Annotated in this window: 56 protein-coding genes and 2 pseudogenes (1 of these 58 running past the window's edge); 38 read left to right on the forward strand and 20 right to left on the reverse strand. The window is 29.4% G+C overall.

The window, feature by feature from the left end; all coding sequences use genetic code 11:
• Both EDC42_RS09790 and EDC42_RS03670 read left to right on the forward strand, forming a co-directional pair.
• Positions 1-127: pseudogene (locus tag EDC42_RS09790) on the forward strand (transposase); the annotation flags it as partial.
• 572 nt (positions 128-699) lie between these two features.
• Positions 700-894: a hypothetical protein gene (locus tag EDC42_RS03670; protein WP_123833387.1), complete on the forward strand. Its 195-nt coding sequence runs from the start codon at positions 700-702 to the stop codon at positions 892-894.
• A gap of 650 nt (positions 895-1544) precedes the next feature.
• Here the strand turns inward: EDC42_RS03670 and EDC42_RS03675 are convergent.
• On the reverse strand, positions 1545-2045 hold the full coding sequence (locus EDC42_RS03675) for a hypothetical protein (protein ID WP_069572704.1): 501 nt from the start codon (positions 2043-2045) through the stop codon (positions 1545-1547).
• Between the two features lie 8 nt (positions 2046-2053).
• Complete coding sequence (locus tag EDC42_RS03680; protein WP_069572708.1) at positions 2054-2233, reverse strand: hypothetical protein; 180 nt, start codon at positions 2231-2233, stop codon at positions 2054-2056.
• Between the two features lie 494 nt (positions 2234-2727).
• On the opposite strand from EDC42_RS03680, the gene EDC42_RS03685 reads away from it, so the two are divergent.
• The 7 genes from EDC42_RS03685 (at position 2728) to EDC42_RS03715 (ending at position 8475) form a co-directional block, all read left to right on the forward strand.
• Positions 2728-2949, forward strand: a complete 222-nt coding sequence (locus EDC42_RS03685; protein ID WP_123833388.1) for a hypothetical protein — start codon at positions 2728-2730, stop codon at positions 2947-2949.
• Positions 2950-3030: 81 nt separating this feature from the next.
• Positions 3031-5694, forward strand: a complete 2664-nt coding sequence (locus EDC42_RS03690) for a bifunctional glycosyltransferase/CDP-glycerol:glycerophosphate glycerophosphotransferase (protein WP_083234805.1) — start codon at positions 3031-3033, stop codon at positions 5692-5694.
• Between the two features lie 178 nt (positions 5695-5872).
• Positions 5873-6391: a nitroreductase family protein gene (locus EDC42_RS03695; protein WP_069572717.1), complete on the forward strand. Its 519-nt coding sequence runs from the start codon at positions 5873-5875 to the stop codon at positions 6389-6391.
• 1 nt (position 6392) lies between these two features.
• On the forward strand, positions 6393-6788 hold the full coding sequence (locus EDC42_RS03700; RefSeq protein WP_069572720.1) for a hypothetical protein: 396 nt from the start codon (positions 6393-6395) through the stop codon (positions 6786-6788).
• Between the two features lie 86 nt (positions 6789-6874).
• A complete protein-coding gene (locus EDC42_RS03705; RefSeq protein WP_069572722.1) occupies positions 6875-7165 on the forward strand; it encodes a hypothetical protein in 291 nt (96 codons plus the stop codon).
• A gap of 179 nt (positions 7166-7344) precedes the next feature.
• Positions 7345-7893, forward strand: coding sequence for a tetrahydromethanopterin S-methyltransferase subunit A (gene mtrA, locus EDC42_RS03710; protein WP_069572724.1), 549 nt, complete (start codon positions 7345-7347; stop codon positions 7891-7893).
• Positions 7894-8121: 228 nt separating this feature from the next.
• Positions 8122-8475 carry a hypothetical protein gene (locus tag EDC42_RS03715; protein ID WP_069572730.1) on the forward strand — a complete coding sequence of 118 codons (354 nt, stop codon included), beginning with the start codon at positions 8122-8124 and terminating at the stop codon, positions 8473-8475.
• A gap of 515 nt (positions 8476-8990) precedes the next feature.
• On the opposite strand, the gene EDC42_RS03720 is transcribed toward EDC42_RS03715, so the two are convergent.
• The 6 genes from EDC42_RS03720 to EDC42_RS03745 all read right to left on the reverse strand — a co-directional run bounded on the left by EDC42_RS03720 (position 8991) and on the right by EDC42_RS03745 (position 15319).
• Entirely contained in the window at positions 8991-9599 is a 609-nt protein-coding gene (locus tag EDC42_RS03720) for an orotate phosphoribosyltransferase-like protein (RefSeq protein WP_069572732.1), read from the reverse strand.
• A gap of 12 nt (positions 9600-9611) precedes the next feature.
• Positions 9612-10565 (reverse strand): Gfo/Idh/MocA family protein, encoded by a 954-nt coding sequence (locus tag EDC42_RS03725; RefSeq protein WP_069572740.1) that lies wholly within the window; start codon positions 10563-10565, stop codon positions 9612-9614.
• 14 nt (positions 10566-10579) lie between these two features.
• Complete coding sequence (hemC, locus tag EDC42_RS03730) at positions 10580-11449, reverse strand: hydroxymethylbilane synthase (protein ID WP_069572743.1); 870 nt, start codon at positions 11447-11449, stop codon at positions 10580-10582.
• A 132-nt stretch (positions 11450-11581) separates the two neighbouring features.
• A complete protein-coding gene (gene cfbE / locus EDC42_RS03735; RefSeq protein ID WP_069572745.1) occupies positions 11582-13000 on the reverse strand; it encodes a coenzyme F430 synthase in 1419 nt (472 codons plus the stop codon).
• On the reverse strand, positions 12981-14852 hold the full coding sequence (locus tag EDC42_RS03740; RefSeq protein WP_069572749.1) for a bifunctional NADP phosphatase/NAD kinase: 1872 nt from the start codon (positions 14850-14852) through the stop codon (positions 12981-12983). Before EDC42_RS03740 ends, cfbE begins: the two co-directional genes overlap by 20 nt.
• Before the next feature lie 5 nt (positions 14853-14857).
• Entirely contained in the window at positions 14858-15319 is a 462-nt protein-coding gene (locus tag EDC42_RS03745; RefSeq protein WP_069572750.1) for a pyruvoyl-dependent arginine decarboxylase, read from the reverse strand.
• An 81-nt stretch (positions 15320-15400) separates the two neighbouring features.
• On the opposite strand from EDC42_RS03745, the gene EDC42_RS03750 reads away from it, so the two are divergent.
• From EDC42_RS03750 to ade, 5 genes are all read left to right on the forward strand, one after another.
• Positions 15401-15754, forward strand: a complete 354-nt coding sequence (locus tag EDC42_RS03750) for a hypothetical protein (RefSeq protein WP_069572751.1) — start codon at positions 15401-15403, stop codon at positions 15752-15754.
• 146 nt (positions 15755-15900) lie between these two features.
• Positions 15901-16299 (forward strand): translation initiation factor IF-5A, encoded by a 399-nt coding sequence (locus EDC42_RS03755; protein WP_069572752.1) that lies wholly within the window; start codon positions 15901-15903, stop codon positions 16297-16299.
• Positions 16300-16339: 40 nt separating this feature from the next.
• Positions 16340-17206, forward strand: coding sequence for an agmatinase (speB, locus tag EDC42_RS03760; protein WP_069572757.1), 867 nt, complete (start codon positions 16340-16342; stop codon positions 17204-17206).
• Positions 17207-17666: 460 nt separating this feature from the next.
• Complete coding sequence (locus EDC42_RS03765) at positions 17667-18887, forward strand: ornithine cyclodeaminase (RefSeq protein WP_069572759.1); 1221 nt, start codon at positions 17667-17669, stop codon at positions 18885-18887.
• A 1-nt stretch (position 18888) separates the two neighbouring features.
• Positions 18889-20604, forward strand: a complete 1716-nt coding sequence (ade, locus tag EDC42_RS03770) for an adenine deaminase (RefSeq protein WP_069572761.1) — start codon at positions 18889-18891, stop codon at positions 20602-20604.
• On the opposite strand, the gene EDC42_RS03775 is transcribed toward ade, so the two are convergent.
• Positions 20601-21227, reverse strand: coding sequence for a DUF447 domain-containing protein (locus EDC42_RS03775; RefSeq protein WP_069572763.1), 627 nt, complete (start codon positions 21225-21227; stop codon positions 20601-20603). The genes ade and EDC42_RS03775 overlap by 4 nt on opposite strands.
• Positions 21228-21314: 87 nt before the next feature.
• Between EDC42_RS03775 and EDC42_RS03780 the strand changes: the two genes are divergently transcribed.
• Positions 21315-22325, forward strand: a complete 1011-nt coding sequence (locus EDC42_RS03780) for an SIS domain-containing protein (protein ID WP_069572767.1) — start codon at positions 21315-21317, stop codon at positions 22323-22325.
• Between the two features lie 29 nt (positions 22326-22354).
• Here EDC42_RS03780 and EDC42_RS03785 read toward each other — a convergent pair whose 3' ends face one another.
• The 3 genes from EDC42_RS03785 to EDC42_RS03795 all read right to left on the reverse strand — a co-directional run bounded on the left by EDC42_RS03785 (position 22355) and on the right by EDC42_RS03795 (position 26504).
• Positions 22355-22936, reverse strand: coding sequence for an Hsp20/alpha crystallin family protein (locus EDC42_RS03785; protein ID WP_069572769.1), 582 nt, complete (start codon positions 22934-22936; stop codon positions 22355-22357).
• A gap of 380 nt (positions 22937-23316) precedes the next feature.
• Positions 23317-24480 carry an AAA family ATPase gene (locus EDC42_RS03790; protein ID WP_069572770.1) on the reverse strand — a complete coding sequence of 388 codons (1164 nt, stop codon included), beginning with the start codon at positions 24478-24480 and terminating at the stop codon, positions 23317-23319.
• Positions 24481-25475: 995 nt separating this feature from the next.
• Entirely contained in the window at positions 25476-26504 is a 1029-nt protein-coding gene (locus EDC42_RS03795; protein ID WP_069572777.1) for an NOG1 family protein, read from the reverse strand.
• Between the two features lie 439 nt (positions 26505-26943).
• Here EDC42_RS03795 and EDC42_RS03800 point away from each other — a divergent pair, with 439 nt between their 5' ends.
• The 9 genes and pseudogenes from EDC42_RS03800 to EDC42_RS09605 all read left to right on the forward strand — a co-directional run bounded on the left by EDC42_RS03800 (position 26944) and on the right by EDC42_RS09605 (position 40753).
• Complete coding sequence (locus EDC42_RS03800) at positions 26944-30459, forward strand: hypothetical protein (RefSeq protein WP_069572779.1); 3516 nt, start codon at positions 26944-26946, stop codon at positions 30457-30459.
• A 303-nt stretch (positions 30460-30762) separates the two neighbouring features.
• A pseudogene (locus EDC42_RS03805) lies at positions 30763-31818 on the forward strand (transposase).
• Positions 31819-31947: 129 nt separating this feature from the next.
• Positions 31948-33249: a hypothetical protein gene (locus EDC42_RS03810; protein WP_069572781.1), complete on the forward strand. Its 1302-nt coding sequence runs from the start codon at positions 31948-31950 to the stop codon at positions 33247-33249.
• Between the two features lie 115 nt (positions 33250-33364).
• Positions 33365-35263 (forward strand): hypothetical protein, encoded by a 1899-nt coding sequence (locus EDC42_RS03815; RefSeq protein ID WP_083234866.1) that lies wholly within the window; start codon positions 33365-33367, stop codon positions 35261-35263.
• Positions 35264-35293: 30 nt separating this feature from the next.
• On the forward strand, positions 35294-36247 hold the full coding sequence (locus EDC42_RS03820; protein WP_069574884.1) for a zinc ribbon domain-containing protein: 954 nt from the start codon (positions 35294-35296) through the stop codon (positions 36245-36247).
• Positions 36248-36291: 44 nt separating this feature from the next.
• Positions 36292-36996, forward strand: a complete 705-nt coding sequence (locus tag EDC42_RS03825; protein WP_342773155.1) for a tetratricopeptide repeat protein — start codon at positions 36292-36294, stop codon at positions 36994-36996.
• A gap of 270 nt (positions 36997-37266) precedes the next feature.
• Positions 37267-37500: a hypothetical protein gene (locus tag EDC42_RS03830; RefSeq protein ID WP_069574882.1), complete on the forward strand. Its 234-nt coding sequence runs from the start codon at positions 37267-37269 to the stop codon at positions 37498-37500.
• A 66-nt stretch (positions 37501-37566) separates the two neighbouring features.
• Positions 37567-38229 (forward strand): hypothetical protein, encoded by a 663-nt coding sequence (locus EDC42_RS03835; protein ID WP_069574881.1) that lies wholly within the window; start codon positions 37567-37569, stop codon positions 38227-38229.
• 565 nt (positions 38230-38794) lie between these two features.
• Entirely contained in the window at positions 38795-40753 is a 1959-nt protein-coding gene (locus tag EDC42_RS09605; protein ID WP_083234865.1) for a hypothetical protein, read from the forward strand.
• Here EDC42_RS09605 and EDC42_RS09440 read toward each other — a convergent pair whose 3' ends face one another.
• Both EDC42_RS09440 and EDC42_RS03850 read right to left on the reverse strand, forming a co-directional pair.
• Positions 40754-40891 carry a hypothetical protein gene (locus tag EDC42_RS09440; protein WP_158005588.1) on the reverse strand — a complete coding sequence of 46 codons (138 nt, stop codon included), beginning with the start codon at positions 40889-40891 and terminating at the stop codon, positions 40754-40756.
• 115 nt (positions 40892-41006) lie between these two features.
• On the reverse strand, positions 41007-42023 hold the full coding sequence (locus EDC42_RS03850) for a tetratricopeptide repeat protein (RefSeq protein WP_069574879.1): 1017 nt from the start codon (positions 42021-42023) through the stop codon (positions 41007-41009).
• A gap of 139 nt (positions 42024-42162) precedes the next feature.
• Between EDC42_RS03850 and EDC42_RS03855 the strand changes: the two genes are divergently transcribed.
• The 6 genes from EDC42_RS03855 (at position 42163) to EDC42_RS03870 (ending at position 45117) form a co-directional block, all read left to right on the forward strand.
• Positions 42163-43830, forward strand: a complete 1668-nt coding sequence (locus EDC42_RS03855; RefSeq protein WP_143741082.1) for a hypothetical protein — start codon at positions 42163-42165, stop codon at positions 43828-43830.
• A gap of 66 nt (positions 43831-43896) precedes the next feature.
• Complete coding sequence (locus tag EDC42_RS09445) at positions 43897-44088, forward strand: hypothetical protein (protein WP_069574877.1); 192 nt, start codon at positions 43897-43899, stop codon at positions 44086-44088.
• A complete protein-coding gene (locus tag EDC42_RS09450) occupies positions 44085-44234 on the forward strand; it encodes a hypothetical protein (RefSeq protein ID WP_156064490.1) in 150 nt (49 codons plus the stop codon). The genes EDC42_RS09445 and EDC42_RS09450 overlap by 4 nt, the downstream gene beginning before the upstream one ends.
• Positions 44235-44486, forward strand: a complete 252-nt coding sequence (locus tag EDC42_RS03860; RefSeq protein WP_069574876.1) for a hypothetical protein — start codon at positions 44235-44237, stop codon at positions 44484-44486. It abuts the gene before it with no gap.
• Positions 44487-44510: 24 nt separating this feature from the next.
• Positions 44511-44780 carry a hypothetical protein gene (locus EDC42_RS03865; protein ID WP_069574875.1) on the forward strand — a complete coding sequence of 90 codons (270 nt, stop codon included), beginning with the start codon at positions 44511-44513 and terminating at the stop codon, positions 44778-44780.
• Positions 44767-45117 carry a hypothetical protein gene (locus EDC42_RS03870; RefSeq protein ID WP_069574874.1) on the forward strand — a complete coding sequence of 117 codons (351 nt, stop codon included), beginning with the start codon at positions 44767-44769 and terminating at the stop codon, positions 45115-45117. Before EDC42_RS03865 ends, EDC42_RS03870 begins: the two co-directional genes overlap by 14 nt.
• Positions 45118-45128: 11 nt before the next feature.
• Here EDC42_RS03870 and EDC42_RS03875 read toward each other — a convergent pair whose 3' ends face one another.
• The 5 genes from EDC42_RS03875 to EDC42_RS03895 form a co-directional block, all read right to left on the reverse strand.
• The gene (locus EDC42_RS03875) at positions 45129-45728 is read right to left on the reverse strand and encodes a transposase (RefSeq protein WP_170151646.1); all 600 of its coding nucleotides are present in this window, start codon (positions 45726-45728) and stop codon (positions 45129-45131) included.
• A gap of 203 nt (positions 45729-45931) precedes the next feature.
• Positions 45932-46420 (reverse strand): helix-turn-helix domain-containing protein, encoded by a 489-nt coding sequence (locus EDC42_RS03880; protein WP_069574872.1) that lies wholly within the window; start codon positions 46418-46420, stop codon positions 45932-45934.
• A 495-nt stretch (positions 46421-46915) separates the two neighbouring features.
• On the reverse strand, positions 46916-47908 hold the full coding sequence (locus EDC42_RS03885) for a hypothetical protein (protein WP_069574870.1): 993 nt from the start codon (positions 47906-47908) through the stop codon (positions 46916-46918).
• 27 nt (positions 47909-47935) lie between these two features.
• A complete protein-coding gene (locus EDC42_RS03890; RefSeq protein WP_069574869.1) occupies positions 47936-48505 on the reverse strand; it encodes a hypothetical protein in 570 nt (189 codons plus the stop codon).
• 37 nt (positions 48506-48542) lie between these two features.
• Complete coding sequence (locus EDC42_RS03895) at positions 48543-48707, reverse strand: AbrB/MazE/SpoVT family DNA-binding domain-containing protein (protein ID WP_123833390.1); 165 nt, start codon at positions 48705-48707, stop codon at positions 48543-48545.
• Positions 48708-48843: 136 nt separating this feature from the next.
• Between EDC42_RS03895 and EDC42_RS03900 the strand changes: the two genes are divergently transcribed.
• A complete protein-coding gene (locus EDC42_RS03900) occupies positions 48844-49845 on the forward strand; it encodes a DNA cytosine methyltransferase (RefSeq protein ID WP_069574868.1) in 1002 nt (333 codons plus the stop codon).
• On the opposite strand, the gene EDC42_RS03905 is transcribed toward EDC42_RS03900, so the two are convergent.
• Entirely contained in the window at positions 49842-50570 is a 729-nt protein-coding gene (locus EDC42_RS03905) for an Eco47II family restriction endonuclease (protein WP_069574867.1), read from the reverse strand. The genes EDC42_RS03900 and EDC42_RS03905 overlap by 4 nt on opposite strands.
• Positions 50571-50792: 222 nt before the next feature.
• On the opposite strand from EDC42_RS03905, the gene EDC42_RS09610 reads away from it, so the two are divergent.
• The 7 genes from EDC42_RS09610 to EDC42_RS03950 all read left to right on the forward strand — a co-directional run.
• A complete protein-coding gene (locus EDC42_RS09610; protein ID WP_233144887.1) occupies positions 50793-51287 on the forward strand; it encodes a hypothetical protein in 495 nt (164 codons plus the stop codon).
• Positions 51288-51298: 11 nt separating this feature from the next.
• Positions 51299-52237: a hypothetical protein gene (locus EDC42_RS09615; RefSeq protein WP_233144886.1), complete on the forward strand. Its 939-nt coding sequence runs from the start codon at positions 51299-51301 to the stop codon at positions 52235-52237.
• A 12-nt stretch (positions 52238-52249) separates the two neighbouring features.
• Positions 52250-53176, forward strand: a complete 927-nt coding sequence (locus tag EDC42_RS03930; protein ID WP_233144885.1) for a phage major capsid protein — start codon at positions 52250-52252, stop codon at positions 53174-53176.
• Positions 53177-53286: 110 nt separating this feature from the next.
• Positions 53287-53703, forward strand: coding sequence for a hypothetical protein (locus EDC42_RS03935; RefSeq protein WP_069574866.1), 417 nt, complete (start codon positions 53287-53289; stop codon positions 53701-53703).
• Between the two features lie 287 nt (positions 53704-53990).
• Positions 53991-55667: a VPA1262 family N-terminal domain-containing protein gene (locus EDC42_RS03940; RefSeq protein ID WP_123833391.1), complete on the forward strand. Its 1677-nt coding sequence runs from the start codon at positions 53991-53993 to the stop codon at positions 55665-55667.
• A complete protein-coding gene (locus tag EDC42_RS03945) occupies positions 55613-57133 on the forward strand; it encodes a hypothetical protein (protein WP_123833392.1) in 1521 nt (506 codons plus the stop codon). The genes EDC42_RS03940 and EDC42_RS03945 overlap by 55 nt, the downstream gene beginning before the upstream one ends.
• A gap of 25 nt (positions 57134-57158) precedes the next feature.
• Positions 57159-57671: the beginning of an FRG domain-containing protein gene (locus EDC42_RS03950; RefSeq protein WP_069574419.1), read on the forward strand. It continues 975 nt past the right edge of the window; 513 of the gene's 1488 nt are visible here — the first part of the coding sequence; the start codon lies at positions 57159-57161; its stop codon lies beyond the right edge, outside the window.

Consider the following 57671-nt stretch of genomic DNA (forward strand, 5'->3'; position numbering starts at 1 on the left):
TATACTCCACATAGAAACACAAAATTTAAAAAAGCATGCAAATTATTAAATATTATTTTAGTTCATTTACCTCCATATTCACCACAATTAAATCCAATAGAACAAGTTTGGAAATCAATAAAAAGAATCACATACACTACTTTTGTCGAAACAAAAGAAGAATTAATAAAATTATTTAAAAAAGAATATTATAAGATAATAAATAATAAATCATTCTTTAATAAATGGGTATCGAAATACATTCTTAAAAGTAAGGTTTTTAACTATAAATTAAGAACTATGGGGTTGGGACTCTCTGAGAAATATTTCTTGGACATTATAATATCTTTAGCGATGTTAAAATGTCTTATGAAACCATAAGGAACTCTTTTATTAATTTATGATGGACTTTTACTATTTAAATGAAGACTTAAAACTCTCAGGGATATTGTGGATATGATGTACAATGGGTTAAAATCAATAGAAAATGGCATTATACGTCATGTTTTATTTGATTTAGTTCATAAAAATGCCAATAGCAGAGTTTATTAGCTAAAAATGAAGATTCAAAAACAACTAAAAATTTTATAAAAAACAGCATTTAACCGAAAGATTGCATTGCAATTGTAACAGATTTAAAACCCAAGTTTATGATAAAATAATAAGAGAATTAGGTTTTATTCATCAACATTGCACTTTTCATTTTATTATTAAATATCTATGATTACAATTAACCCGGAATTAACAAAAATGCAAAAAGAATTCGAGCAGAATTTAAAAAAAATGGATTTAAATCTCTCTGACAATCAAATTAAAGAAAAATTGGCTCTGTCCGATTTGGTACTGATGTTTAGTTTTGTTGATTTTTGCACATCGTTTGATCCATCTGATGTCGTTAAGTTTTATTCTGATTAGCAGACTTCTGTATGTTTTGTAAATTCTTTTTATTTTGCTAGGTAGTGTTGTTTTGTAAAATCCTTCGATTAGGTTATTTGTACTTGGTATTTTTTTTGTTAGTTGTGTGTTGTATTGTTTTATCTAAGTATTTAGCTAAATTTTTTTAGGAATGCTTTTATTTCTTTTGGTAGTTCTTCTAATTTTTCATATAATTTATTGAATCTTTTTCTTGCTGTTTTTTCTGTCTTAGATTTGAATATTAAGCTTATTTTTTTCACTAATGCATCATCTAACCTTAATTTGTTGGTGCATTCTTTTCTTTTGGATTTCTTTTCGCTTAATTTTTTGTTTAGATTTTTCTTTTTATTGTTGTCTTTTTGTTGTTGTTTGTCTTCTTTTCTTGTTCTTCCCCTTTTTCCTTTTGTATTTTTTACTTATTTCTTGCATTTCTTTTGCTATTTCATCTATTTCTTCGTTTAATTTTTTTATTTTTCTATTTTAGCCCATTATGTTTCTTTATTAGTTTATCCATTAAATTTTTCATTGCATGAAAAGTGCATCTTTGATGATTAAAGTCTAAATCATCAATTATTGATGCATATGCTCGATATCCATCGGTTATTATTGTTTTTACATCTAAATTTAAGAGTGATGTTTCTAAAAATTCTTTAATAAAATTTTTTTGTGAAAAATTCCCGTGGAACAACTGAATCTTCAATAATAAGTTTATTTTCTGCATCTAATAGTGTTAAACGGACGTATGGTTGGTGTTTAATCCACAAAAATTCCTCATCATAATGAACAAATCCATTAAATTCAATTTCAATATCAACAATTCTTTTTTGAATCTCTTTAATGCTTAAACTTAAATATTCATCTATTTTTTGGTTAAATAAGTCATGAACTCTTGTTATTTGAATTTTAATACCTAAAAACAGATTAATTATCTCACTAATTTTTTCACAAGAAATTTGCTCAATACTCTCCAATTTTACTATTAAATCTGCTAGAAAATTATTATATTTACAATTTTCATCAACAAAATAATTTAAATTAGTTATGGTCGTAATGTAGTTGTTATTTTCTTTTTTTATATATTTCTGTACATAAATATGGGATAAATTATCTAAAGCAATGGATTTAGTTCCATTACATTTAAATCCAATCATCAAATAAATTATTTTTCCTGATTAACGTTGATTAAAATGATTTTATCATCGTCTTGAGCAATATTATTTAAAAAATATAGAAAAGTCATTGGAAAATCAAGATCTATCAAACATCTGCCATTACAAAAGAAAGTTTTATATATCTCTTCAGCATTAAATAATACTGGAGAGTTTGTTTTTTGCTTCATAAATAAACATATCTCTCCAATCAATATATAACTCTTTTTAAATAACTTTACACTAGAAATAAACCTCAAAATGTAACCTAATTAAGTATATGGGAATCCAATAATTTAAATTAGTGAATTAAAGTAACCTCATCAAGATTAAAAATGAAATCAATAAAATCAAAGCAAAAAGATTCAACTACGAATTTAAATCAACACAAAATCAATAAAAACAACACAAACATAACTAATAATAAAATCAATTTCAAAAAAAACATTTAAATTCATCGAAATGAAATTTCAACTGTAAAAACAAAAAAATAAAGAAAATTCAGAGACTAAAAATTAAAAAATCAGTACCAAATCGGACAGTGCCAAAAATTCATAATAAATGAATATTTAAGCTTAATTTATTAATTATTCAAACAACAAACATATAATAAAGCATTACAATACATAGATTTATTAAAAAAAGAATCAATTAATTTTTCAAAACTTTTAAAAGATTATAATGGATGAAAAATTTTTCCCAAAATATAGAAAATTCATCCACTTCCTTGAAAAAACACATAAAAGGAAAATTAAACAATATCAACAACCAAATAGAAAATTATATAGGCAATACAATGCCAAAAGCACAAAAAAAGAAATTCAGAACATTAAAAGGAATATTCAACCAAATAATGCTCCAAAAAAATGGATGGATTGAAAAAAGAAAACAAGAGCTAACAAATTGACAGTCCCAATTATTTATCAAATTGTTTATATATTATGTCTATATTATATAATTAACAGGAGGAGTTTTTCTGGATTTTAAAATGGCTGTTGTGATGCCGGCATATAATTCCGCTAAATATATTCAAAAGGCATTAGATTCAATTATTGATCAATCACTGGATTTCAGGGATATTCAAATCATTGTTGTTAATGATGCAAGTAATGACAGTACTAAAAGTGTTGTTGAAGAATACATCAAGGAATATCCTAAAAACATCACTTTAATCAATAATGATGAAAACAGGGGTCCGGCATATTCAAGAAACGTTGGACTTCAAAATGTAAATGCTGAATTTGTGAACTTCCTTGATAGTGATGATTGTATTTCAAGAAATGCATTTGAAAAAGCATATCTGTTTTTAAAAAATAATGAAGAAATTGACATTGCTTCAATTCCAATATATTATTTTGGTATCAAAAACAGGCCTCACAATTTGAATTTCAAATTCAGCAAAACTCAGGTTATAAACTTAGATGAGCATCCTGAGTACATCCAGCTTTCAGGTCCTTCAAGCTTTTTTAGATTTGAAAAGTTAAAACATTACAGATTCAATGAAAATTTAAGGGTTTCAGAAGATCCTCTTTTAATCAACCAGATGCTTATTGACAATCCTAACATTGGTTTTATAAATGGTGCTAAGTATTACTATCGTCAGGATACTCTTCAAAATTCATTAATTGCAACTTCAACAAGTCACAAGTCTTATTTCACGTCACGTGTTGATAATTATTTCATCGGTCTTATTAATTATGCAATTAATAAAAAGGGATATGTTCCCAGATTTATTCAACATATTTTGATGTATGATCTGCAATGGATTGTTGAAATTCGTTTTATTCATTTGTTGCTTAGCCAAAGCGAAATTGATGAGCTTTATGATAAAATATTCTTTATTTTAAAGTATATTGATAGTGATGTGATTTATCATCAGTTGTCTCTTCCAATTGAACTTAAACATCATTTGGCATTACTTAAAGATCATGGTACTGCCTATAGATTAAATAAGGATAATTTTCAGGAAGACTTCAACTTAAATACTGTATATATTGATAATTATGAATTTTTAGACAAGGATAAGATTTATATTTCTGGTGTTTTAACTAACTTTTTAAGAAGTACTGATGTTTATGCGATTGCGGATGGCAAAATTTACAATACAAATAAGCTTAATTTCACCCAAAGACGTAATTTTTCTCTTGATTTTGACTATGGTTACAATCATAGTTTTGATGTGGTTCTACCAGTAAAACCTGGAATGAAAATATCATTTAAAACTAATGCTTCTAATCTTTTGATTGATTATAATCAAACTTCAAGACTTTCTGGAACTTCCAGATATAGATTTTCTAAGGATTATTTGTCAATTGATTGTAGAAATCATATTCAAATTATTGAAAAAACAATCACAAAAGGAGTTAAATTAGAATTATCTGTTTTAAAGCAAATTTTAAAAGAGAAAAAACAAGGGTGGCGTACAGGTATTCTTTTAAGAATATTGTATTTCATGTTTTATTTTTACTTCAGGAATAAACACATATGGATATTTATGGATTTGCCGAATTCTTCAGGGGATAATGGATATTTCTTATTTAAAAAAGCAATTAAATCAGATAAACTTAAAAATATTAAAAAGTATTATGTTTTCTCAAAGTCCAAAAATCTTCATGAAACATTTGCCGAACAAGAAAATAAATATGTTGCAAGTTCAAAATTTATGAAAGCCAGAACCTTATCTGGCTTTATAACTCCAAATGAAGAATTTGAAAGATTGAAAAAAATAGGTAATGTCCTACAATACAAATCAATCAAACATAGGCTGTATTTATTATTTGCCGATTACATTATTGCTTCCCATCCAGATAATGGAATCATTTATCCATTTTGGGGAAATTACCATCATTTGTCTGGTCTTGCACGATCCAAAACCATATTTCTACAGCATGGTGTTACAAAAGATGATATCTCCTATTGGCTCAATCGGTATGATAAAAGAATAGGTTTAATTGTCACTGTATCTGATCTGGAAAAAGAATCATTTTTAAATCCTAAATATGGATATGATGAAAGTTGCATCCAGGTACTTGGTTTTCCAAGATTCGACTTTTTAAAAAAGGGCGAGGATAAGAAGGAAATTGTTTTAATGCCTTCTTGGAGAAGACAACATTCTCAACTCAGTGAAGACGAATTTATTCAAACAGATTACTTTAAATCTATAAATGAATTGATGAATAACGAATATCTGATTAAATTCTTAAAATCAAAAGGATACAGGTTAATATTCAAACCTCACAGAAATGTTTTGAAATTCATTGATTCATTTGATATCCCTGATGAAGCGGAATTGGGCATTGAAATGTCATACAATGAGATATTTAACCATGCGTCATTGATGATTACAGATTATTCTTCTGTTGCATTCGATTTTGCTTATCTTAAAAAGCCATTAATCTATTATCATCATGATGATGATTATCACTTTAATCTGGATGATTCTTACTTTAAATACGATACAATGGGTTTTGGTCCTGTTGCAACACAAATCGATGAGTTAAAAGATGAAATCATAAGACTGGTTGAAAATGACTGTCAAATGGATGAGAAATATATTAAAAGAGTTGATGATTTCTTTAAATACACTGATAAAAATAACTCTAAAAGAGTTATTGATAAGATTTTGGAATTTGATGAAATGTTTTATTATTAGATGATTTCCAAATGATTTAAAATACAAAAGATTGTTTTGAATTGGTTTGGGATATTAATCTATTGGGATTTGAAACTGTAATTATTGTCTTGATAATTATTTTTCTAAGAGATAATTGGCAATTACTATAAGTATATTAATGTTTAAATTTTTATATCTTAAAAACTAATTTTTAATCATGACATTGATAGACATCATGCTTAAAAGAAGAAGTACAAGAACATTTGCAGATGAGCCAGTCACTAAAGAGGAGCTTGATAAAATATTGCAGGCGGCACTTCTTGCTCCAACTAGTATGAATAGAAAACCGTGTAATTTTATGGTTGTTGAAAGAAGTGAAACTCTAAGACAGCTTGCAAATTGCAAAGACCATGGTGCAAATCTCCTTGAAAATGCAGATAAGGCAATTGTTGTTCTTGCAGATACTATGATTGCCGACACATGGTGTGAAGATTCATCGGTTGCTTTAACTTATATGCATTTAATGGCAACGGAATTAGGTCTTGGAAGCTGCTGGGTTCAGGTTCATTTAAGGTCTAAAGACAAAATTCCTGCAGAAGAGGTTGTAAGGGAAATCCTAAATGTTGACTCTCATTACAGGATTGTAGGCATGCTGGCTATTGGACGCTCTGACAATATTCCAAAGCCACACTCATTAGATGAACTGGATAAGAGCAGAATTCATTTTTTAGTATAATATGTCGGAAAAGAGTTTAATTGTAAATCATGATGCTATTGATGAGGATTTAACAGAGAAATTCATAAACATGCATGATGGTCTTCCAGTTTTGCTTATGAATATTTTAGATGATTTTGATGATGGCATCTGGATTAGAAGATATGAGCTATACCTGAAGTATCCTGAATTGGAAAATCTGGATGGAAAGGAAATGGAAATCACATCCGAACTTTTAAAGGAAGGTAAGATAAAAGAAGCCGAGGATTTTCAGATAAATTATGCTCTTGATTTTTTAGATAAGCATCCTCAGTTCAAACAGATGATTGATGGAGTTCATCGGCAGGGCAGCAAGGATTTGGAAATTCTTTTGAACTCAATTAAGGAAGCTTTCATCGGAGATTTTGACTACTTTTAACCCTTGAATAGTTACAATATCTTTATATATAATCCTCTATAAAATAGGATTTGGATATAACTACTCAATTGTAAAGGGGATTTAAAATGCATGTTAAAGATGTTTTAGACGATTTGGATATTAGGGTCAAATTACCTCAGCACTGGTATTCAACCGATGTAAGTAATGAATTTGAAGATGCCGAACTTGTCAGAAATGACGAAATAATTAAAATCAGGGTTGAAGGTGAAAAAAATACTAAAGTTATCATCATTGATGTTGATGACGGGATGAGTGTTGTCAGTCTACTTCCGGATAAAAAAGTCATCGGAGTTAAATACCTAAAAAACAAAGATGACTTCGAATACATTGGTAAACCATCTGAATTGTATTTTTAAATCTTTTATCCACTCTCTTTTTTCTTTTTATGATTTTCCATTATGTTTGCCTGATACCGAACTTTTCAACCGATTTCGATAGAAAAAAGCTATTGCTCCAAATCACCCACATTAAGTTACAAAATATTTAAATATATATAAATTATATTGTTAATCACAAAGATTAGGAGGAATTTATTATGGTTGATAAAAAAGCACCTGCAGAAGGATGGCCTCCAATTAGTGGAGATTACATTGTTGGAGACCCTGAAAGTCCAGTAGCTGTTACAACTCTCGCTTCCCATATTGAAGCTGACTTATCTGGAGCAGCAATTGCAGGACCATGTAAAACTGAAAACTTAGGTATTGAAAAAGTCGTAGCAAATGTTATTTCAAATCCGAATATTAGATTCTTAATTTTGGCTGGTGCTGAAGTTCAAGGTCACATTACTGGTCAAAGTTTTAAGGCATTGCATGAAAATGGGGCGGATCCTGACAAAAAGAAAATTGTTGGAGCAACAGGAGCTATTCCTTTCGTTGAAAATGTTCCTCTTGAAGGAGTTGAAAGATTCCAGCAACAATTGGAAATTGTTGATTTGATTGACACCGAGGATATTGGAAATATTCAATCTAAAATCAACGAATGCATTGAAAAGGATCCTGGAGCTTTAGAGGAAGATCCTATTGTTATGGAAGTTGATGAAGAAAACCAAAAATTGGTTATCGTTAATGATGATGCTGAAGATTAATTTCTTCAGCCCTCTTTTTAAATTTTCGTGATTTTTCACACTCCTGCTTTATCTTTTTTTATAATGTTCAAAATTTTTATATGTTCTGCCGGTCATAGTAGTAATTGCAATCTTTGCCAATATCTGAAATGATATATGAAATATTTGAATTTATATGACGTCATGTTAAATGATTGAAATTTTGAACTATTCCACAAATGTGGATTTGAAAAAATAGTAGGTGATAGTATGAATAATTGCCAAAGCAGCTCCGTCAATTGGAGTGAAAAAGTCAGAATCCTGGATGAAAAAATTCGTCGTGAAATCGGACTTGAAGGGGAAAGTGAAGCAAAACATATTCTCATCAAGGTTCAAACCAAATCCGCCGAAACCATCGAACCAGCGTTCATAGTAGGAGAGGATGAAACATTCCTGGATCTATTTGTTTTGTCTCCACAGGAATCCAATATTATTTCCACAGCCGTCTTGAAAAACAACATCCAAAGTATCGGTGTTATTGGAGGAATGTCTGCTGAAAAAACGGATGCATCGGAAATCCCTGACAGGCCAGCACTTGATGATGCAAGCACATTGTACCAATAGGTGCATGTTGGCAGATTCAATCAATAAAAGATTTGGAGGTTTTCGTGACTTCTACAATCTTTTAAATCTTCTATGAGCATTATGAACCAATGATTGTTTCAACTTTTAAAGAGTCTTATTTAAAACTCTCTAAACATATACATGTTGCTGTCCGTTTTATAATTTTTTTTCGACTGCTTTTAGATAAGTGAAAATTTATTGGATAAAATTTGATTTCAGGTATTTCAAATATATTATAATTATGTCTTATTTTGATTTAAAATGAGGAGCAGGCGGTAGTGTCTGGAGCTATTTTTTTTAAGCATTATCCAAGTTCAGAAATTTTTCTCTTGGATGTTAAAAGTGCAATTCTTTATCAATATTTCTGATAACCCGATTTTAAAAATGCTGCATGGAGTATTTTCTATAAAAAAGCATGCTTTAAAGACATCTTTGATTTTAAGCCAAAAACAGTTGATTTACAGATTATTGGCTAATCATTCAATTTTACACTTAAAAATAGAAATGGAGTAGATTTATAATCTACTGATTTTAATTAAAGATTCTACAGGAATGCCTTCAATTTCAGAAAGCCCTGCTTTATCAATAAGTACGGTGACGCAAGTTGGTTCCCCACCTAAGTCTTTTACTGTATGAATTACTTCCCTTACTGTTTTCCCACTAGTAATGACATCATCTACAATAACAACCTTTTTGCCTTCAACGGTTCCAAAGTTAGTGCTTATTGCACCTTCATCATCACTGGAGTCCTGATTTTTTCTGTGTTTGTTCGGGTGGAAAATAGCTATTGATGTGTCAATTCCAGTCATGTCTTCAATGAAATCAGCCATCACTGTTGCAAACGGCACTCCACTTACTGCAATACCTACAACAGTGTCTACTTCACCATGGGATAATGCCATATCACTTAAAGCACCTGAAACATAGCTTAAACGTGTGGAATTTCCACCAATACTCTTCCAATTAATAGCAAAGTCTACTGGTACCTCGGTTTTTTCTTCCGCTTTTTGAAGAGTCAACCATCTGGCAGTGTCCATACTTACATTAAGTTCGTCAGCGATTTCACCGGTTGTAAAACCGTGTTGTCTTAATTCTTGCGCTTTTGCAATTAATTTTTGTTTCACAGTATCACCTAATTATAATTCATCAAAACTAATTGGTTTGTGTTCTTTAGAGGATCTGTTTGCTGCAATAACCATTTTAAGAGCTTTAAGTCCGTCTTCACCAGTAATTTCTGGTTCGCTTCCTGTCACTACTGCATTTAAGAAGGAAGTTAATTCACTTTTTAAGGGCTCTTCATGTTTAATTTCGATATCCTGGGCAAATTTGCCATAAACCTCAATACTCTGCTGGATATAATCTACAGATATGATTCCGGCGGTACCTGTAAGTTCCAATTCTCTACGTTTGTATGGGGTTAACCAGTTTACTTCAATAATTCCAGTTGATTCATTATCGAAATTAACCATAATTTCAGCATGGTCTTCAAAGTCACAGTCATCCAATATGCTGTTCATAGTGCCGTAAACCTGTGTGATTTCCTCTTCAAACAAATAATTCAAAATGTCCAGGTCATGGATAGCTAAATCGATTGACACACCAACATCCTTAATTCTTGGTGGTAGCGGACCTACTCTTTTTGCAAATCCGGTTACAATATCTCCAATTACTCCATCATCAATAAGTTCCTTAGCTTTTCTAACAGCTGGATTGAATCTTTCAACATGCCCTGTTGCAAGCAGCACTCCGGCTTCTTTAGCAGCTGCAATCATTTCTTCTGCTTCTTCCAATGTAAATGCAATCGGTTTTTCAACCAGTATGTGTTTTCCATGTTTTATTGCTTCCATTACTGCAGCATGGTGGAATGTAGTTGGAACACATATGCTTACTGCTTCGATTTCGGGATTTTCAAGTAATTCAGAATATTCAGTATATCCTGTAGCACCATATTTTTTTTCAATTTTCTTAAGTGCTCTTTCACTCACATCACTTACAGCGACTAAATTTGCTTCTTCCATTTTGTGATAGACACGAACGTGGTTTTCACCCATTGCACCTACACCAATAACTCCTACGTTTACAGTTCTCAAATTAATTCCTCCGTTTAAACATAATTTTGGAAATGTTCTCCAATGCGTCTGCCAAGTTCAACCGCATCTTTAATAGAACCTTTCTGGGTTTCCTTTTTAAGGATTTCTCCTTGTTTAGTTAATAAGATTGAATAAAGTTTAAATTCTTTATTATTCACACGAGCAATAGCTCCAATAGGCCATTGACATCCTACACCAAGCTCTTCTAAAACCATCTTCTCTGCAAGCACTTCTTGCATGGAAATATGATCATTTAACTTTTGAATAATCTCTTTTTTATCAGAGTCTTTTCTAGTTATGATTGCAAGTGCACCCTGGCCTGCAGGCGGCGTAATATAATCTATTGGGAATACTTCTTTAATGTATTTTGTAAGATTTAATCTTTTAAGACCTGCTTCAGCCATTATTGTTGCATCCAAATCACTATTAAGTGCTTTATCAATCCTGGTTTCTATATTTCCTCTGATAGGTTTAAGTTCGAATTCTTTTTCGTAATGATTGCAAAATGCTTCTCTTCTAAGGCTGCTTGTTCCAAGTTTGGATCCCGGTCCAAGTTCCGCCCAGGTTTTTGAAGAAATAAGCACTTCATTTGGAGATTCACGTTTAGGAACTGCAGCAATTTCCAAATCTTCATTTAGTTCAGTCGGTAAATCTTTAAAACTGTGAACAGCAAAATCGACTTCTTCTTCTAAAAGAGCAATATCCAATTCTTTAGTAAACAAACCTTTCGAATCCATATTGTATAATTGTGAAGTGGTAATTTTATCTCCTTTTGTCTTAATAATTTCTAAATCAATAGCTTCACCAGTTATTTTTTCCAACCAGGCGCATACCTGTTTAGTTTGAGCTAAAGCTAACTGACTTCCGCGTGTTCCAACAATCATTTATTATCTCCAAGTTTTTAAAAATTAATTATGCAATTTAATTTTGTTATATTGTTAAGTTTTGCAAGTAATAATTATTAAATGTTTATAATTTTTCAAAATATTTTTTTAATATTTAAATTGATAATTTTTTCATCTTTGCTTTAATTTCCGGTAATCTGACCGATAAATAAAAAGAAGATTTTTATTGTTTTTTAATGCAATATCGTAAACATCATTGTAATTTTCAATTAACTGACATTTTTTAGACATTTTTTTCTGAATCGAACTTCCAACATCTCCTGTCAAAATAATATTGCAGGAGACATTGTCTAGAAGTTCACTTACTTTCTCCTCATCAATTTCTTCACAAGTTATTCCGTAGTCTCCACCAACAGCGATCAGGTAGTCATTTAAATTACATATCATGTTTATTGACTCTTCAATTGATTTAGTATTGATTCCGGGATTGATTTCTTCAATTACAGTAATATTTCCGATTTGTTTTTTATTTGTTCTTCCGGGGATTCCTTTGTAATTTTCAATTCCGTTTATAATTTTGTCTTTTGGAATTTCCAAACTTAGTGCAGTTAAGACAGCTCCTAAAACATTGCTCACGTTATGTTTTCCAGGTGCAAAAGCGGTCATGCTAATTTCACCAGAAATTATGTTGCCATTAATTGTTTCAACATGGCTGAATATGATGTCCATTTTAGTCTTATCTGGTGTGTATTTAACATCATCCAGATATAAATTTGAATTTTCGTCACTTAGGGAAAACGTGTTGACTTTATCATGCTTTATGTCATTGTAGTATGTGTCATATGCTTCTTTTTGACAAACTACAGTTCCGCATCTGAATACTTGTCTTTTAGCTTTACTTGCACTACTTTTACCTTTTGCAATCGGGTAATCCTCAGCAATGTTCAATAATACGCCAACATCCCCAATACCGCTAACTCCTAATGATGATTCAAAAATTGCCGAGTTATATCTGCGTGGGTTTTCACTTTCAGCAATGCCGCCGGCGATTTTACAGAGGGGATTGGATATTTTATATGCAAGATCAATTGTTTCTTTAATATTTGCCGGAGCTATTGAGATATTCTGTTTTAGCATGATTTTTTTTCTGTCTTCATAAAGCATAGCTCCAAGACTTGATAAAATCAACGGATTCTCATCAATTAAAATCTCTTTGAGCATAAAAACGCTGGATGTCTTGCCTTTAACTCCAGTCACTTCAACTTTTGGAAAATCACCTCCCCAATCCTCTAAAAGTTCGCAAATAATTTCATGGTGGGTTTGGAAAGTGTAGTTGAGGTCGGGATTGTGTTTAGCAATGTCTTTAAAACTTATAGGCATATGGATGGGGTAGATAATATTCATATCTCCCTTAAAACTTGCAAGATCACTTAACTGTATCAAATCTATTTTGTAAATACTAAGCATTTTAGCTTCAATGTCATTTAACGTGTTGTAGATATCATATGCAAGCACATTTTTTCCTTTTTTTGCAAGGCTAATTGCAATTTTAACTCCTCCGTGGGTTAAATCAATGACAAGATGATTCATTATTTGCACCTTGTATTTTTGGGATTCCACCTTCGCTTAATTTATCTTTAACTTTTTCATAGAAGTATTTGGTTGAAGTACGGATGAAGTAAGCGTCTTTGTCGGATTTTTTAAATTTAATTTCTTCTTCATATGCCGCCTCTTCATTGATTTGACCGTCGATAACGAATACTGCAGTTTTACCTTTTTTAAGTAATTTGACTGTAATTTCACTACTGTCCGATACTACGAATGGTCTTGCTCCAAGTTTATATGGGCAAATTGGTATTATAACGAAACCCGCTACTTTAGGATCAACAATCGGTCCTCCTGCAGACATTGCGTAAGCTGTTGAACCGCTTGGTGTTGAAATAATCAGTCCGTCTGCTCTTACTTCTTCAATTATTTCTCCATCCACTTGTATTTCAAAATGCATCATTTTTGCAGGTTTGTTTGTCATTACAACTACTTCATTCATTACACTGTATTGGTTGTTTTCGTGTGAAACAACAAGCCTGCTTCTTTTTTCTTTATAATAATCTCCTTTTAAAATGGAATTCAACGCTTCAAATGTATGTGGAGTTTCTATTTCAGTTAAAAATCCAACTGTTCCCATATTTATTCCGAATAATGGAATTTCAGGATTCATTTTTCCCTGTGCTCTTAGCAGTGTTCCGTCTCCTCCGAGAATTATTGCCATATCACAATCAAAGTCAAAAATCTTTTCTCCCAACTGTTTGAAATTTATATTTAAATTGAGATCTTCAAATGAATCCGCCATTTCCGGATGTTTTTCTTTAACTTCATTGATTATTTTATCTATTTCGGGGTTTTCTTTTAGTTCAGTTAATCTATGAGCTAATCCCTCTTCAATTGTTACTTCACGTCCATTTGTTAGTAAATAATCAATAATTTTTGCAGCAAATAAAATCGGTCTTGTCTGGTCAATTCTGGATACTATTCCTACTTTTCCAATAAAGTCGGTCTGATTGTCATTTAGGATATCAATCATCTGTTTATGGAGTATTATGTTATTGGCAGCTACAATAATTGTTTTTTCATAAATGCTTAGTATATTGTTTAGTTTCTGCCCGTATTTGTTTGTAATGATGCATCCCGCTTCTTCAAGAATTAATTTGGATGCTGCAATATCAATTATTCTGCTTCCTCTAAGGTCTAAAAATGCATCATATCTTCCGCTGGCAACATAAGACAATTCCAATACAACACTTCCTAAAACTCTCATACGACGAGCATTATCGACTAATTTGGAAGCTTGTGATGTGCCGCTTTTTGTAAATCCTCCAAGTGTCATGTCACTAATGTTTATGATGTTGCTGGGATGGACTTCTTCATTGTTCAGCCAACATCCTTTTCCTTTTTCAGCTTCAAAAAAATTACCATTGGCGAAATTACTTATAAAACCAAGTTCAACATCATTTAAAGTTGCAAGACGACCTTGATTGACACTGGAGACGGCTATTGAAATTCCAAAAGCAGGAATTTCTTTAATTGCATTATTGGTCCCATCAATTGGATCGACTAAAAATATGAACTTCGGTATTTCATCTTCTTTTAAATCAGTACGTCTGAGTTCATCAGTAAGTTTAATGCTTCTTTTAGTGCCACGGCCAAGTTTTAATTCTCCGATTTCTTCACTGACGATGTATGACAATACAGGTGCATTTTTTAGGATATTGATCATTTTATCTTCTGCAATTATGTCAATCAATGATGTTGGAGTTCCATCAGCACCAATTTTTACTTTCTCTCCAGATTCGGGTTTTCCAACATAGGGTCTAATTACTCTTGAAACTTCACGGATAATTTCATATGCTAAATCGGTTGCAATCTGTTTGTCTTTTGCATCCATGTTTATCACTCTATTAGTTCATCCTTTAAATAAACGACTGATGCAACAACTGATGCGATTTCACGAACAGTTGCTGTGGAGGATTCAACTATCAAATCCCCTTTTATTTTGACTCCTCGTTTATCCATCATATAGTTGACCATCATTTCTGCTTCTTCAATAAGTTCATTCGGATCTTCATTAATTCCTGTTGTTTCTACAACACATCCTAATTCTTCACCAATAGCTACTGCAATAACAGCAGTTATTTCATCTCCTGGGTTGTCTGATGTCACTTCTGATAAAACACAGTTCACCATAGATCCTGCTTTGAGTTTAGGTAACTTATTAATTTCCGCATTGCCTGCAAGCATACTGGATACTTTAATTAAGTTCACATCACCTATTCCAGCATCGGTTAGGGCATTATCAAATGCGTTTAATTTACTTGGACCTTCATCTTTTCCAGATACAATAGCTATTTTCATTTTATCACTAACCTTAGATTTGTATGTTATATTAAATAAATATTTAAATGATAAAAAAGTAACTAGATTTAGGTGCGCCTAATGATTTTAAATAAATATTTATCAATGATTTTATCGGCATGTTTTTTCATGCTACTTATGATGATTGTATCTGCTGTTACGGTTGTGTTCTTTAATGGGGGTTCCATCCCATATGTGGGCATTGTTTTTGTTGTAATTTTTTATTTTATGGCACGCATGTTCTATAATTATTTAAGAAATGATGAACTTTACAAAAACAATAAAAATTACACAAGCGATGCACCGGATGAGGAATATATGATTAAAGGTCCAAGAGATGCTAAAAAAATATTCATAATCTTCTGGGTAATAATTGTTCTGATTTTGGCAGCCGTCTCTTTATGGTTATATTCATTTAATATGGGTTCGGTCTAATTTATTTTTAAAAAAATTCTAATTCATAAATTACGCTATTTTAGCGAATAGTTTATATAAAATGGAAAAGATAGTTTATATTAATCTAGTAATATTCCTTATTATATAGATTAAAAACCGGTTTTTATTTATGGAGGAAAAATTATATGTCAACAAAAGTTGTAGAGATTAAAACATTAAAAGTTGGAAAGTACATCGTTTTAGGTGGAGAAGCTTGTAAGATTATCAGTTACACTACCTCATCTCCTGGTAAACACGGAGCTGCAAAAGCAAGAATTGAAGCAGTAGGTGTTTTCGACAACCAAAAAAGAAGTTTAGTCAAACCAGTGGATAACAAAGTAGATATTCCTATCATCGATAAAAGATTAGGGCAAGTTATTTCTATTCAGGGAGCTAATGTTCAATTAATGGACATGGAAAACTATGATACTCTTGATTTACCAATGCCTGAAGATTTAAAAGATTCCATCGTTGAAGGTATTGAAGTGGAGTACATTGTTGCTTTAGGTAATATGAAAATAATGAGAATAAGAGGATCTAACTAGATTCCTTTCTCTTATTCATGTTTCCTTTAAAAGATTAATTATGCTTTTAAATACATACGAACCATGGAAATTCGCATTTTCCAGTGAAAATGAAAATATTAAAGAAAATTCATTCGGGATAATCGGAGTTCCCTTTGACAGCACTACTTCTTATCACTCCGGTGCACGTTCGGGACCAATTGTTGTAAGGGAAGCATCATTTGGTTTTGAAAAATACAATACTATTTTTAATAAAGAATTAAACACTGTTTTTTATGATTTTGGCGATGTTAATGTAGTTCCCGGAAATTGCAGTAAAACTTGCCGGATAATTGAAGATACAGTAAATGAATTATCAGACTTGAAAATTAAACCTATAATAATCGGCGGAGAACATTCAGCATCAATCGGAGCTATTAAGGCACTATCTGAAAAATATGAAAGATTAACAGTAATACACATGGATGCTCACAGAGACCTTGCTTTTGATTTCATTGGTGAGAAATGTTCACATGCAACAGTTATGAGAAGAGCTCATGAACTGGGAGTCAATTTAGTTCAAATCGGAATCAGATCATCTTCTAAAGATGAAGAGGACTTTGTAAAATCAACCTATAATATTCAGACATTTAAAAACAAGGATGTTCACAAGCACATGGATGCAATTGAATATTACTTGACAAACATTGATGGACCTATTTATATTTCAGTAGACATGGATGTAATTGATCCGGCCATCGCTCCCAGTGTTGGAAATCCAACTCCCGGAGGATTATTTGTCTCTGAAATGGAAACATTACTTAAAACATTATCACATAAAAATGTGGTGGGCTTTGATGTCGTTGAAACTGCAAGTGATAGGCTGGGGGATAATACTGCGGTGGTTGCAGCTAAACTGATTTATGATTTTCTAACATTAATGGATTAATTTTAAAAATTAGTCATTGTAGCTCATTAACTGATTATATGTCTGTGATTTAAAATTATATTATTTAAATATAAAATTTCCATGCTTTCGAATAAGTTGAATAATGGTTATTAATTGAATGCTTTGAAATAAATTTGGATAAAACTCTTTTATCTAAAATATTTATAAATAATGTGTTTCCATCTCACAATCAAAAATACTTGTTTTATTCCAAAATTATTGATTCTTTAAATTTATATTTCAAATATTTTTTAAGCTTTAAACTTAATATTAATTTAAATGGCAGTGTTTTTATTAAAATGGATTTTAATTAATAATTTGAATAAGCGGATATTTTTTGAGATGTCCTTAATTACTGAGGTTAAAATCAATTCTGGTTAGTGATTTATAAAATAACAATACCATTAAATATCACCAAAACAAAATCTATAATATTAAATAAAAAACGGAGCATATTGTTATGAATAAAAGAACTATTGAGCTTTCAGGCCATATTATCGATTCATTGACTTTAACTAAAACAATGGGCATAATCATGGACAAAGGTGGAGAATTTGACATTCTTGAAATAGATGTTGGACGTAAAAAATCAGATATAAGTCATGCAAAAATTGAAGTTTCAGCAGATTCTCCCGAATTATTGGAGTCTATTTTAGATGAATTATCTGTACTTGGTGCTGCAATTGATGAAATTAAGGAAGTCAATCTCGTTGCATCTGTTAAAGATAAAGTTGCTCCTGAAGGTTTTTATTCATCATCTAATCATTCAACTCATATTTTCTATGATGGGGATTGGATTCCTGTTGAAGAAATTGAAATGGACTGTTTAGTAGTTGTTGATGAAGATGAAAAACGTGCTTTTGTAAAACCAATTGCCGATGTTAAGGTTGGCGATAAAATAGTAGTTGGTCTTGATGGGGTTAAAGTAACACCACCTCACAGATCAAGGGACGAACAACAGGTATTCGAGTTCATGAACAGTGAAGTATCTTCTGAAAAGCCTTTAATGAATTTAATTAAGGGTATTGCAAGTGAAATGAAAGAAATCAAGGCTAAAGGCGGAAAAATAGGTATTGTGGGTGGACCTGCTATCGTACACACTGGTTCCGGCAAATATTTGGCTGCACTTGTAAAAGAAGGATACATTGATGTTATAATGGCTGGCAATGCACTTGCAACTCATGATATTGAGTCAAACTTATTTGGTACTTCTTTAGGCATTGAAGTTGAAACAGGCAAAATTGTGGCTCATGGCCATACTCACCATATGAGGGCAATTAACAGAATCAATCGTTCCGGTTCGATTAAAAATGCGGTTGAAGATGGAACTTTAACTGGAGGAATTATGTATGAATGCATTAAGAATGATGTTCCATATGTTCTTGCAGGTTCCATCCGTGATGACGGACCGCTTCCTGATGTCATAACTGATACTGCAGAATCACAAAAGCTGATGAGGCATTATGCCCAGGAAGTTGACATGGTGATCATGATTGCAACAATGCTTCACTCAATTGCAACCGGCAACTTACTCCCTTCAAGGGTAAAAAGTATTTGTGTGGATATTAATCCATCCACTGTTACTAAGTTATCCGATAGGGGAAGTGCACAGGTTGTTGGTATTGTAACTGATATTGGAACATTCCTACCACTTCTCTATAACGCTTTGCATGAGGAATAGCATGGAATTTACAGCATACATTCTTGATGTATTGACTGATTCGGCATATCCCGCAAGAATTAAAATTGAAGATGGTATTTTTAAAGAGATTACTCCAATTTCTGCCGACTGTGAAATTGAATTGGATGTGGAAGGTTTATTGCTTCCGGGTTTTATTGATTCACATATTCATATTGAAAGTTCAATGCTTACTCCGGCACAATTTGCTAAAATTGCAGTAATGCACGGCACTACATCTGTTGTATGTGATCCTCATGAAATAGCTAATGTTTGTGGAATTGAGGGTATTGAATTCATGATTGAAAATGCAAGTCAGGTTCCATTTAATTTTTATTTTTCAGCACCGTCCTGTGTTCCTGCCACTTCATTTGAAACATCTGGTGCTGTTCTGGATTCTGAGGATATTGAATTTCTACTGAAAAAAGATGAAGTTGTCGCATTAGGGGAAATGATGAATTTCCCTGGTGTTATTGATGGTGATGTGGAAGTTATAGAAAAACTTGAATTGGCTAGAAAATATAAAAAACCGATTGACGGTCATGCACCACTGCTTTCAGGTAAAGAATTGGATAAATACCTTGAGCAATATATAATTACTGACCATGAATGCAGCAATTTCTCTGAAGCTATTGAAAAAAAGCAGAAAGGTATGAAAATAATGGTTCGTGATGGATCTTCTGCTAAAAATATGGAGGCTCTATTTGATTTTTCACAACGTATTGAATACTTGAGAAATCAGGATAGCTTTGGCATAATTCCGTCTGAAGTTCTGGAGAGAAGAATTCACTCACCTATTTTTGATTTTATTGTAAGTGATGACAAACACCCTAATGATCTGATTAAAGGTCATCTGAATAAATCTGTTAAAAAAGCAGCAGAGTTGGGTGTGGACATTATCAAAGCTATTGAAATGGTCACAATAAATCCCGCAGCGCATTATGGTTTGGAAGCAGGTTCTATTGTAACCGGTGCAAAAGCAGATTTTGTCGTAATAGATAATTTAATCGATTTTAACATTCTAAAAACATACGTTGCAGGCAGATGTGTCTTTGATGGTGAAAAGGTTTTATTCGATGCTCCTGAAGTTGATGCACGAAATTCAATCAAAACAACTAAAAAGACTGAAGAGGACTTTGAAGTCTATTTTGATGGTGATGAATGTGAAGTTAATGTTATAGAATGTTATAATGGTGAATTATTAACATCCAAATCTGGTGCAAATTTAAAAGTTATAAATGGAGTAGTTAAGCCTGATATCTATGATGATATTCTGAAAATATCTGTAGTTGAGAGATATGGCAAAAACAACATGACCAATGCTTTTATTAAAGGCTTTGGTCTTAAAAAAGGAGCTATTGCATCATCAGTTGCTCATGACTCCCATAATATTATTGTTGTTGGATATGACTCAGCAATGATGGCTGAAGCTGTAAATACAATCATTGAAAACAAAGGGGGATTTGCAATAGCAAGTGAAGACTTCAGTGAATCACTCTCTCTTCCGATTGCAGGACTTATGAGTAATGAAGATGCATTCGTTGTTGCAAATAAATTGGAAGTCTTACATAAAATGTCTCAGGCATTAGGATGTAAACTTGACTCCCCATTCATGACAATGGCATTCATGGCATTACTTGTTATTCCATCTCTTAAAATATCTGATTTGGGATTATTTGATGGAGATTCGTTTGAATTTATTGATGTTATTAAAAATTAGGGTTTATAACCTTTTCTTATTAATTCTTTTTTTATTTCACCCATTGCTTTTATATCCTCCCTATACCCCACTTTTGTCACTACACGGTTTGCTTCTCTGAATTTTTTAAGATATTCCTCTTTTTTATCTTCTCCAGCCATATCAAAACGGCTTAAATCAGCCAGTGATTCAATTACATAACCAAATCCTCTGTTCATGGCTTGAGTAGGTTTGTTTATCATCAATTGTGTGACTTTTGATTTAATGACAACAGCTGCACCATTCTTTTTAATAGGATCGCTTTGTTTTATGGCATCTGTTAGGCTAATTACTTCACATTTAAAATATGCATCCGCACATTTTAGGGAATTGTCTTCGCTGAAATAATCTTGAGGTAATTTTCCAATGGTTGATACAGTAAATAACTCCGGATTATGAGTAATATTTACAATAAACTCTCTTTGAGAGATAATATTTTCTAAAGTTTGACTTCCTTTAAAAATACGGTTCAAAATTTTATCTCTGCCTGCACAAATTACACCAATTGGTGCGGCATTCTTGATATTCTCACAATTTTTTGTTGTAATAATTGTTTCGTATTGTCTTCCTTTTTCCATTCCAATTAACGCCAAATCTGTTTTCATGTTATCATTTAAGTTTTTTAAAAAACATTTTTATATGTTAATTAACAATATATTAATAATATTATTTATTCTTAAGGTGCTTAAACTATGAACTATAAAATGTATGATGAAATGATGGAACAACCAGAATCGCTCAGTAAAACTTTTAAATCTGAGTTATCTAAAATGGAAGATGTTTCCAAATTAGTTTCTGATGCTGATAAAGTATATTTAATTGGTTGTGGTAGTTCAATTTCAACTTGTTATAGTGTACGTGATGCAATTCGTATGTCTAGTACTAATATTAATATTGAGGTATTTACTGGTTATGAATTTTATTACAATAAGAAATTAGTTGAAAATGAGAATTCTGTTGCGATATTTACCTCTCAATCCGGTGAAACAGCCGATACATTGGCATCTCTTAGAAGATGTAATGATTTGGGTATTCATACAGTATCAATTTCAAACGAATCTGAAAGTTCCATGACCAAAGAAGCTATTACTTCAATTATAACTAGATGTGAAACTGAAACTGCAATTTTAGGTACTAAAACTTACATTACTCAATTGGCTTGTCTTTATCAGATATTATTTGCCGTTAGTGATTATGAAAATAAAACTGAATTGTTAGCAGAGTTACGTGACTTGCCTAAAACTTTAGAAAAATTATTGGAATCAACTGAATATGAAAATAAAGCTTTAGCTCAGGAATTTAAAGATGAGGATATATTATATTGTTTAGGTAGTGGCCCTAACTTTGGTCTTGCATATAAACTGGCAATGACTATGCTTATGGAAGGAGCAATTAAACATGCCTGCCCATTGTATGCTGCTGAATTTAGACATGGACTAATTGAACGTGCTGAAAAGGATGTTCCAGCTATATTTTTAAAATCAGGTATTGAATCTGATGAAGTAACAGATAAAGCTATTGAATTTTCTAAAAATTTAGAATTAAAATATCTTGTATATGATCTGGATAGTTATGCGGGATTGGATAGATTACTGTCTCCATTTGTATTGGTAATTCCATTAGAATGGTTTGTATATTATTTGGCACACTTTAATGGTGAAGACCCTGGTGCAACAAGGCACATCGGCAAAGTCAGATACTAATTTTTTTAAAAAGAGAATAAATGTAGATTTTATTCTACATTTACTTTATGTTTTGGTATAATTAATTTAGGAATGGTTATTTTAACAATTCCGTTTGTGAATTTTGCAGTAATCTTTTCAATGTCAATACTGTTGGAGAATCTTACAGTTTTAACACATCTGCCGGATTTGATGGCGGAAACAATTACTTCAGCACCTTCTTCTTCATCAAACTCTTCGATGTATGGTTTGAATGTAGTTTCAATAGTGAGGTCATTGTCACCAGCTTCTATTGAAACATCTTCTTTTGTAACCCCTGGAACTGCCGCTTTGATGAAATACATCTCTTTGGTTTCTACAAGGTCAATGTCAATAGTCTGAACGGTTGACTTTTTGTATTCTGAATATCTTTGGTCGGCAGTTTTTTGCATGTTTTTAATACTGTCTTTGAATTCATCAATACTTTTGTAGAAATCATTGATTACATTATCTGCAATGTTTTTTCCTTTTTCTTTTTTTTCATCAAATTTTTCTTTTGTTTCATTGATTCTTTCCTTTGTTTCTTCTTTCTTTTCATCAAATTTTTCTTTTTTTTCACTGAATTCAGCATCAATTGTTTCAGATTTTACCATATTTTTCACACTCCTTATCGACGAGTCTTTCATGATTGTGTAATAGTTACTTTTTGTCAGTATATAAATTTTTTTATACCTGACCATTTCTGTCAGGTTAAGGTTTTTTGATTTTTAAAATCCTCTACTTTCGCTTGTCTTGCAGTTGTTCCAGTTTCTTTCTTTATTTCTGGTATTGCTTGCCGTATCTGGTCTTGTTTGTCTTATGTATTATATCTGCTGAGACTTTGTTTAACAAATTTTACACTGGAATTTTGATTGATTTCAATAAAGATAATAATTCAGTGCATAACATTTGATTTAAACATTTTTAATATGTATGATGGAATCATTAAGTTCAAACACAATCGTGTTTTGCACAAAATCCCCTTCAAAAATATTTATTCATTGATTAAACCAGTATCCTGATTTATCCTCAGATTTTGCAAGTATAATTTGAAAAGATTGTTTTTTAATTTGTATTTTCCTCTTGATGGTTTAATTATCATGTTTTTATTGATCAAATTCTTTAATAATGCTGATGGTTCTGAATTTAGATTAGCATTATCTTTGATATATGAATATGATAAAACTGTTTTGTCACTTTCAGCCATCAAACATAGTATTTTTCGCTCTTCTGTAGTGGATTTGCTAAACAATACTTTAAATTCGCGTTGAGCTAGAATATTTAAGGAATGTACAGATGCTTTTTTAAATTCAGTCATGGTTACTTTATTGTCTGCATTTATTTCTTCAAAGCAACTGTAAGCTAAAATTTGCATGTAATATGGGATTCCATTGGATAAGTAGTATATTTCCTTTAAAACATCTTCTTCAAAACTTACATTCTGTTTTTTGTTTGGAACATTAATTGCTTCACATAATTCATCATAGGATAGGGGTCCGATTAAATAAGGTTCGAATATCCGTACTGCTGAGTCAAGTTTGTCTTGTATTTTGTAGAAAATGTCTTCAGAACCTGTAGCTACAAACATTATATTTTTTCCTTGTAAATTTAATTCTACAAGTGCATTCTGCAATATGCTCAATATTTTCATTGTTTCGTCATCGCCTATAATTCTTTGAAGATCATCAAGCAATAGAATTAACACAGGATTGTCTGAATCTAGTTCATCATAAATTACATTTAAAATTTTTTCAAAGGCAACAGCAGGGCTGGTTTTTGGAATTTCACGTGAAAATGATATGCCTCCAATCAGCGGTATGTTAATGCCTAATGAATTTATTTTTTCCCAGAAATGACCAATGTTAATGTTTAAAGCATCGGAACATTTTTCTATTATTAATGTGTAGATATCATCAAAATTTCCTTCCATTAAAGGTATTCTAACGGAATATACATCATCAAAATTGGATATTTCATCTTGAAATTTCAATAACAATGATGTTTTTCCAATGCCTTTCGGTCCGTATAATATTAAATGGCCGGGAATTCCTCTTTTTGTTGAGCAGTATATTTCATTAAGTTCATTTAATTCGTTTTCACGACCTGTGAAATAAGAGGGTAATATTCCGGTCCGTTTTCTAAAAGGATTATGTTTCATAGTGTTAACATCCGATAATCAATTTCATAAAAAACATAAAAAATTTTTATGATTCTTATGTTTCTTATGTTTTTCAAGAATCTAGAAATTTAACATAATCTTTTCAGATAAATGGTATGGTGAAATTTTTGATTACCCAAATCCATATAAGATGGTAAATATGCAATTTTTAACTTACTTTAAGTAATTACTGATGTTTGCATTTTTAAGAGAAATACTATTCGTTGTTCCTTTAGTATACTTGTGTATTTAATTTAGAATCAGTTGGTGTTTTGCCAGGATTATGTATTGAAAGAGAGCAGATTTGTTTTAAATTATGAAGTTGCATGATGTGAATAAGAGTGGAATTTGTAAATTTAAAGTTTTTTAACTCTTAAACTAGTTTTTTATTTTTATTCAGATATAGTAATCTTCTTTACATTAATGAAAATGTTTTATTTTAAATGAATAACACATCATCATCTTTAACGATACTTTTAGCTTTATTTGAAACTACAATTCCAAAATTGGAATTATATTTATTCATAGCATTTTTATTTGCCTTTTATTTTTATTACCAATACCCACTTCAATTTGAATTATATAAAATATTTAAAACAGAGGTTTTGGATAATTCAAAATTATTCGCCAATTTTTGAACTGATATTGGCCCTGGTTTTTGAAGAGCAATAGTATTTAAAATGTGTAAAATAACTCATGTAACCACACTGACTTCATTTTAAAAGTAAAACCTTTTAATAAAAATACAATTCAAAAAATTGAATTATTGGATGAATTCATTATAAATTTTTGAAATAATTGAAACATCAAATAAAAATTACATTTCCTAAAAGGATATATTTTTTATTTTTTGCTGGCAACTATATGACCTAGTTCATTTGTTATTTGCGAACATTTGTACTCTTTATTTGCCGGAAAGTTCAGACAGTTAACTGTAAAAATACAGCGAGAAATGGGTAAATATGCAAAAATCCGCATGCTAATAAAAAGTAATGTTAGTAATATCCTTCTTCATCTTCTTCTTCAGCAGGGGTGCGATCTATTTTCTTAATTCTATCAATTTTCGCATTAATTTTATCTATACCTTCTCCTTCGATTGCTGATATAAATATTGAATTTTCTTCATCATCAATGTATTCTTTAAGGTATTCTGCATCTTCAACCAAGTCCATTTTGTTAAATAAATATATTACTGGAATTTCTGAAAATATTTTTTCTATCTGTTTTAAAAGATTGTATTGATTGTCCAGGTGGAATCCGCAAGTCTCAGATCCATCAAAGATAAATAATATTGCATCAGCTAAATGTTCTAGTGCAACAATAGCATTCATTTCAATATCATTCATTTCTAAAACAGGCCTGTCAAGAAGTCCCGGTGTATCAATAATTTGGATATTTTTCCAGTGTCTTTCAGTATGCCCAATCTGGATACCTTTTGTTGTAAATGGATAATTTGCAACTTGGGGATCTGCTCCTGTAATCTGTCTGAGCAATGTTGACTTACCTACATTAGGAAAACCGGCAATAACAATTGTAGTGGCATCAAAATCAATTGTTGGCATATTTCTTAAATTCTGTTTTGCAAAGTCTAGGAAATCTAAGTCTTTTTTGATTTTGTTTACAACAGATGCAATTCTTCCATAAGCTTGTTTTTGAATAGCAGTTGCTCTTTCAGAAGGATTTTTCCTAATTTTTGAACCATATTCCTTTTCAAGTTGGGTTATTATACCATATGCCCAGTTAAGAGCACCTAATGCCTGTTTCATATCGTCCACACCAACTGTAATATCAATATAATCCTGATAAAAGGGATGTAAACTTTCAATTTCAGGAACTGCATCTAAAATTGATTTTAATTTATCTTTAATAACTTGACAAGAGGTTACCACTCTTCTTTCCTCAATTCTTTTACCTTTCAGATGTTTAGGTATTTTTTGACCTCTTAATAAGTCTGCTTGTTTTTTACCTCTGCTGAATCCTTTATCAAGTAATTCTTGTGGTGTAGGTATTGTTGGAATCATCATTATATCACTCTAAATATCAGTTGCTTATATGCTTTCTCTCTCAACCTTTCTATACTATAGTTTAGATTTGGCAGGTTAATTAAATTTGTGGATAAGGTTGTGATATTTCAGTGGGTATATTATTTGTTTTATATAATGGATATAATAATAAATTAGGTTAGAGTTTTAACCGATAAAATTATAAAAAAAGTATTTTGAGATTAGAGAACCCCAATGCCGAAATAATGTCTCCTCCCGTGGAGACGAAGCTTAGAGAGGCTGAACTTCTAGAAGTTTTTACCTCCAGAATCTACAATTAAATATATGTAATATCAGCCATAATAAACAATATTAAAAAGATGTTCAAAAAGATGATATAACAATTAAAAATCCAGATTTCCTAAATTTATGAATTGTAATATAAGATAATATTGGTGGGGGGATAATCATTAATCAGACAATGTTAAAATTAGAATCAATAGAATCAAGCATATTTGAGGAGCTATCGAACTCAATAATTTATTTTCAATATGGTATTAATATAATTTCGACTGGACTAAATCGGGAAGGAAAACCTATAAAATGTCCTATAGATGCAATTGGAACTATAAAAAATGATGATAAAACTGAGTTTGTATTTATTGAAGCAACTACAACACAAGTTAATAGTTTAAAAGATAAATGGTTAAGTAAATCTGATGATAAACCTGGTGACATAATTAAAACATATAAAAAGGCAAAAGAATTTTTTAATCTAAATAAAAATTCTTCTTTTAAACTATTTTTAATGACAAATAGAGATTTATCTGGGGATAAAGGTTTAGATTTAATAACAGAGGTTGAAAATGAAAATTTTGATATTCCTTTAAAAATTGAAATTATGGAACAAGGGTCAATAAAACAATTCTTAGATTATGATAGTGATGGACAATATTTGAGAAAAAAATTTCTACAAATTGATGTTGAAAGGTTATCTAAACCGTTGTTGCATAAAATTTGTGATGAAAACCTGCAAGCATATGAAAATTTCATTAACACAACGGGATTTAATAATTTAATTGAAAGAGAGGAGCTACCTTCAATTGAAAAACATATCAGTAATAATAATTTGTCTTTTTTAATTGGAGAATCTGGATATGGCAAAAGTGTAATTTCTTTTCAAATACTCAAAAGACATATTAATAATGGAGGATATGGTTTGTGGATATCTGAAGAATTTTTAAAAAATTCTTCTAATTTAAATTATACATTAGATGAACTTTTACATCAATATTGTCCAAAATTAGAAAAAAATAGTGGATTTAAAGCATTAAACTTTAATTCCAATGATAATTTTTTATTGATTTTTGATGATTTGAATAGGAGTGAAAATCCTAAAAAATTAATTGATAAAATCATTAATTGGTCGAAAAATATTAAATCGGGTAAAGAAAATACTGATGAAAATTATCATGATAAAATCCGGCTTATTTGTCCAATTTGGCAAAAAAATATGAAAAATTATGGTAGTAATCTAGATAACGATTCAAATATAATCATAGAAAAACTAAAAGATGAAGATGGGATAAAAATTTTAAAAAACACAGCCAAAGACAAAGGCATTGTCTTGTCTGATTTAGAAGTAAAAAATTATCTAAAAAAATTAGATAATGATCCATTTTATATTGGTCTTTTTATCTCAGAATTAAATAAATTCAAAAATTGGGATGATTTAATCAATAATGCATTTCAAATTTTCTTAAATCGAAAATTTGAAGAATTAGATGAAGAAGAATTTTTACCTCAAGATTATGAAAGAATTCTATTAAAATTATCTCAAAATATGTTGGAAAATTATATATTAACCCCAAATCTACTTGAAATTGATTCATGGTTTGTCAGTGACAGAGATAAAAAAATTTTAAGAATATTAATTAAAGATAGAAAAATATGTTATTTAAATAATAATCAAAACTTATATTTTATACATGATAGGATAAAATTTTATTATTTGATTAGCGCATGTACAAAAATAATTAATGATAATCCTCAATCTGAAATATTCAAGGAACCTTTCTATGCAGAGATAATTGGTGCTTCATTGTATAATATTGGTAAAAATAAAAAATTTATAGAATTTCTAGCAAACAATAACCTTTTAGCTCTTTTTGCATCCATAAAATATATTGATGATGCAAATGAAAACTATGAACAAATTTTAGGAATATTGACTGAATGGTCAAATGAAAAACATGAATCATATCCAAGCTTTCAAGAAGAAGTTGTCAAAACTTTATATACTTATGATTCTGAATTGGTTGTAACTCTATTGGGCAATATTAATTCTCTTTTTACCAGTATTCCTTGTTTTAGAAATGGATCAACAATACATGGTATAAAAAAAGCACTAAATATATTTGGATACAATTATCCATTATTTAAGCAGACAATAGAACATGTTAAAATTCATTATAAATCTAAAATAATTGAAGATATAAAAAGAATATTGTCGTCTGATAAACTAGATGATGATTTATTATGCGGTACCTTTTTATTAGCAGGATATTTAGGATTTGAAGAATTAGAAGAAATCATAAAATCTTCAGTTAAGTTATTTGAAATTAAAGAAGATAATTTATATATTATCCTTTTTGCAGCATTTAGGTGCATAAATAATGATATGGATTTTATTAAGAATCTTTTAGAAAAATGGGACATGTTTGGAAAAAAAGATGATGAAATTCGATTTCCATTTATTGAAGAACTAAGATTAACTTTTAGAGATTACCCTGTAACTGATAATGTTTTAAATTACTTAGGCTTTAACTTTCAGGAATTTTCTAATATAAAACATTCAATATGGTATATTTGCAGTGAATTAAATAAACCACTATCATTTAAAATGACTTTAGATTATCTTTCCGATAATGAGTATTTATTTGATATACTTCCATTTTTTAGAAGAATTCAGATATCTTCAGAATCTAGAATTTTTTTAGAAAACTATTATAAAAAAGAAGATATAAAAGGTCATTCTAAAAAATATGCGTTTAGATTATGGGCAATGAATTGTAATGAAAATGATCTTCCAAAATTACAAAAAATTGACAAAGATAACATTCTTTTTTCTGAGTCTCTAATCACTAGAATTAGATTAGGTGACTTAACGGCGTTAAATTCATTTATTAAAAATTTCGATGAAAATGTGGTTTTGAATGAAATCCATAATGTTTGGAATGATGAGGCAAAATTATTTGTTGAAAAATGTTTTAAAGATATGGAACTTAATGAAAATAAAGAAATTCAGGATGGATATGACTATGTGCATTTAATGCAATGTCTTGCAAAAATACCGTTAGAAGATGCAGAATATTACATAAAACAATATTGGGATAAAATTAAATATTACAGAATATTCATACAATTAAACTTTTATTTATGCACAAATTTAAGCATTGGATTAAATAATGAGTTATTTGTTGAAATTAAACCAGATGAAACATTGTTTGAACATTTTACAATAAATTTCTTATATATGGAAGGATATGATAAATTTTCAACAGAGTCTCATTTTAATGAAATAATACAATATTTGGTTTATTTTAAAAATTCTGATCTTGATTTAATATTTAGAAAAGCTGAAGAATTAGGGTATTGTCGATGGATAAGAAAAGCATGTCGAAATTTAGATAAAAATCAATTTTCTAAATACTGTAAAACAGATAAAAACATAGTTTCTGATATGGAATTGTATGATAATTATAGTTTTTGGCAAATAAATTTTGAAAATAACTGCTTAAATAAAAATAGGATAAATAATATATTAAGACTATATTTAAATAATAATCAAAATATTGAATCATTTATTAATGTTGCAAAATTTATTAAAGAAAATGGAAATCGTGATGATTTAAAAATATTATTTGAGTCTAATATTAAAGAAGATAATATGCTGTATGATGTTGAGTTTAGTGTTAAATGCAGAACTTTAGATTGATTGAATATAGTCAATGCCGTCAATTTAAGAATTTCGGGGGTGTCCGATAATTATTTGATTTCAAATCTTCCTTTTTTTATTTTTAAATCAACAATTATGTCGTCCTCAATTATGAAATCTTTTTAGGGGTCTGAATTTTTTTGGTTAAAATTCGGTCAGATTCATTTTATTTTTCTTATTTTTCATATTTATTTTTGATGGTTTTTAAAAATACGTTGTAATTATTATTTATTTTAATAAAAAAGGTCTTAATACTAATAAATTTAAATATTACGTGTTACAAATATTTATTTGGCGATAAAAATGAAACACAGATTAAATTTAGATATTAAAGATCCAAATTATACTTTGTTAACAGAAATATTTAAAATTAGGGATTGTAGAGAAAGCTTTGAAATTTTATCTTCATTTGGCTTAAAAAACCTGGAAACAAGTATTTACTTTTAAAATCATATTTATTAGCATATTTTTTGGTTTAGATATTCCATTCATCCTAAGTGAACTTGAATCTAAAGAAAAACTTCGTAAATACTTTAATTTTTCTAAAGTTTGGAGTGCAGATTAAGTTTATAAAACTTTATCACTCCAAGATTCAGAAAAACTCATGAAAGCATTAAATTGTATTCTAAATTCAAGAAATCGTGTTAAAAGAAGAGGAAAAAAGATTTTCATTGTTGATGCAACACCAGTGGACTTAGATTTTAATTTTAATCGAAATAAAAAGACAAAAGAGTAGCTCAAAACATTGAATTTAAAATGGAGTTATTCTTCCTCCAAAGGATTTTATATTGGATTTAAAGCAACTGTTGTCATTGATTATGATAGTATTAATCATGTTTGTATTTTAATCCATTTTGGAGCGCTGGGTGATGCAAAACTTTTTGACGAAATAATGGAAAACCTACAAAAAAGACAAATAATTCAAAAAGAGGACACATTAATTCTTGATAAAGGATATTACAGCTATGAAAATTACCAAATTGGAATTAGCAAATATAAAATCGTTCCTTTCATTTTTCCAAGAGACAATTTCAAAAGAAATAAACTCAATGGCCAATTATCATACCCATTGCAGACATTTAAGAAAACAAAGAAAATCATAACTGAAAAAAGATTCTACGACAATTTAAAACATGAATTACTAAAAAAACTAGACAATTGGAAGAAATTCAAACCAATCGAGGAAAAATAGAAGGCTTTTTCAAATTACTCAAACAAGGACTCAACATGAGAGAAATACACAAATACACACCAAAATCAGTTGAAAAAACAGTATATCTAAATGTATTTTTAGGAGCCCTAATCATATCACAAGGATACTACTCAAAAACGGCCATACAGCAATTATCTGAGAACTAAAAAATTCAGACCCCTAAAATATTTTCATCTCTTCCCCGCCACTAATTTTTCTGTTTCCATTAATTTTATTACTTATTTTATATAAAAAATATAATAAATAATATAATAAAAAAATATGAAATGATTATTATGGGAATTACTGATTATATTAAAACTAGATTATTGAATAATCGTGTGGAGCAGTATAACACTAAGCGCAGCTATTGTGGTGAAGATGAAAGACAACCTAGAACTGATGGAATCAACACTGGCCTTGACTTGCCTGATGCACTTCCGCCAGTTATTAATAAGACAATAACTAATGCTCGTTATGCTGTTAAACTTGACGGTTACACTTCAGGTATCTTGAAAAATAGAATTGATAAAGCAAATGTTAATATGGTGCTTGTTGATAAGGAAAATAAATTATCTCAAGAGCAGAAGTTGACTTTAATTTTGTGGGCGAGAAAAATTGACATTTCTCAAGTAGCTAAAAATATTCTGCAAGGTGGAATGGTTGATGGGGAAGGTTTAATTAAACCTGTACAACGTTGGGATAAAAGCATTGGCAAATACATTAAACCGGTATTTTTAGAAATAGGCGCACACGGTTATGGATTGAAAAAAGAATTTAATGATGATAATGAAGTGCAGCTATATCTTCATGAAATGCCTAAGGATATTGTTAATGGATCTCCGGAAGAGTTTGATAATTATGTTAGTGTCGAAGAGGGAACATTAACGGTCAAGTACGAACCTGAAGAAGTTATTAACTTCATGTATAATGAGATATACTGTGAAGCTCAAAGCATTATCCTAAATTGCCTTGATGATATATACCACAAGTGCAATTTGGAACGAAATCAAGTGGAACGTATCAACAAGGATAATATTATTGAAGTAAAGCCTGCGATGGATGCAAACGGCCAACCTTACATCACCGAACTTTCAAGCACCGCTAAGGAAAATCTTTATGCTGATTATGGAACTACTGCCGGAAGTAATGTAGCTATTGTGCCTCCAGGAATTGAAAGTAAAATCCTTGGTGGTAACAACTACCAGTCTGACTATACAAGACAAACAGAAATCTTTAGGAATAATATCTTAAGGACTTTTGTAACTCCTCAGTCTCAAGCAGGTAATGAGAAGTCTAATCAGAACGTTGCTGAGTACATTAACGATTCAGCTATTACAGGATTCATTGTTAATGTGGCCAACGACCAGAAATGGGTGTTAAAGTATTGCAATCAGCTATTGAACTTGCAGTTGGAGTTAATGGGCATCAGTGAAACTTTAGATATATATTTCAGCTATTCAAGAGATGATGTTTTAAGATACATTATGGAACTTTCTTCCGAAGGTGATGAAATCTATAAGAATTATCTCAGTAACTTTGAAGAAGAGCAGCCTGTCGGTGAAAGGATTTTAAGTGAAAATGGTGTGGAGGTATAATAAATATGATTTAAACTTTTTACAAATATTTTATTTTACCTTTTAGATAACTTTTTATTAAATTTCATATATACATATTAATATCATTTAATAAACAATCTTGGCGAGGATTATTATGAAAGAAAAAATGGGAATATATCAAAGATATAATTTAGGTCCTCAACATTATCACAGTTATTTTGAGTTCGATTTCAAGAATAAAAAGGCACAACTCATATCTCAAGACATTACAGAAGATTTCAGAAAAGATAATGCTTTAATTTATACTGATGATTCTAATTTAAAAATTGCAAATTCCCTTTTAATTGCAGAAGAAAATAAAATTTTTGATTTGAATGAAGATGATTGTCAAAAACTTTATTCTGAATTTGATAAAATTAAATATTCTCATGATGAAGAAATTCCTGGAATCTGGCAATTGAGTAACATTACATTTAGTGAAAAAAATTTTTATGATGATGCACCTGAAATATTTAAAATTCATGAAAGCAATTATCAATATGTCAATAATTATCCAAAAAATTGGATTCCATTAGGCAATTTAATTATTGATTTATTGGGCTTTGATTTGTTAAATATTAATTTAAATAATTTAATCACTCCATTATATTATAATATAACTTCAGAAGGGGTTTATGAAAAACAAACAAATAATAAACTGAATTTAAAAAAATTAAATTTTAATATTGTTTCTTTTGAAGAACCATTCAATCCTTTTAATTTTTCTATCGATTCAGAAGATAGTGATTTTGAAAAGATTATTGAACTATTGGAAGATTATGGCGTTTATAAATGGTATGATAAAGATTACGCTGAAAATATAATTGAAAGCGATGATTTCAATGATTTTAAAGGAAATTCATGGTTCATCGAATTAATATTTGAAAATGGTAGAGTTTTGAATTTAAGAGGAGATAATGCTTATCCAGACACTTATATTCATTTGGGAAACGAAATTTTAAACTTTAAAGAGGATTTGTTAAGAATTAATGAAATAGATAAAGAACAGCAAAATTTCATTAAATCCTTTGGTGAAAATAAATTAGCTAAAAAAAGGAATATAATCAAAAAAATTGAAATTTCTCAAACTATTCTTTTAGATGATAGAAAACATTATGAGTTCACTTTAGATTGTGAAAATTCTGTTATTATACCTTATGATAATTATGATCTTTATGAACCTCGTGAACACATTTCTAGAGACTTATCTAAAAAGAATTATTCTGTTTCAAAATTATTCTATGAAAATATTGTCAAAGAAGAAATCAAATTAGATGAACAAAAATTAGATAATTTCTTAAATGAAATTAATGAATTAAAATTCATTGATGAGAAGCCACACATGTGGTTTTATGATAAAAATTATTATCAGAATCTTATCACTATTCACACTCCCATGGGTGAGAAATCATATAATTTAACTAACAACTATGAGCTTTGGAAAAAATTAGGTAGTTTATTTGAAGAATTGCTAGGCTTTGATGTATTAAATATTAAAAACTTTAAAAATATAATAAATCCATTTGATTATGATATTTGTAATGATGGTGTTTATGATAAAGAAACGGGGGATAAATTATCATTAGAATATATTGAATATGGGCATGAGGCAGTTTTACATTTTGGTATAGGTTATAATATCTATGTTGATTTATTAAAAGGAACCACCTCCGGTTTAATTGAAAAAGATGATTTAAGTAATGATGAAATTGAAAAAATAGTATCTCTTCTTGAAAAGAACCGTGTGTATGAATGGGTTTTTGATGAATTTTGGAATAAAGCCATATATCATAAATGGTGTGGTTTTGATGGATATAATTGGTATTTAAGTTTAGTTTTTGAAGGAAATAAAGTTTTAAATATTGGTGATGGGAATGATTATCCCGATACTTTTGTCAACTTGGCAGAAGAGGTTATAGAGTTCAGTGGTAAAGATATACTTAAATTAAAAACAGTATATGAAGATGATATTAAAATCTATAAAAAATATGCTGAATTACATTTAAACGGTTAAAAAAATTTTTCAGAAGTGTGTGTGAAAACAATGCAATGTTATAATTGTAACGGTATTTATAATGATTATTTAAGCTATTGTCCATATTGCGGTATTGAGAAAGTAGAATTTAATGTATGTAGCAATTGTGAAGAAAAACTTACTAAAGATATTTTAGTTTGTCCAAAATGTGGTGGAAAACCAATTGAAGAAACAAACGAAATGAAATCTGATAGGTTGAATAGAGAAGGTTTGATGCATGGTATGACAAGTAGTCCCAGTGATTATTTTAATGAAGCTATAAAGTTTAATAAATATAATATTGATGCTTGGGTGAATAAATCAGAATTTTTGAATGATCGCACAATGCATAAAGCTAAAAAATGTTGTGATGCAGGTTTAAAAATTAATAAAGATAATATGAAGTTATTATTATCTAAATCAAAAGCTCTTAAAAAAGATGAACGTAGGAGCGATGAGAATAATGCGGAGATTATCTTAAATAATCTTTTAAAAAGATGTAATCAAGAACTTCAAGAAAATGAATTAAATGAAGAGATTTGGATTTTGAAAGGCGAAGTATTAAATGAACTTGATAAAAAAGAAGATGCAATCGAATGTTATTCTAAAGCTCTTGAAATAAATCCTAAAAATGAAGAATTATGGATACGAAAAGCATTCTTATGTTATTTAAATAATGATTATTATTGTGAAATAGAGTCTTACAAAAAAGCTATTGAATTGAATCCAACAAATGAGAAATACTATGAAAAAATTGGAGATGTTTATCATCTTTATATTCATGATAATGAAAAGGCAATTGAATATTATAATAAATCTTTAGAACTAAATCCTGATAATAAACAGCTATGGGATACAAAAGGGCGTTTAGAAAAAGAAATTGGAAAATATGAAGAAGCACTAAAAAGTTTTACTGTAGATGCTGAATTAAATCCTATCATGATGGAGCATTATTATCTAAAGCAGAAGTATTTTGTGAATTAAATCGTTTTGAAGAAGCAATTGAATGTTATGATGCTGCATTAAAAATCTTTTCAACTGGTTATGCTAGAAATTTTAAAGCAGATGCATTAATTGAATTAGAAAGATATGATGATGCTTTAGAAGTCTATGATGAAACTATTAATGAAGAGCCAGATTATGATGAAGCTTATTTGAAAAAAGGCAGGCTATTGCATAATTTAGGAAGATTTGAAGAGGAAGTTAACTGTTATGATTTGTTAATTAATAAGGATGATCATATTTATCATTTCTATAAACAAGCTAAATTGTCTAAAGCTATTGCATTATCAAAATTTGATAAAGAAAAATCTAAAAATTGCTTTAATGAACTTTTAGAAGATTGTAATAATTCTTTAGAGATATTTCCTGATGATGCAGAATATTTAGAAAGAAAAGCAGATATACTTTATTTTTCAGGAAATCTAGAAGAGGCATTTGAATGGTATGACAAAACATTAAAATGTGATAATGTAAATAATAAAGAAGCGATAATTTCTTCAAAAGGTTGTATTCTATATGATTTGAAAGAATATGAAAGAGCTATTGAATATTTTGATGAAGCACTTGAAATTTCTGATTTTTTCTATGCATTTCAATATAAAGGCTATTGTTTAGAAGAACTAAATAGATATGATGAAGCGATGAAATGTTATAATAAATGTTTGGAAATTGAACCTAGAAATAAAGAGATACAACTTAAAAAATCTGAATTAATGGAAAAAATAAAATAATTCATTTTGAATAGTTAAATCTCTATTTAACTTTAAATTAATTAATTTCTTATTTTTTTCTTTCTATTTTTATTAATAGCTATTTTTTTTATTGTAAATGAATTTTATTCATAATTTTGTTGTCTGTCCATGATTTAACCCTATAATATTATTTATTATAGTAAACTTTTTATGAAATAATTTTAACTGGAGCAGATTAAAATATAATATATATTTATATAAAATAAGTAATAAAATATATAATAAATAATATAATAAAAAGTGATAATGATGAGGCATGAACTTTTTGAAGTTGGATCCTATGATTATTCTGACTTGGATGATAGACTTGACAAACCGGTAATATGGAGCGAAGATGATCTAAAGCTAATAGCTGAAAACTATAGGGGAGGAATTCCGTTAACTTCAGAGCATGACAATATCTACGTAGGCATCGGAAACAATATTGAATATGAGAAAGGAAAGCTATTCATTGAAGTTCCGGACGAACTGGATATGGAATGAAAAGGATTATCTCCTAAAGTTGATGTCTTATTAAAAGATAAAGGAGATTCATTTGGAATTGATACTATGAGCTTAATAGATGTCGGTGTAACTAAAAACCCTAGAAAAATTACCTTATTGAATTCTGAAATAACCGGAAATACTGGTGCAACAGGAAATCCAAATCCCGCACCACAAGGACAACCTCAGCCTGCACCTAGCAAAGATGCTAATGTCGCAACCAGCTTGCTTTTAGAAAAGCTTCAAGGCAAGGATGTAGAGATTGGAAAGCTTCAGGATGAAATAAATAATCTAAAAGAAGAATCTAAAAAATATGATGAAATTAAAAAAGCTATTGAAGAAAATAAGGAATTTATAGATTCTAAAGATGATATTCTAAAAGAATTATCTGAACTGCGAAAAGCTGAAAATGAAAGGAAAATAAAAGAATACGAAGCTAAATATAACTTCAACTATAATGAAAACGCCCAAGATAAAGAGATAATTGATAAGCTATTATCTGGTGATGTTGATATGGAATTAATGGAAAAGCTGGCTGAAAGAAGAATTAAAATTGAAGCTAGTAATGATGGTTCAACACCTGGTGGTCGCAACCCTTCAAACTCCGGTGATGTAGGTGAAACCGGTGAAACCGGCAGCACTGGAAATGAAGATGCACCATCTTTTACAACTCGTGAAGAATATAATAAGATATTGAAAGATATGGGTTTTAATCGTACCAGAATTTAGCAATGATGGTGTTTTATTGCTTTTCACCGGAGCTAAAATTTTTGATATGTAGGAAAACTCGTTATTCATTGGGGAAGTGTTAGGTGTTTTCACTTCTCCTAAAATATCGTGCATTGAAACCCTTAATGCCTAATTAAAGGGGGACAAGCCCCCTTTTAATTACCCACGAATGCCAATGCAAACAAAATAAAGTTTACCAAACTTAACCCCGAACCGACCGCTAAAGGGTCGGTTCTTAAATTTGACAAATTCATCTATTCCAAATCTAAAACCGGAACAGGGGAACAAGCCCCTGTTCCTCGAGCTTGACAAAGCAATTATTGTTAGGTCTATAGTATGGCCTTTCGCTTACGCTCAAGGCGTCCAGTCCTCCCTTCGGTCGGACGGAACATAATCTTTTATTAGTTGTTTAATAACATAGATGCAGGTAATTGATATAATATAAAATAATTTATGTTGTTATAGTTTGATAAAGTCTTTTTTAAATTTCAATGCCAACTATTAACAATGAAAAATATACATATTATATGATATAAACAAGTTTAACATAAATTAGGTGTTTTTCGTGGTTTCAAATAATATTTTTATCTCACCAATTGAGTTTAAAGATTGGGAAAATTGGAAAAACAAAATAAATAATTCAAATGATAATGAAGAGCTATGCCATATTGCAGAAACAGATCGTGAATGGTATATTCGTGCTTTAGCTGTTAATAAAATAAATGATGAATCAATATTGGCAGATATTGCAATTAATAATTCTAATTCGTATATATGTAGGTTAGCAGTTAGTAAAGTTCAAAATGATGAATTATTAAAAGAGATTGTAGATAAATCTCCAATATATGAAGTTTGGGAGGATGCATTATCTCAGATTGATGATGAATATATATTAATGGATTTTGCAGAAAATGGAAGAGATTTCCATATTAAATGGCATGCAATTAAAAAAATTAAAAATGAAAATTTGCTAGTTAATTTTGTTAAAAAAAGATTAAAACATACACGAAAAGATTTTATAGACAAATCCAAATCATTTGATGAATCACGTGAATATTCATTATGTACGATTGCTGTAGAAAACATTCATGATGAGTCATTATTAAAAGAAATTGTAATAAATGATTATAATCAAGCTATGGGCATTGAAGCTCTAAAAAATATACATAATCAAGAATTTTTAATTGATGTGGCTTTAAATAATTATGATGTGCATTATAAGTTATCTGCGATAAGAAATATTACAAATGATGATGTTTTAATAGATATTGCAAAAAATCACCCTCAACGATTTGTTCGAGAAAAAGCTATAGAAAAAATATCTAATCAAGCTATTGCAACAGATATAATCGCAAATGATCATGAAATTGAAGTAGATAAATTAGATATTCAACATATTGATGATAGTTTATTATTTAATCTTGTTAAAAAAGATAATAATTGGCTTCGCAGGACATATTTTGTTAAAGCTATTCAAAATACAGATTATTTAAAAGAAGTAGTATGTAATGATGTGGATAGTCATGTTTGTAAAGCTGCCGTTGAAAAAATTCATGATGAGTCATTTTTAAAAGATTTAGTTAATCGTGATTTTAGTTCAGAAGCATTTGCTTGGGATGTAATACCGGCTGCTTTAAAAAATATTCATGATGATTCATTTTTAAAAGATATTGTTAACAATACTAAATACGGCCGTTATGCTTTAAAAAATATCACTGATGAATCTTTTTTAATCCAAATTGCACTAAATTGTCGTGACTCTCATTGTAGAAGTGAAGCGTTGGAAAATATCTATGATGAATCAATTTTAACTCAAATTGCTTTAACTGATCCTCAGATGCATGTTAGAAGAAAAGCAGTAAGTAAAATCTCTAATGATTTTGCATTAATTAATATTTCCATTATGGATCCTGGTTTTCAAGAATATGATAGACCATATTGTGTAATTTATTTGGTTCGCCAAGAGGCAGAGTCCAGATTAAAAGTATTACTTGAAAATCCTGATATAAAAACTAATACTGAATATGTTGATGTTATTCAAAGAATTAGATATGAACTTGATGAGAAAAGAAAAACATCAACTCAAAAAGGAATTATACATATACCTTATAATGAAATGAAAGATTTTACTCAAAATAAAACAATAATAAAAGAGAAAAATAAAAAAAGAAAGATTACAAAAAACAAAAGGGATGAAAAATCTAATCTGGAAGTCGAAATTAATAAATTACTTGAAAATTATAAAAATGATGTATTAATTACTATTATATCATTTAATAATAAAAGTTTATTTAAAAAGGGTTCTATTTTTAATATTGTAAAAGAACCAGATAATCCATATGATATGGAGGCCATTGCTGTTAAATCTGATAATATAACAATAGCATATGTTGCAAATAGTGTTCGTACTGTTGTAAAAGGTACTATGAGTGCAGGTAGAATTTATGATAAATTTGGTGAAGATTGTGAAATTGAAGTTATTTTTGTTAGAGATCAAATTATAGCAAAATTAATCTTTGATTAGTTATTTGTGCAAGGTTAAAACATCATATAATGAATAGTAATTATCCTCACATAAACTAATATTGCATTCATTAGATTTATTGAGATAACCAATATCAATTAATTTGTTGATTAATGCATCAAATTCTAAATCATTCAATCCATAATTCCTCATTTTATTTTTTAATTTTTCAATTTTAATGCCTTTTTCATCCTGTGAATCATTAATATAATAACTTAATTTACCTATTATCTTTATAACATAATGGTTTTGTCTAGTAAAATGGATAATCAATTTTTAATCCATTGAATCTAAAGTTAAATTCTTCATCGCATTTTTTACAATAATGTGTAGGACTAGATTCATCAACGGAACATCCACCAACAATAATATTGCCCTTTTCTTGTTCTTCAAATACTTCATCACCTACAACGAGCCCATAAATTATCGGAGTTAATTTTCCACCACATTTTGAACAGTTTGTAGTTTCAAATTTATGTTCTATTTTTGAAATCCATTCAAGATAAAATTCATTAATGTATGAATAGTCATCAATAGATAATTTAAGTAGCATGCGTTTAATAGCATCAACAGAGTCAGTATCGAACTCTTTATGATCAGTTTCTTCAATTTCAAATCCTTTTTTATAACACCATAAAGCAGTTTCATATTCTTCTTTTTCCTCAAATCTAAAACCTAATGCCTGATAATCTGTGGAAGTAATATCATCAGTATTTTCTAAATTTTTACAGAATTCTAATGTATCGTATATTCTGTCTGAAGTATAATATACATACCATTTGTCTTGAATAAGATCTTTGTTATTTTTATCTATACTTAATGCAATATCATAAATTTTCAAAGATTCATCATATCTATGTGAAAAACATAAGTTATGGCCTGTGAACTCTAAAAGATCCAAATCATCTGGTCTAATCTTTAATAATTTATAACAGTATATGATTGCTTCATTGCGCTTATTATTATTGCCATATAATTTTGCTTTATCAAACCATGCATCATAATTTTCTATATTCATTGAATAAATGCATTTAAAAAATTCATCGTAATTGTCAGAGTATTTTTTCAAACAGTTTGATAGTATTTCATCATACCATTTGAAATGTGATTCATTGGAATTATTTTTAAATTCGTTACTGGCTTTTAAAACCTTTTTATAATATTCAAAAGATTGTTTATATTTTTTTCTTTTATAAAATCTCAGAGCTTTCCTTTCCAAATAAAAAAATTCCTCTTTAATTTCCTGATTTTTGTTAATAATGTTTAACATATTTCACCGAACAATTGCTATGATTATATTTTTTGTTGGTAATTTTTAATTAATTTTACTTTCAAATAAATTATAAAAAATATGTTTATTATTTTATTTATTATATAATTTATATAAAAAGGATAATAAAATATTAATCATGACATTGCAGAAAAAATTACAAATCAATATTGTCATGAGCAATTACAACCAGAGGAGCAGTAGCTATTCATCCGGCCATGATTATATCTTCCTGGATAATTTAGCCAGCAGTTCTTACTCCAATTATTTCAGAAGTGATTTGAAAAACCTGAAGATCAAAACTTCCAATGGTACTGAATGTCAGGTAGTATACATTCCATCTTATGGATCACAAGGCGCAGCAATACTTGCAAGGGTTTCTGTTGGTCAGATTTCACAAAACACAAAGCTACTCTTGGACGTTCATGATACAGGAACAGCATTCGCAAGCACTTTATCAACTGGTAATGAAGTTTTAATGTTTGATGCAAATAATGATACATACTCACAATTTTTCATGAACTACTCCGGTTTATCATCAAACAATGACTCAACAGATGGGGGCCAATTTTTAAGAGCTAGATTTGTTCCTAACCTCGAAGGAACTTCTCCAACTGATTTGTTTACCACATTTGCTTCAGGCCAACCATTAGCCAACAATCGTGTTGTTGTAGCCAGATTCAAATATATTAACGGTAATGTTTTTGTTAATGATAATGCAACATATCACGGTTCAACCATTGGAGGCATCATGATGCAAATTGATGGAACTCTCTCACCTGATGAGTCTAATGTAAAGGCTACTGTCAACTATTGGGGTGGGGAAAAAGATTATTGCATGTTCACTGGTGCTAAGACTTTAGTATTGGCCAGTTCATTTGATGCTTACAATCAGGGAAGTGATGAAGAGGGAAACTGGAAACAATATCATTTTCATAATCGTGTTGGAACAGGAACATCGAATACATCAGATTATATTGAAGGGTTCAGCAGAAATAATCCAACTAAAATTTATCTTGGGTGTTTTAAAATGATTATTGATTATGATGTAAATTCAACAATCGGACATGGCCGTGGATATCCAACAGGCCTTGAACATACAGAGAAAATGGATGTAATAGCTTGTCTTTTAGATGAGGGCGAAAGAACATATGTTAATGATGAACATACTGCTTGGATTTGTTCCAATCAATGTGCAGTCGGCGATATGGTAACTTTAGATATGTCTTCAACAATGGAACATACAATTGTTAGAAAAGCTCAAGCAGGAGAATTGGCTTTCGGTTATCTTTTAGGTAAAGTCCAGGTTAAGACTTCAGGATTAACATTAGTTGCTGTGGCCGTGTTAGGTGATGTCTTTAGATTAAAACTCAAAAGGCCAGTGGCTGAAGACATATTGCCGAATACAAGAATCTATATTGACAGTGCCGGTGAATGCAATCCGGTTGAAGGCCATGACTTAAGGCTGTTGTCAATCGTTAATCTTCAAAATAATGAGGATACTGATTACATTAGAGTTTATCGTCAGATGTCTGAGGTTGAAATGTATCGGGAATCTCAGAACTGTATTGATCTTGGAGATTGCAGTTTTGAACAGGATGAGATAACTCACGTTGTTAATATGATCGTGCCTTCAGAGTCAAACATCATGGCCCAGGCAAATTATGTAAAGGATGCAGACGGTGTCACCTATTGTGAGCTTCCTGATGTAGCTATTGTCAATAACGTCCGTTTCGTATGGGAAGACAACAAACTCTACATGGAATGGGAAGGATGTGATGATGGCCAAAATGTATATTTTATATAAAATAAATAATAAATAATATAATAAAATATATAATAAAAAATATAATATCATAATGAGGTTTATAACATGACCATAAGGAAACTGGTAGGAACTCTAGAAAACAAAGGCCCGTACATTGACCAATCAACAGGCCACTGGTTTTACTGGAACGGCACTAGATATGTTGATAGTGGCTATCCTTACGCTGTAAAACTCATTATTGAATTTAAAATCGAAAATGGAATATTATATTACTCAATTACTTGGGAGGCACAATGAAATACATAAAATACTTTGAAACAATCGAAGAGTACGAATCCTGGATGAAAGTAGAAGAAAATGCTGAAGAGGTATATCAAAGTGAAGAGAAGATTCTTGTTGATGGAGTAATCATCAGCCACACATACAAAGAGGAGGAAATTTAAATGATTTACGAATTCCTGGAAGCAAACAGAAAGGACATTGACATTTTAACTTCATTTCTTGTTACAGCTATTCCAATTGTCATGCTCTATTCAGAAGCATTAGGAATTACTGAAAATACAATTCCTTACTGCATTCTCATGATAATCTTAGGAATAGCCAGTCATTACGCAAGCAGGATAAGAGGCGAAGGAGATGTTGAAGACGCCAAACAAAAAGCTAAAAGAGTATTGGGATTCCCTGAAGAAAAATAAGATTCTTTGGAGGATATTGTTATCATGAACAAAATAAAAAAGAAGATATTCATATGCAACTTTACCAAAACAATTTCAAGTGCCGTTTTAACAGCTGTAGCCATCAACATCATAATGACCAATGCAACAAAGTATGCTTTAATTGAAGGATTATTGCCGTTTACATTAGCTATTGTTATTGTTGGCCTAATCGATTTGTATGAGTATAGATGTGAGCGTGAAGACAAGATTAATTTGGATGAACTGGAAGAGCGAATAGAAAAACTGGAAGGTAATGTGGATGGAGAAAGGTAAGATTCTAATTGCAGTTCCGACATTTGAAAATATAAAACCGCAATGCTTCAAAAGCATCTATGGGCTGACAAATCCTAAGGATTTTAATCTTTATTTCGATTATGTGAAAGGTTATGATTGTGCACGTGCAAGAAACGAAATAGCAAAACTTGCAATCAAACATGACTTTGACTATGTGCTGATGGTAGATTCAGATGTTAGTGTTCAAAAGGATGCTCTTGTTAAGCTATTGGAATGTGAAACCGACATTGCTTTAGGATGGTATTTCAAGAAGAGAACAAGAACAGATGAGTCTGTTATCTTTGATTTTGGAAAAGACTATAGTAATCAACGCTGAAAATTATAAAACTATTGCAGGAAGTTTTCCTCCCAGTTTTTCCAAAAACTTGAATTATCAACTACTTTTTTAAATTCGGTCTTAAATAGGTATTTTAATTGTGCAATGCTTGAAATGTATTTTCTAGAAATTTTAGCTTTGATTGTTCTCCATACTTGTTCTATTGGATTGTATTTTGGGGAATATGGAGGTAAATGAATTAAATCCATATTTAAAATTTTGCATAATTCTGTGAAAAATATTGCATGGTGGACGCTGTAATTGTCTAAAATAACTGCTATTGGTTTTTCTAGGATTAATTCATGTTTTAGTTCATTATCTGAGAAAAATGCTAATAACATTCCTTTTTGAAGATTTTCGAGAACTGATTTACTTTTTGTTTTAAAACTGAGCGGATTTTTTTCAAGTCTTTCGTATAATTTTTTAATTGTATTATTTTTTTCAGACAAGTTTTTAAATGTTAATAATAATTTATTATAGTTCTTTTCTTTATTTATTGTATTTAATATGTTTTCTAGGAGTAATTCATCATTATTGATTATTTTTTTTAATTTTGATTTTAATTCTTTGTTTTCGATATTATTGATGGTGATGGTGATCATAAATTTCATCATTTCAAAGGTTTTAGTGTTATCTAAAAATGATAGAAATGAATTTCCATTAATTGCTTGAATACCAAGTCCATTTATTGAAATTCGTTCTGTTGGTTGTTCTTTGATGTTTTTTGTGCCTTTTTTATGGTATGTTCTTTGACTATTGTCCTGATTTTGACAATATGTTTGATCCAGAAATACGACAGTGAAATTTTCTAAATCTAGATGTCGAGTGTTTTTTTTAACTGTTCTTCGGCATCAGCGGGCATTTTGGCATAAATTTTATATGGTTTGGTGTAAGAATATCCTAATTTTTTCATTATCCGTTCTATACTTCTAATACTGTATTTTACTTCAAATTCTTTTTCAATTTTATCTTTTACTTCTCTTGCAGTTTGCAAATTTTCTTCTTGTATTATTTCATCTAATAATATCAATTGTTCATCAGTTAGTTTTGATTGACCTTTGGAGCCTTTTTTTCTTTTTAATCCTTCCATTCCACCTTCATTCCATTCCCTTATCCAATTATATACTGTTCCTTGACTGATTCCATGCTTTTCCACAATATATGGTATTGGTTCATCATGTAAAACGTCTAGAATAACATATAATTTATTTAAAACCCTAGTATCATTTTCTAACTTCTTTATTTCAGCTTGTATCTCAGAAATAATTCCTAAATACTCCTTAATTAATTTTTGATTAGACATAATAATATTTATTATACCTAATAGTATTTATAATTTTCAGTGTCTAGAACTATAATGGGAAATATGATGAGGCAATTAAATTACAAAAAGAGTTAATTAATTTTCAAAGATTGTTTAAAACAACATATGTATCTAATTTTGGTGAAATCAACCATATATTGAATTACTGTTATGAAGAATTAGAATGGGGAGAGTTAATCAAATTATCAAATGAGTTATTGGATATTGAAAAAAATCATCAAAATAATCGGAGAAGTGATAATATACAATATTCAGTAATATTAATTGCAATAGTTACTCTTTGTTCCCAATTATTGATTTATTATTCCAATTTTAAAGATGTAATACTTTTCATTGGAGGAATTGCTTTTTTATTTTTCTTAAGCTTAATTTTCAAAGAAAAAATTTATTATGTCTGGCAAATATTAAAGTTAGTGCCTAAATTTATTTACAATTTAATAGTTTTATTATTAAAAAGAATAAAAGATTTATAATTCATTTGGATTGACAAATCTTTAATTGATAATTCTCATTATCTTCATTTTTAATCTCATCTAATGATTGTATGGCTATTCTATTTTCAACATACCATTTTGAATGTTTGACTTTAATTTGATTTATTCTAGATAATTCATCAATTAGTAATCTAAATGTATTATAAACTTCTAATACAATTTTATTTTGCTTTTGAAGATATTTTATATCAAATTCATTATCTCTAATGTTATGTGAAGGTTTAGATCTTTCACTTCTTACTTTATTAATAATCTTTATTGTTTTTTTGATGGTGGCTGGAGATACTCCAATTTCACCCAACCATTCTTTAAATAAAGTTATGGTTCCTTTATCTTTCTTTTTTGTACCGTCTTTATTAGTAAATTCAATTAAATCTAATTTCCCTTCAAAGAATTTTTTGTTGATGTTATCTGAAAGCATTATGTCAAATATTTTAATAAAATTATCATATTCTTTTTTAGTAGATAATACTAATATATTAAATTCAATTGGGGGTTTTTTCTTATAATTGGATTTAAATAATTTAATTTCATTATCTGAACATAAATTGTTAAGTTGTTCTATTTGATATAATATTGCACTAAAAACAGAGGGATCGGGCCATTCTCCATCATTCATAGATTTTATGTATGATGGATCAACATAACTTTTCTTTTTAACTTCATAAACACTGAATCTTTTTTGCATTTCAGGGTGTAATTCAGACAGTTCTTTTAAAAGTACTGCAAAAATTCTTTCATTGTTTTCATCAAATCCAAGACCCACATTATCCAAAATAAATTTAAATTTCTCATCAAGTGTTTCATCATTATCATATTTTTCTGTGATGCTTATATTATATTTAAAAGAATTATTGCTGATAACATACCTTGGGTTATCAATAATATTTCTTAATAAATCTACTTCAAAATAAACAAGCTCATATGGACATTCTCCATTTGTTAATTTTTGAGTATAATGCCCTTCAATCATATTTTTTCTCCTTGGTTCCATAATATATCAGTTATTAAGTTTTTTTAAGTAATCATTTGTATTTTTTAGTTCATCTTTAATTTTAGTTAAAGACATTTCTATGGAATCGGATTCTGATGTTAAATAAGAAACACTTTTGATATAGCTCAAATCACTGATATATTCTCTTGTTATTTTAGTATTATAGATATTTGTAAATGTTATAATGAATTTATATTTAACTGGATTATCTTCATTTTTTAAGTAATTAAATCCCATATCAAAGAAAGCTTTAATTTGATAATTTGGAGGTAAGAATGAAATTTCCTTTAAATGTTCATAATCTTTATTATGTGAATCTTTTAATTCAGGTTCAACTTCAATAGATATATCTTTAGCAACTGTATTTCCTATATTTTCAACAATTAAATACATTCTATTATTTTCTACTTTAAAATACATTATTACCTCAGCAGAATTAGCCTCAACACGTGTTTTTTTCATTTCTTCAACAGATTCATTTGTTGAACGTGCCATTTTATATGTTGCGAATGCCATGAATCCCGTAACGATTGTTAGAATTATATCTAAAATAATTGAAATAAAATTTAAATCCATATTTTTCACATTAACTATTTTTCAACCTATAATTTCCTTATTTAATTATTTTTAATTCTAATGTTTCTTTTTCAGTATCTAGAATCCATTCTAATATGTCCCCGGATTTAATATTCAAAGCTTTAACATATGTTTTAGGGATTGTTGTTATGAGTGAAATCTCACCTTGGTTTCTAACTTTTGTTTCTTCATTAATTTTCATATTTATTTATATATTTTTTATATTAAATAACACTTTTGATTTATTTTAATAGTTAAAAAAGTAACACTTAAATATCATTGGGTAGATATTATATACTAGATAATACAGAAATATAATTTGCATAAAAGTGGTAATTATGATAAAAGTTATAGAATTATGTGCCGGTGCAGGCGGGTTAGCACTTGGATTTGAAAAAGCAGGTTTAGAACATGAGGTGCTTGTTGAAATTGATAAAGATTGTGTGGCAACACTTAATAAAAATAGACCTGATTGGAATGTACTTCATGCAGATATAAAAGAAGTTGATTTCACACAGTACCATCCAGATATAGTTGTAGCAGGACTGCCTTGTCAACCATTTTCTTACGCTGGTAAAAAATTAGGATTTGATGATACAAGAGGAACATTATTCTTTGATTATGCAAGATGCATTAAAGAAACTAATCCAAAAATGTGCATAATAGAAAATGTAGAAGGTTTAGTAAGGCATGATAAAGGGCGAACAATGGAAACAATAGTGAATGTATTGGAAAATGAATTAGGTTATGATGTTCAATATAAAGTCCTAAATGCAGTTGACTATGGTGTAGCACAAAAAAGAAAAAGAATGTTTCTTGTAGGAACTAAAAAAGGAATAATATTCAATTATCCTAAAAAAGTTAAAGGTAATCCTGTGCTTCGTGATGCCCTTAAAGATGTTCCGGAATCAGAAGGAACTGAATACTCTGATAAGAAAAAAGAAGTACTTGAGTTAGTTCCACCTGGAGGATGTTGGGTTGATCTTCCAGAAGATGTTCAAAAAGAATATATGGGTAAAAGCTTCTATTCTGGTGGTGGAAAACGAGGTATGGCAAGAAGAATCTCATGGGATGAACCATGTTTAACATTAACCACTTCACCATGTCAAAAACAAACAGAAAGATGCCATCCAGAAGAAGTAAGACCATTCACAGTAAGAGAGTATGCAAGAATACAATCATTCCCCGATGACTGGGAATTTGAAGGCGGAATAACTTCTAAATACAAACAAATTGGAAATGCAGTACCAGTTAAAGTTGCTGAAGCAGTAGGAAAAGAAGTTATCAAAGCATTAAATGGCGAAAATAAAAGAAAAGAAGGTCAAACAACTTTATTTTAGTCTTTAAATATTAGTTGTTTGTACTTTTCAAATACTACTTGGTCTTTTGGAGTTAAAATATGTTTACTCTTTTTAATATCATTTATTGCATTTGGAAGTGCATCAAATAATTGTTCAAAAGCAGTTTCATCTCCAGTGACTAATGTATAAACATCTTTTCCAGCAATATTTCTAATATTATCATTTATTTCATGTACAACATTTTCTTTATTGTCTCTATACACCCAAGTTTTATCAAATGATTCATAATTTTGTGAAACTATATACGCCCAATATATTTTAGCATTTGGATATTTTTCAGCTAATTCTTCACATTTGAATCGAGTATCTCTTAAAGAACTTGAATTCATTGTATTGTATTTATTTTTTAATTCAATCCATATTGTATCATCTTCTTTTTTCAAGTCCATTCCGGATGGATGACCTCTTCCAAGATTTACCCAACCATCAACACGACCTAAAAGATTCTGGTGGAAATCACCAACACGATTACTTGCAGTTTTATCATGTTGTCTTGGAATTTCAAAATTAATCCATTCACTTAAGCTGAATCTATTTGAATAAATATCAAATAATGTTTTAAATTGGTCAATAGTTTCTCTACTATTGCTTAAAACTTCCCAAGGTGTTTTTGATAAATCTTCATCCGTTGCATAGGCATCTACAACTTTTTTTACTTCTTCTAGAAATATTTCATCTGAAACAAAAGTTACATATTTATTCATAATTTGCACCCAAAGTAATTATTACATCATGTTATGTTTATTTTGTTTTAAAGCATTTTCGTTATTGTACGATAAGTACCCAAATATTGATGTAATCCAAATCGTGTTTTGGAAATGGTTAAATTCTAACTTCCACTAAATTTTAAAAAAAGTAGCTATTATATATAAATCTTTATATATTATAAGTAATAAATTATATAATAAATTAAGTGGAGGACATTTATGGCAGATTCTATAATTTTACTTGAAGAGAGAAAAGAAGTCACAACCTTCCTTCTGGATGAAGGTACAATCACCGCAACTACAGTTACAACTCCTACAGGTGAAACTCCAGGTTACGAATACGCAGGAACAAAAATAAAAGTCGATGATGTAGTTACATTATCAGTCAATTCAGACATCGGAAAACCAACAGTCAAGAAATTCACTGGTGCGGAAGGAGAAATCATCTTAGGCATTGCAGTAAACGATCCGGTTACAATGACCGGAGGTAAAAGAAAAACAGCTATTCTCGTATTGGGTCATTTATTCAGATTAAAATTAGCATCTGGAATTTCAAACATTGCTGTTAATAACAGAATAGCTTTAACCAGTACAGGTGCTATCAAATCAGATGAGGGAGAATATATTGCAATGCATCCTGTAACTAGCTCAGATGATTACAAATACATCGAAGTGTTCAGACCATATGACATCGGAACTACAGGTTCAACTTAAGGTGATAATTAATGATTACAAAAGGAAATGATACAAAAGTTCAAAATGAGGTAATAGCTCAAACCATTACTGATGAAACTGCAAAAAGATTGAAGTTAGCTAGATTGTTTCCTAAACAAGAAATCAAAGAGAACTCAGATTACTACACATACTTCAGACAGAACATCAATCTCGATGAAGCTATCAAAAAAGGTTTGCTTGGAGAAGCAAAAGACATTGCTCCCGGTGCATCATTGCAAGAATTGAACATCAGAAAACCTGTAACCGACACAATCAGTATTGATACTGTTGGTGGAGTCTTGAATGTCAATAAGGATGTTTTCGACTCAGATATCGTTTCATTTGAGGATTTATTAGGCGATGTGGCTACCGTTATTGCTAACCGTATTGAATACAACATTTACGATACATTAATAAGCTCACCGAACGTTCCACAATATAACACAACTCAAACAGATGATACAATGGATGCTTTCGGTAACTTTGTCATCAAAGCACAGGAAGCATTCAAAGGCAATGCTGGAGCTGGAGCAGATTTAACAATAATGGCAGAGTCTTACAAAACATTATCATACGTTAAACAGTTGGCTTACTCCTCAAACAAATTGGTTCAGCCTGTAGAAGACATTAAGGAATACTATGGTATTGATAACATTGATCTTTTAGGAACTACACAGGCTGACGGCGGATCTCTAATAGGTGAAAAACAGTACATTGGTTTCGATTTAAGAAATGCACCATTAACTGTATTGTATTCCAAATCTTCAGGAACTACAGTTGCACCTATTACAAGTGATGAGAACATTGCAGATTTCTATCCCATCATTGAAATCATGCGTAAAGACATTTACGATGAGTTACCTCAATATACAAAATTATTCATACAAAGTAAAGTCGGAATATTGCTGAATAAACCAGGACTTGCCCTGAAAGGTACTTGCAGGCCATAAGGAGGATTGTTAATGTTAACCAAAGGAAATGATGCAAAAGTACAAAATGAAGTGATGGCACAGATTGTGGCCGATACTTCTGCAAAGTGGATGAAATTCACAAGATTATTGCCAAAGCAGGAAATTGAAGAGAACTCACAGTATTACACTTACATGTCTCAAAGAGTCAATATTGAGGAAGCTATTCAGTCAGGCGTTCTTGGTGAAGCCAAAGACATTGCTCCTGGCGCTACTTTACAGGAACTGAACGTCAGAAAACCAATCAGTGAAACTATCAGTATCGACACTATCGGTGGAGTTTTAAACGTTTCCGCTCAAATGCTTGATTCCAATTTAATCTCCGTTAATGACATGCTGCAGGATGTGGGAATCCTTATAGGCAGAAGCATTGAAAAGGCAGCCATTGACATGATTATGAATTCATCTAAAGTAGCTACCTACAACTTCGAAAGTGGCGATGACACTGGTATGACCATCCTCAAAGCTCAGGAGAAATTCAAGGAATCAGCAGGTAGCTATGCCAACTTAAACAGCATGGCCGTAAGCTACAAATCTTTGACAACCCTGAAATCAGACATATTCTCAAGCAACAGACAGGTCGAACCGGTAGAACTTATCAAAAGCTATTACGGTGTTGACAACATCGATATCTTAGGAACAGCAGTATGCGATGGCGGTTCCGAGATGGGTGACAAGACCTATATCGGTATGGACTACATCAACCCAGGAATGAAATTATTATACTCCAGAACTACCGGAACTACCGTTGCTCCGTTAGGACCTGACGGTGAGATGTATGATTTCTATCCATTGATTGAATTCATGAGAAAGGACATCAGGGATGAGCTGCCGATGTACACCAAACTCTTCATCCTGTCAAGCGTTGGAGTATTAATGAATGCACCTAACAGAATCATCAAAGGTAATTTCAGAGCATAGAACCATATTTTATCTCCTAAAATATTAGTGAAGTTTCAATAGCTTCACTAATTTCTTCTGCTCCGTTTTTATATGCAATAATCGCCATATTATATACTGGAGGCTATAAAATGAAACTGATATTAGATACTGAAAATTCACATCCAACAACAATAACAGTCAAGGGAAAAGAAATAACATTGCTGTTGATTGAATCCAGTATACTGATTGATTCATCCCAGATAGCCAAGATTTTTGACAAAAAGGAAAAGACAGTAGTTACTAAAGTCCTAAAATCCAAACTGGAGAAATACGAAACAGAAAACGTTAAGCTACTCAAGAATTACGGGTTGATGCATCCTGATGCAGTCAAGCCAAGACCATTCTATGACTTAAGGCAGATGCTGGAAGGACCAGCTTATTACTACTTCAAAAAAGAAGATGAAGTTGATATAATCAAAGTAATCATCAGGGTAGCTATCGGCAAACATCGTGAGTGGATTCATAATCGGTGCATTGATAAATTTAGGGTTGGGTGTGTCCGATAACTATTTTAATTTTTAAATCTCTCTTTTTTTATTTTATTTTTGAAGAATCATATGTTGGTTCTTTAAATGAATTATATCGCGAGAGAGTTTCTCAAAGATTTGTTAATTATTTGTCTAGAATTGATTTTCCTTAAATGCATTTTAAGTTTAAATAATTAATTTCAAATATTCTATATTATTTGTAGCAATAATAAATTATCTATAAATTCTTTTTAGATTCATATTTTATGTTAATTATTTATAATATATGTTTAAGTTCTAATTCTGTTCATGAATTTTTTTAAATAATGAAGTTCATAAATATTGATGTAGGTGGAGATGATTTTATGTTGGGTATAAAAGAATTTTTAAAGCCTTCAGTTTTAGGATACTATAAACGTTGTGAAGTTACTCAAATTTCTTTTTACAAAGATAATCATGAAGAGGAATCTAATTTATTAACTTTATTTATTTTTGATGAAGAAAATTTTCAAGGTAGGAATGAAATTTTTTTGACTGGCAAGAAGAATAAAATAAATTCTAAGTATAAATTATGTATTAAAAGATTTTATTTATCTATTGAAGAAAGTATTGAACTTTTCAATTGTTTAAATCAGGGTGTTTCAAAAACAAGTTCATTAAAGAAATATATTTTTAATGATAATCCTTTAAAATTATTGCCTCAGCAATTCATCACAACAAATGAAGACATTAGATTTAATAAGATACTTAAAAATAATTTCCATAGTGGTTCTTATATATTTGAGTTTTTTGATGAAGAAAAAGATTTTGAATTATTATTTGGTTTAAATAAATCGGGAAGGTTAAAAAAGATTTCAAAGATGATTGGGGAAGTTGTTCCAATTGATTTGTTGTCTTGTACTGATTGTTTGGGAAATTATATTTTTCAATTACCAATAACTATTTTAAATGTTCACACAAATAAGAATAAGAATATACTTGGTATTGATTTTTATTGGCATAATAATTTAATTAATGAAGTTAAACCTAATTGTTTGATTAATATATATTCAAAAGTTGATAATAATTATCTATTTGATATTTTTGAGGAATATAATAAAGAAAATCATCAAAAAATTAACATATTGCCTTCTGGAAAAAATTATGTTTTAAAAATATGGAATAATGATTTAAAAATATTGCTATATGAAATGAATAGTAAATATTTTGAAAAATTCAGAGTTTCATTGAGTATGAGTGAGTGTGAAAGAAAATTTATTGAGGATAATGGAGAATCTGAAGTAACTATCATGTCAAACCCTAAATTAAGTGATGATATTAGTTATTTAAATTATAGAAATGATGCAATGTATAAAAAGAATTTAAAAGAACTGGAAGATAATCTTAAATTTAACACATATATGCAAAATGAGAACGCATTAGAAGATATAAAAACATTAATTAATGAATATGGTAAAAATGGTGTGAATATAATTGATCCTTATTTGGAACCGAATGATTTAATAAGAACAGTAGTCCATTTGAAATTCTATGATGCGCCAATAAAAGCAATTACTTCTTTAAAAAATTCATTTAATGAATTATTGATAATGAAAGAAATGTTAGAGCAACTTCCAAATCAAAATATAGTTCAAAATTTTAAAAATGTTTTAAATGAAAAAATAGAAAAAGAAAAAAAATCTAATCTTGAATGTATTGAAGATTATAAAAAGGAGTTGGATGAGAAAATTATTAATTCATGTGGATTAAATTTAGTATTTAGGGCTCAATTTGATAGATATGGTCAACCATTTCATGATAGATTTTTAATTTTTCCTGGAGATGATGAAAAATTACTTGAACCCATAGTATTTTCATTAGGAACTTCATTAAATGCTTTTGGTAAACATTTCCATATATTGCAAGAGGTTTCACATCCGCAACATGTGGCTGATGTTTTTGATAAGTTATGGGGGATATTAGAACAAAAAGAGGAGTGTCTGATTTGGAATTCAAAGGAATAATTGATAATTTTGATGAATTTAATATGATTTTGGTTAATGAAGAATTAATATTATTATTTGAAAGTTTGCATGACTTTTCCTTTGATGAATTAATGTATTTTGAAGACCCATTACATTATGAAAATATTGGTGTTCAAAAAATCATGTCTCAAATTGATGAGATTATATCTGTTTTATTTTATAATATTGATATTAAAACAACTGATGATGTCATAAGTATTGTAAAAAGTGATATTTTATTATTTAAAAGAGCTATGGATCAAATTGATTTGAAATATTTTATTTTTTTCTCGTATCTAAATTCTTATTTGAATGTTGATGTTGATTATTTGATAAATCATTTTAACTATGAACTAAATATGATTAAGATGGAAGAAAAAATTAATGAGTTATTTAATCAAATTCAAGTTTTTCCTAAACCTAATGATAATAACTTATCACCACTTTTAAAAAATGTTTTATTTAAGTCCTTGAAAAAAGATGACATTATGCATTCATCATTAAAGTTATTAAATATTAGTAAAGATCCATTCATTTTTTATAATTTTAAAATTTATTGTCCAAAATTATTAACTAGTATGCTGATACTTATTAAAAAAATAAATTATGATTTCTTTTTAAGAAATATGTTTGATGTAAATAATTTAATCATGGCAGTACTTTTTTGTAAAGAATTAGATATATCTGAAATATTAGAGTGTTATTATGAAAACGATATTTCTAATATTGATTTATTATTCACATTTTTGAAAAAAAGTATAGATTCTAATGAATTAATAGATGATAATATTGTGTTTATTAAGGATATTCTACTTGATATTTTGGAGTTAAATGAAAATTTATTTAGAAAAATTATCAGATTATTCAAACATAAAAAGTTATTTAATAGATCAATTGGTTTATTATTGTCTGGAATTAATAAATGGGAAGTTGAATTAATTGTTAATGAATTTGACTTAAATTTTGGAGCAAATAATCATCTAATTAATCTTAGGGAAAATATTTTAATAAACCTCGATAAAAAATCGGATAATTTTAAATTAGTTTTAAAATTAGTTTATAAAAATTGGGATTTGAATTTAAATTCTTTGATTGATGATGATGAGAATGGATGGGATTTATTATGCAGTGATTTTAATTCATTTATTTTAGAATATTATAATCAATTTTATGATGATGATATGTTGGTTGAAGAAATGAAATTGAATTTTAATTTTCTTGAAAAAATTAATTCAACATGGTCATCTAATTTTACAAATTATAAAAATAGGATACATGTTTATTATACGAAATTATATTTGTTAAGTTCAATTTATAAAAAAAGGAATATTAATAATATAGAGATATTGGGATGCTATGAGAATTTCTTTAAAAATAAGTATTTAATTGAAGTTTTGTTAAGAGATAAAGCGAAAAAATCGATTATTGATTTTAAAAAAGATTATAATATGATGAAAATTCAGTAATTAATATTTTTTAAGGGAGTATATTATGTTTAAAGAGGGCATTAATACAATTATAATTGAAAGTTATGATGAACTGGCATGTATTATAAAAGGAAAACATGAAAAGAATAAAATGGACCTTCGTGAAGATTTTATATTTTGGGGATTATCAAACATCGAATATGAATTAATTCCTTCTGCTTTAAGAAGAAATAAGTTAAATCAACTTGAAATTAATGAATTAATTGAATCTGATCACATATTTAAAGTTTCAATTGATGAAAATGATGCCAAAATGTTTAATTTAGAATATTCTGAATCAATAAATGATGGTGAAGTTATAATTGGAGTAGATAAATATGGGAATCTGATTCATGATGTGAAATCTGATTATAAAGTTTTAGAATGTGATTTGCAAAGAGAAAGAGAAAATTATCTTCTATTAAAATTTTTTAATTGTGCAGATAAATCTGGTTTGAAAGTTAAATCAGAAGGATTTTTAAGAGAGTTGATTCATAATTATTCTTCAAAACGATTAGAAGAGTATTGGTTGGATTTT

Source organism: Methanobrevibacter gottschalkii DSM 11977, from assembly GCF_003814835.1.
Lineage (GTDB): Archaea > Methanobacteriota > Methanobacteria > Methanobacteriales > Methanobacteriaceae > Methanocatella > Methanocatella gottschalkii.

Excerpts from the sequence above, each read along its gene's own strand:
- EDC42_RS09610 (WP_233144887.1), top strand. The coding sequence starts at position 50,793 with ATGGCAGATTCTATAATTTTACTTGAAGAGAGAAAAGAAGTCACAACC.
- EDC42_RS03785 (WP_069572769.1), bottom strand. The coding sequence starts at position 22,936 with ATGGTAAAATCTGAAACAATTGATGCTGAATTCAGTGAAAAAAAAGAA.
- EDC42_RS03945 (WP_123833392.1), top strand. The coding sequence starts at position 55,613 with ATGGGGGATATTAGAACAAAAAGAGGAGTGTCTGATTTGGAATTCAAA.
- EDC42_RS03850 (WP_069574879.1), bottom strand. The coding sequence starts at position 42,023 with ATGTTAAACATTATTAACAAAAATCAGGAAATTAAAGAGGAATTTTTT.
- speB (WP_069572757.1), top strand. The coding sequence starts at position 16,340 with ATGCTTTTAAATACATACGAACCATGGAAATTCGCATTTTCCAGTGAA.
- EDC42_RS03790 (WP_069572770.1), bottom strand. The coding sequence starts at position 24,480 with ATGAAACATAATCCTTTTAGAAAACGGACCGGAATATTACCCTCTTAT.
- EDC42_RS03775 (WP_069572763.1), bottom strand. The coding sequence starts at position 21,227 with ATGAAAACAGATTTGGCGTTAATTGGAATGGAAAAAGGAAGACAATAC.
- EDC42_RS03810 (WP_069572781.1), top strand. The coding sequence starts at position 31,948 with ATGGGAATTACTGATTATATTAAAACTAGATTATTGAATAATCGTGTG.
- EDC42_RS03875 (WP_170151646.1), bottom strand. The coding sequence starts at position 45,728 with ATGAAATTTATGATCACCATCACCATCAATAATATCGAAAACAAAGAA.
- EDC42_RS03905 (WP_069574867.1), bottom strand. The coding sequence starts at position 50,570 with ATGAATAAATATGTAACTTTTGTTTCAGATGAAATATTTCTAGAAGAA.
- EDC42_RS03780 (WP_069572767.1), top strand. The coding sequence starts at position 21,315 with ATGAACTATAAAATGTATGATGAAATGATGGAACAACCAGAATCGCTC.
- ade (WP_069572761.1), top strand. The coding sequence starts at position 18,889 with ATGGAATTTACAGCATACATTCTTGATGTATTGACTGATTCGGCATAT.
- EDC42_RS03765 (WP_069572759.1), top strand. The coding sequence starts at position 17,667 with ATGAATAAAAGAACTATTGAGCTTTCAGGCCATATTATCGATTCATTG.
- EDC42_RS03670 (WP_123833387.1), top strand. The coding sequence starts at position 700 with ATGATTACAATTAACCCGGAATTAACAAAAATGCAAAAAGAATTCGAG.
- EDC42_RS03695 (WP_069572717.1), top strand. The coding sequence starts at position 5,873 with ATGACATTGATAGACATCATGCTTAAAAGAAGAAGTACAAGAACATTT.
- EDC42_RS03750 (WP_069572751.1), top strand. The coding sequence starts at position 15,401 with ATGATTTTAAATAAATATTTATCAATGATTTTATCGGCATGTTTTTTC.
- EDC42_RS03865 (WP_069574875.1), top strand. The coding sequence starts at position 44,511 with ATGAACAAAATAAAAAAGAAGATATTCATATGCAACTTTACCAAAACA.
- EDC42_RS03930 (WP_233144885.1), top strand. The coding sequence starts at position 52,250 with ATGTTAACCAAAGGAAATGATGCAAAAGTACAAAATGAAGTGATGGCA.
- EDC42_RS03700 (WP_069572720.1), top strand. The coding sequence starts at position 6,393 with ATGTCGGAAAAGAGTTTAATTGTAAATCATGATGCTATTGATGAGGAT.
- EDC42_RS03705 (WP_069572722.1), top strand. The coding sequence starts at position 6,875 with ATGCATGTTAAAGATGTTTTAGACGATTTGGATATTAGGGTCAAATTA.
- EDC42_RS03820 (WP_069574884.1), top strand. The coding sequence starts at position 35,294 with ATGCAATGTTATAATTGTAACGGTATTTATAATGATTATTTAAGCTAT.
- EDC42_RS03860 (WP_069574876.1), top strand. The coding sequence starts at position 44,235 with ATGATTTACGAATTCCTGGAAGCAAACAGAAAGGACATTGACATTTTA.
- mtrA (WP_069572724.1), top strand. The coding sequence starts at position 7,345 with ATGGTTGATAAAAAAGCACCTGCAGAAGGATGGCCTCCAATTAGTGGA.
- EDC42_RS03935 (WP_069574866.1), top strand. The coding sequence starts at position 53,287 with ATGAAACTGATATTAGATACTGAAAATTCACATCCAACAACAATAACA.
- cfbE (WP_069572745.1), bottom strand. The coding sequence starts at position 13,000 with ATGAATCATCTTGTCATTGATTTAACCCACGGAGGAGTTAAAATTGCA.
- EDC42_RS03940 (WP_123833391.1), top strand. The coding sequence starts at position 53,991 with ATGAAGTTCATAAATATTGATGTAGGTGGAGATGATTTTATGTTGGGT.
- EDC42_RS03815 (WP_083234866.1), top strand. The coding sequence starts at position 33,365 with ATGAAAGAAAAAATGGGAATATATCAAAGATATAATTTAGGTCCTCAA.
- EDC42_RS03680 (WP_069572708.1), bottom strand. The coding sequence starts at position 2,233 with ATGAAGCAAAAAACAAACTCTCCAGTATTATTTAATGCTGAAGAGATA.
- EDC42_RS03855 (WP_143741082.1), top strand. The coding sequence starts at position 42,163 with ATGACATTGCAGAAAAAATTACAAATCAATATTGTCATGAGCAATTAC.
- EDC42_RS09615 (WP_233144886.1), top strand. The coding sequence starts at position 51,299 with ATGATTACAAAAGGAAATGATACAAAAGTTCAAAATGAGGTAATAGCT.
- EDC42_RS03895 (WP_123833390.1), bottom strand. The coding sequence starts at position 48,707 with ATGAAAATTAATGAAGAAACAAAAGTTAGAAACCAAGGTGAGATTTCA.
- EDC42_RS03890 (WP_069574869.1), bottom strand. The coding sequence starts at position 48,505 with ATGGATTTAAATTTTATTTCAATTATTTTAGATATAATTCTAACAATC.
- EDC42_RS03795 (WP_069572777.1), bottom strand. The coding sequence starts at position 26,504 with ATGATGATTCCAACAATACCTACACCACAAGAATTACTTGATAAAGGA.
- EDC42_RS03800 (WP_069572779.1), top strand. The coding sequence starts at position 26,944 with ATGTTAAAATTAGAATCAATAGAATCAAGCATATTTGAGGAGCTATCG.
- EDC42_RS03685 (WP_123833388.1), top strand. The coding sequence starts at position 2,728 with ATGAAAAATTTTTCCCAAAATATAGAAAATTCATCCACTTCCTTGAAA.
- EDC42_RS03675 (WP_069572704.1), bottom strand. The coding sequence starts at position 2,045 with ATGATTGGATTTAAATGTAATGGAACTAAATCCATTGCTTTAGATAAT.
- EDC42_RS03745 (WP_069572750.1), bottom strand. The coding sequence starts at position 15,319 with ATGAAAATAGCTATTGTATCTGGAAAAGATGAAGGTCCAAGTAAATTA.
- EDC42_RS09445 (WP_069574877.1), top strand. The coding sequence starts at position 43,897 with ATGACCATAAGGAAACTGGTAGGAACTCTAGAAAACAAAGGCCCGTAC.
- EDC42_RS03880 (WP_069574872.1), bottom strand. The coding sequence starts at position 46,420 with ATGTCTAATCAAAAATTAATTAAGGAGTATTTAGGAATTATTTCTGAG.
- EDC42_RS03690 (WP_083234805.1), top strand. The coding sequence starts at position 3,031 with ATGGCTGTTGTGATGCCGGCATATAATTCCGCTAAATATATTCAAAAG.
- EDC42_RS03715 (WP_069572730.1), top strand. The coding sequence starts at position 8,122 with ATGAATAATTGCCAAAGCAGCTCCGTCAATTGGAGTGAAAAAGTCAGA.
- hemC (WP_069572743.1), bottom strand. The coding sequence starts at position 11,449 with ATGATTGTTGGAACACGCGGAAGTCAGTTAGCTTTAGCTCAAACTAAA.
- EDC42_RS03755 (WP_069572752.1), top strand. The coding sequence starts at position 15,901 with ATGTCAACAAAAGTTGTAGAGATTAAAACATTAAAAGTTGGAAAGTAC.
- EDC42_RS03835 (WP_069574881.1), top strand. The coding sequence starts at position 37,567 with ATGAGCTTAATAGATGTCGGTGTAACTAAAAACCCTAGAAAAATTACC.
- EDC42_RS03900 (WP_069574868.1), top strand. The coding sequence starts at position 48,844 with ATGATAAAAGTTATAGAATTATGTGCCGGTGCAGGCGGGTTAGCACTT.
- EDC42_RS03740 (WP_069572749.1), bottom strand. The coding sequence starts at position 14,852 with ATGGATGCAAAAGACAAACAGATTGCAACCGATTTAGCATATGAAATT.
- EDC42_RS09450 (WP_156064490.1), top strand. The coding sequence starts at position 44,085 with ATGAAATACATAAAATACTTTGAAACAATCGAAGAGTACGAATCCTGG.
- EDC42_RS03870 (WP_069574874.1), top strand. The coding sequence starts at position 44,767 with ATGGAGAAAGGTAAGATTCTAATTGCAGTTCCGACATTTGAAAATATA.
- EDC42_RS03830 (WP_069574882.1), top strand. The coding sequence starts at position 37,267 with ATGAGGCATGAACTTTTTGAAGTTGGATCCTATGATTATTCTGACTTG.
- EDC42_RS03885 (WP_069574870.1), bottom strand. The coding sequence starts at position 47,908 with ATGATTGAAGGGCATTATACTCAAAAATTAACAAATGGAGAATGTCCA.